This window comes from Winogradskyella sp. 266wxhm (assembly GCF_058964685.1).
Window position 1 is genome coordinate 1,002,914 of record NZ_CM179559.1, and the last position, 57,671, is coordinate 1,060,584.

Annotated in this window: 40 protein-coding genes and 1 tRNA gene (2 of these 41 running past the window's edge); 13 read left to right on the forward strand and 28 right to left on the reverse strand. The window is 34.0% G+C overall.

Annotation, left to right across the window (positions count from 1 at the left end):
* Window positions 1–1,356, reverse strand: the 5' portion of a protein-coding gene (locus tag AC2H4K_RS04635) for a S9 family peptidase (RefSeq protein WP_493742920.1). Its footprint begins 873 nt before the window's first position; only the first 1,356 of its 2,229 coding nucleotides appear in the window; its start codon is at window positions 1,354–1,356; its stop codon lies off the left edge, out of view.
* 148 nt (window positions 1,357–1,504) lie between these two features.
* On the opposite strand from AC2H4K_RS04635, the gene AC2H4K_RS04640 reads away from it, so the two are divergent.
* Window positions 1,505–2,809, forward strand: a complete 1,305-nt coding sequence (locus tag AC2H4K_RS04640; RefSeq protein ID WP_493742921.1) for a hydroxymethylglutaryl-CoA reductase, degradative — start codon at window positions 1,505–1,507, stop codon at window positions 2,807–2,809.
* Window positions 2,810–2,857: 48 nt separating this feature from the next.
* Complete coding sequence (locus tag AC2H4K_RS04645; protein ID WP_493742922.1) at window positions 2,858–4,234, forward strand: GYDIA family GHMP kinase; 1,377 nt, start codon at window positions 2,858–2,860, stop codon at window positions 4,232–4,234.
* Between the two features lie 79 nt (window positions 4,235–4,313).
* On the opposite strand, the gene AC2H4K_RS04650 is transcribed toward AC2H4K_RS04645, so the two are convergent.
* The 7 genes from AC2H4K_RS04650 to AC2H4K_RS04680 form a co-directional block, all read right to left on the reverse strand.
* Window positions 4,314–6,461 carry a peptidylprolyl isomerase gene (locus tag AC2H4K_RS04650; protein WP_493742923.1) on the reverse strand — a complete coding sequence of 716 codons (2,148 nt, stop codon included), beginning with the start codon at window positions 6,459–6,461 and terminating at the stop codon, window positions 4,314–4,316.
* Between the two features lie 96 nt (window positions 6,462–6,557).
* Complete coding sequence (locus tag AC2H4K_RS04655) at window positions 6,558–7,847, reverse strand: hemolysin family protein (RefSeq protein ID WP_281138622.1); 1,290 nt, start codon at window positions 7,845–7,847, stop codon at window positions 6,558–6,560.
* A gap of 3 nt (window positions 7,848–7,850) precedes the next feature.
* Window positions 7,851–8,051: a hypothetical protein gene (locus AC2H4K_RS04660; RefSeq protein ID WP_281138623.1), complete on the reverse strand. Its 201-nt coding sequence runs from the start codon at window positions 8,049–8,051 to the stop codon at window positions 7,851–7,853.
* Window positions 8,052–8,083: 32 nt separating this feature from the next.
* Window positions 8,084–8,650, reverse strand: coding sequence for an LPS export ABC transporter periplasmic protein LptC (gene lptC / locus AC2H4K_RS04665; RefSeq protein WP_281138624.1), 567 nt, complete (start codon window positions 8,648–8,650; stop codon window positions 8,084–8,086).
* Window positions 8,650–10,041 carry a tetratricopeptide repeat protein gene (locus AC2H4K_RS04670; protein WP_281138625.1) on the reverse strand — a complete coding sequence of 464 codons (1,392 nt, stop codon included), beginning with the start codon at window positions 10,039–10,041 and terminating at the stop codon, window positions 8,650–8,652. The genes lptC and AC2H4K_RS04670 overlap by 1 nt, the downstream gene beginning before the upstream one ends.
* Before the next feature lie 26 nt (window positions 10,042–10,067).
* Window positions 10,068–11,387 carry a BamG family beta-barrel-assembly machinery protein gene (bamG, locus tag AC2H4K_RS04675; protein WP_281138626.1) on the reverse strand — a complete coding sequence of 440 codons (1,320 nt, stop codon included), beginning with the start codon at window positions 11,385–11,387 and terminating at the stop codon, window positions 10,068–10,070.
* A complete protein-coding gene (locus AC2H4K_RS04680; RefSeq protein ID WP_493742924.1) occupies window positions 11,387–12,115 on the reverse strand; it encodes a type III pantothenate kinase in 729 nt (242 codons plus the stop codon). The genes bamG and AC2H4K_RS04680 overlap by 1 nt, the downstream gene beginning before the upstream one ends.
* A 102-nt stretch (window positions 12,116–12,217) precedes the next feature.
* On the opposite strand from AC2H4K_RS04680, the gene AC2H4K_RS04685 reads away from it, so the two are divergent.
* Window positions 12,218–12,290: transfer RNA gene (locus tag AC2H4K_RS04685), tRNA-Phe, on the forward strand.
* A 69-nt stretch (window positions 12,291–12,359) separates the two neighbouring features.
* On the opposite strand, the gene AC2H4K_RS04690 is transcribed toward AC2H4K_RS04685, so the two are convergent.
* From AC2H4K_RS04690 to AC2H4K_RS04785, 20 genes are all read right to left on the reverse strand, one after another.
* Window positions 12,360–12,809, reverse strand: coding sequence for a heavy-metal-associated domain-containing protein (locus AC2H4K_RS04690; protein ID WP_493742925.1), 450 nt, complete (start codon window positions 12,807–12,809; stop codon window positions 12,360–12,362).
* Between the two features lie 31 nt (window positions 12,810–12,840).
* Complete coding sequence (locus tag AC2H4K_RS04695) at window positions 12,841–14,571, reverse strand: efflux RND transporter periplasmic adaptor subunit (protein ID WP_493742926.1); 1,731 nt, start codon at window positions 14,569–14,571, stop codon at window positions 12,841–12,843.
* Window positions 14,561–15,043: a DUF305 domain-containing protein gene (locus tag AC2H4K_RS04700; protein ID WP_281138630.1), complete on the reverse strand. Its 483-nt coding sequence runs from the start codon at window positions 15,041–15,043 to the stop codon at window positions 14,561–14,563. Before AC2H4K_RS04700 ends, AC2H4K_RS04695 begins: the two co-directional genes overlap by 11 nt.
* Before the next feature lie 11 nt (window positions 15,044–15,054).
* Entirely contained in the window at window positions 15,055–15,786 is a 732-nt protein-coding gene (locus AC2H4K_RS04705; protein ID WP_281138631.1) for a heavy-metal-associated domain-containing protein, read from the reverse strand.
* A 2-nt stretch (window positions 15,787–15,788) separates the two neighbouring features.
* Complete coding sequence (locus AC2H4K_RS04710; protein WP_493742927.1) at window positions 15,789–17,024, reverse strand: TolC family protein; 1,236 nt, start codon at window positions 17,022–17,024, stop codon at window positions 15,789–15,791.
* Window positions 17,021–20,722, reverse strand: coding sequence for an efflux RND transporter permease subunit (locus tag AC2H4K_RS04715; RefSeq protein ID WP_281138633.1), 3,702 nt, complete (start codon window positions 20,720–20,722; stop codon window positions 17,021–17,023). Before AC2H4K_RS04715 ends, AC2H4K_RS04710 begins: the two co-directional genes overlap by 4 nt.
* Window positions 20,723–20,834: 112 nt before the next feature.
* Window positions 20,835–21,248 (reverse strand): HYC_CC_PP family protein, encoded by a 414-nt coding sequence (locus AC2H4K_RS04720; RefSeq protein ID WP_281138634.1) that lies wholly within the window; start codon window positions 21,246–21,248, stop codon window positions 20,835–20,837.
* 209 nt (window positions 21,249–21,457) lie between these two features.
* On the reverse strand, window positions 21,458–23,305 hold the full coding sequence (locus AC2H4K_RS04725; RefSeq protein ID WP_493742928.1) for a family 43 glycosylhydrolase: 1,848 nt from the start codon (window positions 23,303–23,305) through the stop codon (window positions 21,458–21,460).
* 2 nt (window positions 23,306–23,307) lie between these two features.
* Window positions 23,308–25,002: a sulfatase family protein gene (locus AC2H4K_RS04730; protein WP_281138636.1), complete on the reverse strand. Its 1,695-nt coding sequence runs from the start codon at window positions 25,000–25,002 to the stop codon at window positions 23,308–23,310.
* Window positions 25,002–25,889 carry an alpha/beta hydrolase gene (locus AC2H4K_RS04735; RefSeq protein WP_281138637.1) on the reverse strand — a complete coding sequence of 296 codons (888 nt, stop codon included), beginning with the start codon at window positions 25,887–25,889 and terminating at the stop codon, window positions 25,002–25,004. Before AC2H4K_RS04735 ends, AC2H4K_RS04730 begins: the two co-directional genes overlap by 1 nt.
* Window positions 25,890–28,460 (reverse strand): glycoside hydrolase family 2 TIM barrel-domain containing protein, encoded by a 2,571-nt coding sequence (locus AC2H4K_RS04740; protein WP_281138638.1) that lies wholly within the window; start codon window positions 28,458–28,460, stop codon window positions 25,890–25,892.
* 60 nt (window positions 28,461–28,520) lie between these two features.
* Complete coding sequence (locus AC2H4K_RS04745) at window positions 28,521–30,431, reverse strand: family 43 glycosylhydrolase (RefSeq protein WP_281138639.1); 1,911 nt, start codon at window positions 30,429–30,431, stop codon at window positions 28,521–28,523.
* Window positions 30,432–30,478: 47 nt separating this feature from the next.
* On the reverse strand, window positions 30,479–32,833 hold the full coding sequence (gene bglX / locus AC2H4K_RS04750; protein WP_493742929.1) for a beta-glucosidase BglX: 2,355 nt from the start codon (window positions 32,831–32,833) through the stop codon (window positions 30,479–30,481).
* 2 nt (window positions 32,834–32,835) lie between these two features.
* Complete coding sequence (locus AC2H4K_RS04755; protein ID WP_281138641.1) at window positions 32,836–33,636, reverse strand: carboxylesterase family protein; 801 nt, start codon at window positions 33,634–33,636, stop codon at window positions 32,836–32,838.
* Window positions 33,637–33,651: 15 nt separating this feature from the next.
* The gene (locus AC2H4K_RS04760) at window positions 33,652–35,019 is read right to left on the reverse strand and encodes a glucoamylase family protein (protein WP_281138642.1); all 1,368 of its coding nucleotides are present in this window, start codon (window positions 35,017–35,019) and stop codon (window positions 33,652–33,654) included.
* Between the two features lies 1 nt (window position 35,020).
* Complete coding sequence (locus tag AC2H4K_RS04765) at window positions 35,021–36,406, reverse strand: glucoamylase family protein (RefSeq protein ID WP_281138643.1); 1,386 nt, start codon at window positions 36,404–36,406, stop codon at window positions 35,021–35,023.
* 111 nt (window positions 36,407–36,517) lie between these two features.
* A complete protein-coding gene (locus AC2H4K_RS04770; RefSeq protein ID WP_493742930.1) occupies window positions 36,518–38,236 on the reverse strand; it encodes a LamG-like jellyroll fold domain-containing protein in 1,719 nt (572 codons plus the stop codon).
* A 13-nt stretch (window positions 38,237–38,249) separates the two neighbouring features.
* Window positions 38,250–39,785 carry a RagB/SusD family nutrient uptake outer membrane protein gene (locus tag AC2H4K_RS04775; RefSeq protein WP_493742931.1) on the reverse strand — a complete coding sequence of 512 codons (1,536 nt, stop codon included), beginning with the start codon at window positions 39,783–39,785 and terminating at the stop codon, window positions 38,250–38,252.
* A 14-nt stretch (window positions 39,786–39,799) separates the two neighbouring features.
* The gene (locus AC2H4K_RS04780) at window positions 39,800–42,820 is read right to left on the reverse strand and encodes a SusC/RagA family TonB-linked outer membrane protein (RefSeq protein ID WP_493742932.1); all 3,021 of its coding nucleotides are present in this window, start codon (window positions 42,818–42,820) and stop codon (window positions 39,800–39,802) included.
* 251 nt (window positions 42,821–43,071) lie between these two features.
* The gene (locus tag AC2H4K_RS04785; protein ID WP_493742933.1) at window positions 43,072–45,864 is read right to left on the reverse strand and encodes a helix-turn-helix and ligand-binding sensor domain-containing protein; all 2,793 of its coding nucleotides are present in this window, start codon (window positions 45,862–45,864) and stop codon (window positions 43,072–43,074) included.
* Window positions 45,865–46,146: 282 nt separating this feature from the next.
* Between AC2H4K_RS04785 and ilvD the strand changes: the two genes are divergently transcribed.
* The 10 genes from ilvD to AC2H4K_RS04835 form a co-directional block, all read left to right on the forward strand.
* The gene (gene ilvD, locus AC2H4K_RS04790; protein WP_493743062.1) at window positions 46,147–47,826 is read left to right on the forward strand and encodes a dihydroxy-acid dehydratase; all 1,680 of its coding nucleotides are present in this window, start codon (window positions 46,147–46,149) and stop codon (window positions 47,824–47,826) included.
* A 136-nt stretch (window positions 47,827–47,962) separates the two neighbouring features.
* Complete coding sequence (gene ilvB, locus AC2H4K_RS04795) at window positions 47,963–49,696, forward strand: biosynthetic-type acetolactate synthase large subunit (RefSeq protein WP_493743063.1); 1,734 nt, start codon at window positions 47,963–47,965, stop codon at window positions 49,694–49,696.
* 2 nt (window positions 49,697–49,698) lie between these two features.
* Window positions 49,699–50,226, forward strand: a complete 528-nt coding sequence (gene ilvN, locus AC2H4K_RS04800; protein WP_493742934.1) for an acetolactate synthase small subunit — start codon at window positions 49,699–49,701, stop codon at window positions 50,224–50,226.
* 105 nt (window positions 50,227–50,331) lie between these two features.
* Window positions 50,332–51,837, forward strand: a complete 1,506-nt coding sequence (gene ilvC, locus AC2H4K_RS04805; protein ID WP_493742935.1) for a ketol-acid reductoisomerase — start codon at window positions 50,332–50,334, stop codon at window positions 51,835–51,837.
* A complete protein-coding gene (ilvA, locus tag AC2H4K_RS04810) occupies window positions 51,837–53,102 on the forward strand; it encodes a threonine ammonia-lyase IlvA (RefSeq protein ID WP_281138651.1) in 1,266 nt (421 codons plus the stop codon). The genes ilvC and ilvA overlap by 1 nt, the downstream gene beginning before the upstream one ends.
* 413 nt (window positions 53,103–53,515) lie before the next feature.
* Complete coding sequence (locus AC2H4K_RS04815; protein WP_281138652.1) at window positions 53,516–54,142, forward strand: GNAT family N-acetyltransferase; 627 nt, start codon at window positions 53,516–53,518, stop codon at window positions 54,140–54,142.
* Window positions 54,132–55,325, forward strand: coding sequence for an argininosuccinate synthase (locus AC2H4K_RS04820; protein ID WP_281138653.1), 1,194 nt, complete (start codon window positions 54,132–54,134; stop codon window positions 55,323–55,325). Before AC2H4K_RS04815 ends, AC2H4K_RS04820 begins: the two co-directional genes overlap by 11 nt.
* A complete protein-coding gene (gene argC, locus AC2H4K_RS04825; RefSeq protein WP_281138654.1) occupies window positions 55,322–56,296 on the forward strand; it encodes an N-acetyl-gamma-glutamyl-phosphate reductase in 975 nt (324 codons plus the stop codon). Before AC2H4K_RS04820 ends, argC begins: the two co-directional genes overlap by 4 nt.
* 52 nt (window positions 56,297–56,348) lie before the next feature.
* Entirely contained in the window at window positions 56,349–57,149 is an 801-nt protein-coding gene (proC, locus tag AC2H4K_RS04830; protein ID WP_281138655.1) for a pyrroline-5-carboxylate reductase, read from the forward strand.
* On the forward strand, window positions 57,146–57,671 hold the start of the coding sequence (locus tag AC2H4K_RS04835) for an aspartate aminotransferase family protein (RefSeq protein WP_281138656.1). It continues 602 nt past the right edge of the window; 526 of the gene's 1,128 nt are visible here — the first part of the coding sequence; it begins with the start codon at window positions 57,146–57,148; the stop codon falls past the right edge of the window. The genes proC and AC2H4K_RS04835 overlap by 4 nt, the downstream gene beginning before the upstream one ends.

Sequence of the window (57,671 nt, forward strand, 5' to 3'; positions counted from 1 at the left end):
CAACTCACCAGATTTAGCATCATTCAAAGTATATTCTGGTGGTGTTGTTGCACTAGAATATGTATTTATAAAATACGTGAAATCTGCACTGAAAGACGCACTATTAGTACCTTCAGCTTTAGTTAGTCTTTCCTTATTTTTACCGTTTAGCTTTATTGAATACACATCTCTGTTGATGGAACCATTTTCCGTAGACTGAAAGTAAATAGTATTAGCTTTTTCATTAAAACCATAATAATCGGTTACTTCCCAATTACCTTTAGTGACTTGGTTTATCAATTTCCCATTTTTATCATAATGATAAATATGATTAAAACCACCCTTTTCGCTCGTCCAGATGAAACTATTGTCTTTTAAAAATGTGAGATTGAAAGTTACATCGATGTAAGCTTTATCTTTTTCTGCCAAAACTAAATTTGCAGTATTGCTTTTTACATTTATAAACCAAAGATCCAATTCATTTTGGTGACGATTCATATATTGAGCACTAAGCACATCAGCATCTTTTGTCCACTTTATTCTTGGAATATAAAAATCAGCATAAGACTTGTTCACTTTAATTTCGGATAGTTTTTCCGAATCTAAATCGTACAAGTGTAAAGACACCTTAGAGTTAGCTTCACCAGCTTTAGGGTATTTAAAAACCTGTTGTGTTTGGTACAAATCCGAACCGTACACATCCATTGAAAATTCAGGCACTTCGGATTCATCAAAACGAATAAAGGCTATTTTATTTCCATCTGCATTCCAATCAAAAGCTCTTACAAAACTAAACTCTTCTTCATAAACCCAATCCGTAATTCCATTGATTATTTTATTCTTTTCACCATCAAAAGTGATTTGCTTTACATCACCAGATTTTAAATCTTTTATGTATAAATTATTTTCAAAACCATAAGCAATTTTACTAGCATCTGGTGAGAACGTCGGCTCTTGTACTAAATCATTAGATACTTTAGTGACTTTTTCATTTTCAATATCATAGATATAATATTCTCCTAAAGTAGAGCGTCTAAAAACCGGAATGGAATTAGTCGTTAAAAGTACTTTAGACTCATCTTCACTAAAGCTATAATCAAAAAAACCTCGGACTTCAGCTAAATCTGCTGAGGATACCAAGGTCTTTACCTTTTTCAAAGTTTTATAATCGTAAATATCTATTGTTGAAGTTCTGGTTTGCCTATCAAAATTTAAAACCGAATATTGCTTACCATTATTCATAGAATGCAGCGCTTGCATTCCTTCTGTTCTAAACTCACCACTCCAAATATCTTCTAGTGTAATCTGTTTTTCTTGACTGTAAATTAGGGAGGTAGCAATAAAGCCAATTACGGCTGCAAAAAGTTTAAATTTCATATTTTATTTTTTCGATAAGGCAATGCCAAGTTTACTAAAAATTATGGAAAAAACCGTCATTATTAACAGTAAATCCGCAATATTGATAGTTTGCGCACACATTTTATGCCAATGATAAGTATCTTTGTATTTTAAAACTAAATTTAACATGCCGAAACCAATTTCTGGCTTTTCTAAGCTTTCAAAATCTGAAAAGATCGATTGGCTTTTAGACACCTATTTTACAGACAAAAATCAATCTAAAACTCTTGTTGAACAATACTGGAATAGCGACAAAAAACTGCAAAAGCTACACGACGAGTTTATTGAAAATACCATAACCAATTTTTATTTACCGCTTGGAGTAGCTCCAAATTTTAAAATCAACGAAAAGTTGTACACCATACCAATGGCTATTGAAGAAAGTTCAGTGGTAGCCGCAGCAAGTAAGGCTGCTAAGTTTTGGTTAGAACGTGGTGGTTTTAAGGCTGAAGTTATATCCACCGAAAAAATTGGCCAAGTTCATTTTACCTATGATGGCAGTTTTGAAAAATTAGAAACATTCTTCAAAACTGTTAAGCCTAAATTGATTTCTGATGCTTCTGCAATTACAAAAAATATGGAGCGTCGTGGTGGTGGAATTCTAGATATTGAACTGATAAATAAAACTGAAGATTTAGAAAATTACTATCAGTTACACGCTACTTTTGAAACTCTAGATGCTATGGGAGCGAATTTCATTAATTCGTGTTTAGAGCAGTTTGCAACAACATTTAAAGATGAAGCTGAAAAAATTCTTGAAGGCAATATAGAAATAGTAATGAGTATTTTATCTAATTACGTTCCTAACTGCTTAGTAAAGGCTGAAGTTTCTTGTAAAATTGAAGACTTAAAAAGTAAGGATATTAACAATCCACAATTATTTGCTCAAAAATTTAAGCAAGCAGTTAACATAGCTGAAGTTGAGCCTTTCAGAGCAGTTACACATAACAAAGGCATTATGAATGGCATTGATGCTGTTGTACTTGCTACTGGTAATGATTTTAGAGCGGTTGAGGCTGGTGTTCATGCTTATGCTTCAAAAAGTGGTCAATACTCTAGTTTAACACACTGTGAAATTGATGATGACACGTTTAAATTCTGGATTGAAGTTCCATTAGCTTTAGGAACCGTTGGCGGATTAACCAGTTTACATCCATTAGTGAAATTTGCTTTAGAAATGCTCGAAAAACCAAATGCAAAAGAACTGATGCAAATTGTAGCTGTTGCTGGTTTGGCGCAAAACTTTGCTGCTGTAAAGTCTTTAACCACAACCGGAATTCAAGAAGGACATATGAAAATGCACTTGATGAATATCCTTAATCAATTTGAAGCTTCAAATGAAGAAAAGGAAAAAGTTGTTGAGCATTTTAAAACCAATACTGTAACGCATAGCGCTGTGGTTGAAGCTATTGAGAATCTTAGAAAAATTTAATTTAAACTGGTGACTGAGTGTAGTCGAAGTCACATTATTAGTTATGTAATGCCAAAAGGATATGTTTATATACTAGAATGCGCTGATGGTTCTTACTATACTGGCAGTACTATTGACATTGAAAAACGTATTGCAGAGCATAATGATGGTAAAGGTGCAAATCACACAAAAAAACGACTACCTGTAGAACTAAAATATATTGAAGAGTTTCAAAGAATTGATGATGCATTTTATAGAGAAAAGCAAATTCAAGGTTGGAGTAGAGCAAAAAAAGAAGCTTTAATAAATGAAAATTTAGATAATTTACCTGGTTTATCGATAGCTTACAGAGATAAGAAGTCTACACATGGTGGCTTCGAGAACCTCAGCCACCAAAAAAACGAGAACCTCAGCCACCAAAAAAAAGAGCACTTTGATAATCATTTACAAAATTTCAAAATTGATAAGAGAAAGAAAAAAATTAATCATACGAAAAACAACAAGATATCTTCGGTGCCTGAGGTTCTCGAAGGCACATTTATATTTAGAAGCAACGGTAAATTATTACTAACATCTGAATATTTAGTTTTAGATGGAGCTAAAGCCTTGGCGATTCCTACAAAATATGGTCAGAGTTTAGTGGTTAAACCTAGTGATGATAATACTATCAGCTGGAAAAGTTATGATGAAGATGAAAAGGTATGGTTTAAAGGTGATTTTACTTTTGAAAATGGTAAAATCCTGAAACAAGTTCAGAATGACAATCCAGTTACAAATAGACTTGAAAGTATTCTAAATACTGCTCTTAGATTAAACCCTGAATTCTTGTCAAAGTCTAAAGGATATAAAGTTTCTACACACTTAGACTTCAATAGAAAATGGGGATTAGGCACTTCATCTACGCTAATTAATAATTTAGCACAATGGGCTAATATAAATCCTTATCAGCTTTTAGAAAAAACTTTTGGAGGAAGTGGTTATGATATTGCTTGTGCTCAGAACGATAAGCCAATAACTTATCAAATAACTGATGGCTCGCCCATTATAAAAAAGGTTGATTTTAATCCATCATTTAAAAAGCAACTATTCTTTGTTTATCTTAATAGAAAGCAAAACAGTAGAGAAGGTATTGCTAATTATAAAAATAATGCTGTTATCAATAGTTCTATAATTAATGAAGTAAACAGCATATCTGAAGCAATGATTTCATGTAAGTCCTTAACCGATTTTGAAGACTTAATCAATGCTCATGAAACCATTATTTCTAAAATTATTCTGCAAGACACTGTCAAATCAAAATTCTTTAGTGATTACGAAGGTTCTATAAAAAGTCTTGGAGCTTGGGGAGGAGATTTTATTTTAGTTACTTCGGAAAATAATCCTTCAGATTACTTTAAGTCTAAAGGTCTTGATACTATTATTCCTTATTCTGAAATGATAAAATAGAACTATAAAAACGTATCAATAAAAAAGGGCTTTACATTTCGTAAAGCCCTTTTTTATTTTATTAAAATTGATTAGAATACTAATAAACCGTCTTAGCTCTGTTATCTTCTATATCAGCAGCTTTTTCTAAAGCTTGATATACTTTTGTTTGAACTGTATTTCTACGCTCAGAGTTTAATCTATTCATTACTGGAGCATAGTTTTCTAATTCAGTTGCTTCGTTTACTTTAGTTACCTCAACAACATAAACACCTTTTTCACCATCAATTGGCTTAGAAGTTGCACCTTCTTTTAAACCAAATGCTGCACCAACAACTTTTGGCTCAACACCTGCACCAGAAAGTGTCGTATTCTTAATAGTTACAGCTGCTGCTGTTCTTGGTGATTGACCATTATTTTTAGCTATATCATCAACAGAAGTTGCTGTAATTTTTTCACGAATCATTTTAGCTTTCTTCTCTTTTCTAATTTCTGGAAGCGCCGTAATTGAAGCATCTTCAACACTCATTAAACCTTCCTCATTTTTCTCTACAAGTTTTGCAACGATAAACCCGAAACCTGATATTGAGAAGTTTTTATAATCTCCTTCATCTGTATCTTCATCAAAAGCCCAACGCACTACTTCTCTTTGACTTCCCAAACCTGGAATAGTTTCATCCAATTCATTAAATGTAATTGGCTTCACTGTTAAGTCACGTTCTTTAGCTAACTCACTAAAATCACCTTCTTTTGCTGCAATTTCAAACTTTGACATTTTGTTGAACACTTCATCAAGAGTTTCTTGAGATGGTTCAATTTTATCAGCTAAAGTTGCTACTTTGATAGCTTTATTAAAACTATTTTGTTCTAAAATTTCAATAACGTGGTAACCAAAAGATGTACCAACTACTTCTACATCACCAACTTCATTTTCAAATGAGAATGCTTTGAACTCTGGTGCCATACCTGCGTTGTAATCAAACTCTATTTCACCATCTTTTTCATTACTAACCTTATCAGAAGATAATTCTAATAAGTCCATGAATTTAGTTCCTCCTTTAATTGCAGTTAAAATACTATCAGCAGTTTTTTCTGCTTCCGCTGGAGTTTTAGTTACTGTAGCATCAGCTCTAGTTCCACCAACATAAGGAATTAGGATATGACGAACTTTTACAGAATCTGGCATTTGCTTTGCCGCAACAACCTTAGATAATTTAAAGAATTCCCCATCTTTATAAGGTCCGTAATAATCACCAACGTTAAGTTTTAGTAATGTATCTTTTGCAACAGCTGGCAACTGATTAGCTCTTAAGTAAGCATCGTTGTATTTAATATCAGAGTATGTATTTATAAACTCTTCAACATCTGAAGTCGTATCAAAACCAGAAATTGTATCTGTGTTTTTACTACTTTCATTGTACTCTGGTCTATCAGATTTTAATGCTAACAAGTCTGCTTTAATTTTATCCTCATCAGCTTTAGAAGCTTCTTCCTTAAACTCTACATAAACTACTTCTCTATTAGCGTCAACTTCAAATTTATCTTTATGGCTTTCCATATAAGATTTGATTTCGCTTTTAGAAACAGGCACCAAGCTATCTGCTATTGTAGTGTAAGGTATTTGTACATATTTTACATCTACAGTTTTAGCATCACCAAGATATTCATCTTTAGCTTCTGCAATCGTCGCACTTACGCCAGCTTTAATCATATTGTAATATGATTGCTGAATTGCACTTGCTGCAATATTTTGCTCGTTATTTGTCCAGCTATCATAAGTCACCATGAAGTTACTTAATGGAGCAGCTTCACCATTTAAATCTTTAAGGTTAGCTATAAAAGCGTTTAAACGGTTAACATCAAAGTTTCCATTTTGATCTTGAAATTCTGGGTAAGAAGAAAAGCTAGTTTTTAATAAATCACGCATCTCATCTTTTTCAACTGAAAGACCTAAAGCTTCTGTTTCAGAATTTAAAATAATTCTACGAAGCTCTTGGTTATAAATAGTATTCATAGCTTGTGTAGAAGTGACTCTACCACCAACTCTATCTTGGTAACCTTTTACTTTTTGTTGAAACTCTAATCTTCCAATATCTGTTCCATTAACCGTTGCAACAACATCTTGCGAACCTCCCGTCAATGCATCTGAATTTTTAAACAAATCGCCAATAACGAAAGAGAATAACGCTAAAGCTATCACTAATATCAATATAAGCGAACGTTGTCTAATTTTATTTAAAACTGCCATAGTCTTGTTTTATTTAGTGTAAATAAGTGTGCGAAAATAGTATTTTCTAGTAAATTATAAAAGGAGAAGTTCAGTTTTTACAATCTCTTAAAATCCTTAGTCTATTTCAAGAATTTTGAGCACTACCACATCAATTTTTGTTGAGGAAACTTCTTGTATGGTAAACTTAAAATTATCGATAAGTACATCGTCGTTTTCTTGCGGAATTTCTTCCGTTGCATTAACAATTAGTCCTCCCAGAGTTTCGTAATTTTCTCCTTCTGGCAAGTCTAATTTATAGGTTTCGTTGATATAATCAACCTCTAAACGTGCCGAGAATCTATAGGTGTTTTCACTAAGTTGCTCTTCTATTAATTCTACAGTGTCATGTTCATCTTCAATTTCACCAAAGAGTTCTTCTATAATATCCTCGACGGTCATAATTCCTGAAGTTCCACCATATTCATCAATAACGACAGCCATACTTCGTCGTTTTTTTGTTAGAATATTCAAAACATCCTTAATAAGAATAGTTTCGGGAACAAAACCAACCGGAATTATTATTGATTTTATACTTTTTGGTTTCTTGAATAATTCAAAAGCATGAACATAACCTAAAATATCATCTATAGTATCTTTATAAACTACAATTTTGGTTTTACCTGTATCTATAAAAAGTTGTCTTAAGTTATCAATGCTTTCTGAAATATCTACAGCTGTAATTTCGGTACGAGGCACCATAACTTCTCGAGCTTTAACTTCTGAAAACTCTAAGGCGTTTTGAAAAATTTGAATTTCGCTATCAACATCTTCATGGTCTTCAACAGACTCCATTTGTTCCGTGATATAATTTCCCAATTCTACCTTTGTCATCGCTAAAACTACATCTTCACCTTCAGCCCTAAAAACATATTTTAAAATGATATCTGATATCCAGATTACAAAATCGGATATAAACCAAAACAGCATGTAAAATAAATACGTCGGAAATGCTAACAACTTCATTAAAGTGTTAGCATATATCTGAAAAAATACTTTTGGTAGAAATTCTGCCGTTATTAAAATTACCAAAGTAGATATTATGGTTTGGGTTAATAACTGAAAGTCTATAAATAAGTAAGACAACAATGCATTATCGATTGGCAGCATTGATTGAAACCACCTTACTAACACATCACCCATAATTAAACCATATATTACTAATGCTATATTATTCCCAATAAGCATCGTAGCAATATATTTTGAAGGTTTTGCTGTAAGTCTAGCTAAAATCTTTCCTAAAAAATCTCCTTGTTTTTTTTCTAGTTCTAAGTGAATTTTGTTTGAAGACACATAAGCAATCTCCATACCCGAAAAAAAGGCCGAAAGGATAAGTGTAGTTACAATAATGATTATATCTACAGTCATAGATTAATCCTTATTATTCTTATTTCGTTCTTCAATTTTTTTTCTGAAGCGTTTTCTAAAGAAATACATAAACACCGACAGTGCTGCTAAAAAGAGTGAAGTATATGTTCTATTTCTATCTTCTGACCAATTTTGAATGGCGTCCCAAAGAAATATTACAGCAAAAATTAAATAAGCGTATTGAAAAAACTTTAATAGTTTCATTAAAATAAAATTGAATTACAATACAAATGTAATCAATTATCAAGTTCAAAGTCACCACCCATTTCTAACATTTCAATATTCTTGAAACTTTTATCAGAATCGAAACCATTACCTTTCGTATAACCTACGGTTTGCTTATAGTAAAAAGGCTCATTTGTAAAAACCCATTCAAGCTTTTCATTGTAGTAAAGTTGATCGGTAAAAAGTGTATCTTTACTATGTGTTGCGATAATAACATCTCCTCTTAAATCTATAATACCTGTCTCCTCATAGTAAACAGCGTATTTAGAAGTAATGTCTGTTCGTTTGCTATTATCATCATAAACTTTTAGCAAAATACCATCAGGAAATTCTTGGAAAGCGAAACCTCTATTTGAGTAATCTAGCATTTTTGGACTAAGAAGGTTTGCTACTAATCTTACAGTGTCGTTTTCGTATTCGGTATATTTTAAATCTATATTTTCGGCTTCACCAATGGGCTGATTTTGCAACACACCAACTTGTTGCACTTTATCAAAATCGTTTTCACATGAAAAAAACAAAGTCACAGCAATTGCTGTGACTAAGTTTTTTATGATATGTAAATTTTGTTTTATCATTAAATATTAGGAACTGTAATAGTTCTTCCAATCCAACATCCAATTTTTAAAGACTGACCAGCATTACCTTCAGTAAAGATATCTGCTTTAGATGGTGCACTACCTCTGTAACTTGCCGCTGTTTTTGTAGCTGTAGATTTTAAACGTCCATCTACTCTACCTGCTTTCTCAGCTTCATCTGCAGCTAACCAAAATACTGCTCTCTTGTTAAAGTTAGTATCCCCACAGCTATTTGCGCTCTTTGCATACATAGCAGCTATTCTTAAGTGAGGTACACCACTAGATGGATTTAATTTTAAAGCCTCCATATATTGTTGTCTAGCCTTAGCAAAACTACCTCTTTTGTAACTTTTCTCAGCAACTCTCATTACTAACTTCCATTTTTGTAGTGGATCTGTTTCTAGTTCTAAAGCCTGATTATAATATTTTTCTGCTTCTGCCATTTTACCTTGCTTTTCTTTCAAAACACCAAGATAATAAGCTGTTTTAGCATCTGGTTCAAGAGAATTCTTCTGTTCAACTAGTTTTTCAAAAAGCGGATCATCAGTACACTCCTTTTCTCCCATTTTATTCATTGCACGTTGTAACCACTCTGCGTCATTTTTCTTTTCTTCAAAGTATTTTTCGTACAAAGGCACTAATACATCACAATTAGCTCTACCACCAAGCTTACTATCCATACTAGACTTTACTTTTTCGAAAGCCTCTAAGTTCGCTTCATAATTATCCTTATATTTTTGTTCTTTACTAGAGAGTGCAGTACCTGCCTCTTCCTTTTCAACTAACTTATTTAATTTTTGAATATAGTTTTCCTCTACATTTTCAATAAGCTCCATTACATCATCATACTTGTCGAACAATTTTTGAGCATCATCTGGGGTTTTCGCTCCTGCATCGTAGATATCTACAGCTATGGAAAAATAAGTATAAAGTCCTATCGTACTATCAAAGTTCTTAGGATCTTTTTTATAAGCTTCATCAAACATATCATAAACTTGTTGATCTGTTTTATTCAGCTCGTTTTTATACTTATAAGCTAATTGCGCTTTCTTAACTAACATCTCACCCAAAGAATACTTAGATGAAAAGTATTCATGACTTTGGTCAAATAATAACATTAAATCTTTTATAAATGCTACTTGCTCTGCACCAGTAGAATTTTCGATTTTATGCTCTAAAATATTATCACCATAAGCATAAATAGCTCTATTGAACTTAGGGCATTTTTCTCTTACCGTTTTCCAAGGTCCATAAGCATCATCATACTTTTTACTTTTGTAATAACTATCAAAAATTGATAAGTTATTCATACACTCTTCGTCTTGCTGAGCAAAACCTATATTGAAACTCACAAAAAGTGCAATTAGCATTGTTGTAATTCTCGTCTTCATCTTGTTTTTAATTATATTATATTACGTTAGTTATACTTCTTTTGTCTAAACCATCTGGCGTTTAAAGATAAACTTACATTGAGGTTTATAAAATTCTCTTGTATTAAATTTTCGTTAGTTGTTCCTCTTCGCCCAAATTCTACACCTAAATTAGCATTTGAAAATAAACTTCGATTCCCAACTGGTAAACCTAAACCAAAAGACATGCCAAACTCTCTGATGGACTCATCTTTCACAACTAAGCCTGTGTTTGAAAAGTTTAATCCAGCTCTGTAAACTACTCGTTTAAAATAACCTGAAAACGCATTATAATCAGGAATATAAAAACCACCAAGTGCTATTTGAGAGGCATTTTCAAAGCTTGAAATTTGATTAGAAAATATTGGGTTAGAAAAATCAGCCGTATTTTGTAGAGTATATTCTGCACCAACAAACCAAGACCTTGGAGCTCCAATACCTCCCCCAAAACTTAATCGAGAAGGAATGGTTAAATCAGTATTTTTTAAATTTTGAGACTCTAAATCAACTTCAATTGTATTTCCCAGACCAACAACCTCGTAATCAGTATTTAATACAACTGTAGAGATATTTCGCTGGTTTTCAGAAGACAATTTACTTTCAGGCGCATAAGCTAAAGTCGCAGAAAGTTCTAGTTTATCCGATATCATAGTTCTGTAAGCCAACCCAAAATTCAGGTTTAAACCACTTAAATCTGACCTATTATACTCTCTTGTTTGGTACTGAACTAACTCACCCTCTGGCGTATACTCAACAGCTATTGCGGTATTTTGGATATTTCCAAAGTTGTAATTAAAATCTACACCAACGCTCAACTTATCTGAAATTTTGTACCCTAAGCCAGCAAAAACTCTATTAACACCACCTTCACCAAAATAACGGTTTTCTAAATCTTGACTATCATTGATATCATCTAATTTATAACCTACAGAAGTATATGGTAAAAGTCCAAAACCAAAACCAAATTTTCCTACTGGCACAGATAATGCCAAATAATCGAAAGTTGAACTACTCGCTTCTGATTCTCCTGAATTACTTTTAAGTGTAGAATTATTCGAAGTAGCAGCAACTGTAAACTTTACTGGTCTACTTTCTCCATCGAAATAAGGACCGTTTAAATTATCACCTACGTAAGAGGCAGGGTTTCGAAGATTAACATGAATACTGTCTAAGTAAACACCTATACCACCCATACTACGGTTTTCTACAGTACCTTTGAATTTAAGGCTTCCTATTCCATAAAAAGAGTATGGAGATGCAGTGCCTTGTTGTGCATAAGCACCATAACTTATTATTGTAATGCAAATTACAACGAGTCGTTTAATCATTATTTTGAATTATAATCTAGAATAAAATTCAAACCTTCAAGTAAAAAATTTGAATGCGCAAATATGCTATTTTTTAATTGGTTTGACAAAAAATTGGCATCACCACCTGTTAAAATAACTGTTAAATCTGGGTATTTCTCACGATATTGATCAATAACACCATCAATTTCTTTAATAATTCCCATAATTACACCAGAATGTATTGAAGATTCTGTTGAATCACCAGTAATTGTTTTTGGCATAGCTGTTTCTAATAACGGAAGATTGGCGGTTAAATTATTTAAGCTTTTATATCTAAGCCTAATGCCTGGGGAAATGGCTCCACCTAAATAATGATTTTTATCGGTTATAAAATCGTATGTAACACAGGTTCCTGCATCTATTATTAAAACATTATTATCAGGAAATTTATTTACTGAAGCACCTACTAACGCTATTCTATCAACTCCCAAAGTATTAGGTGTTGCGTAATCATTTTTGAATGGTAAAATAGTTTCTGCACTTAACTCAACTACTTTTATATCTTTTTTAATAACTTGAATTTGCTTTTCGGACAATTTTCCAACAGAAGATATAATAGCTTGATTAAGGTTTGGAAACTCTTTTTTTAGCTTTTTGTACTGATTTTTGAACTCTGAAAGTTCAAAATTAGCTTTGTGAATTAATTTTTCGTTATTAAAAACTGCAAACTTCACAAATGTATTTCCCACATCTACAATAAGATTCATAAGCTTTTTATAAGTCACAAATTTATAAAATCAAATTTTACAAAATTATTTTTGGGAATAATAAAAAGGAGTATATATTTGCATCCGCTTAATTAAGCAACTGGTGCCTTAGCTCAGTTGGTAGAGCAAAGGACTGAAAATCCTTGTGTCCCTGGTTCGATTCCTGGAGGCACCACCTTTAAACCCTGTAAATATTTCATTTACAGGGTTTTATTTTTTTTAGGTGACAAAAAAGTTGATTATTTTAATGACCATGATTAGAATGATCTTCACTTTTAACATCTCCTGATTGATTCATTGCCATGTCATGATCGTATTGGCAACATCCTGGTAGGTTTTTGTAAGCTTCTTCATCTCCTGCTACTTTTTCTGTATCGTATCCTGATGCTGCAATTGCATTATGAATTGCCATTTCATCTGTTTTAGAGCTATCAAAAGACACATCTATTTTCTTTTTGTCTGTATCCCAATTTGCAGTTGCTACACCTTCTACTTCATTTGCCGCTTTCTCGATAGTGTCTTTACACATACCACAGTTTCCTCTTACGCCAAAGGATAAATCTGTCATTGCAATGTCTTTTGATACTTCTGACACTTCTGTTGAAACAGTTTCTTCTGTTTTTTTGGCTTCTTCTTTACAACTTGTTAAACCCATAGCTACGATTACAGCTATACTTAAAATTACTTTCTTCATCGTTTTAAAATTTAATTATTGTTTATATTATTTATTCTATTGTTTGTTTTACTTCACCACATTTAAGCATAGCATCGCCAAAATAAGGATTTAAGATTTGCTCTTCTTTACTCAACCAATATGCGCCATTATTGTTATCTGCCATAGGACAAAACTCCACATATACTTTTTCATTGACACCAAATAATTGAACTACCTTTATTAGATGAGTAGATAATTGTTTGAAATAATCTCTTTGAGTTTTAATTTCAGAGGATTTAGAAATTGAATTAGCAGATGACTGAATATGACCTTCTAAAGTCATCCATTGTTTGTGCGCCTCGCCTGTTAATAATTCCATATTTATCTTACGAAAGCTTGATATTATTTTTTTGGCATCACTAGTTGCTTGTTCTGAATTATCTTCCACCAAAGCATCTTTTAAATTTATGTAGTTATCATACACTTGTTTTAATTGTTGTTGAAATGCTTTTGGTGATTCTAATCGAGTGATTTTTGAATAGTCATCATTTACAGTCATTTCTTTAGCAACTGGCTGATTCATCATACTTTTTTTGTCTTGTAATTGTGCTGCTGCATCTACTGTAAATGTTCCGTTGGTCACAATTTCGTTTCCTGAGGATAATCCGTCCAACACTTTGTAGTTATCGCCTATTTTATTACCTAAAGTGACTTCTTTGAGTTTAAAAACAGGCTCGTTAGGATTTGATTTGATATAGACTACAGAACGTTCGCCAGTCCAAAGCACCGCAGAAGATGGAACGGTTATCACTTCATTTGAATTGATTTTATCGCTTTCAATTTCTGCAGATACAAACATTCCTGGTTTAAAAATGGCTTCTTTATTATTTAAAACCACGCGTAAATCTACAGTACGTGTTTTGGAATTTAAAACTGGATCTATAAAATCTACCGTTCCTTTAAATATTTTATTAGGATATGCATTAGTTATCACTTTAACTTCTTGACCTTTTTTGAATTGTTCAATCTGATTTTCATATACATCAAAATTTGCCCAAACCGTATTTAAGTTTGCAATTTTTAGCAATGGTTGTCCTTGTTTTATATAATCTCCTTGTTCTACAAGCTTTTCGGTGACTGTTCCAGAAACGGTAGCATATACCGGAAAATTTTCAATAACTTTTCCTGATGTTTCAATTTGATTGATTTGGTTTTCAGAAAGTTTCCAAAGCTTTAATTTATTTCGTACCGCTTTGTATAAAGCAGGTTGAGATTCCTTTAAGGAAGATGCTGTAATCAACTCTTGTTGGGCTGCGTATAATTCTGGTGAATAAATAGCGGCTAACAGTTGTCCTTTACGCACTTCTTCTCCTGTAAAACTGATATTTAAACGCTCAATTCTACCTGAAAAATAGCTGACTTGCACAGCGTTTGCTTCCTCGTTTTCGGCTATTTTTCCTGATAATTTTATGATTCCATTTTCAATTGAACCATTATCTATTACCGTAGTTTGAATGTTTGCCAACGCCATAGCATTTGGTGTTAATTTGAATTGGTCTGCTGTTAAACCATCTGCGCCAGCTTCAGCAGGAATTAAATCCATACCACAAATTGGGCAATCTCCTGGTTCAGACTGCATGATTTGTGGATGCATTGAGCACGTCCACATTTGATTGGTTTGCGAAGCCTCATCATGGTTATGATTTGCTTCTTCATTGGAACTACTACCAAACAACAACCAACCAACCAATACACCAGTCAAAAGCAATACTACATAAATGATTATTTTATTATTTTTCATTTTCTAATCGTTTTATCATGGCTTTCATTTCTTCAATTTCTTTCTTTTGAGCTGTAATAATATCTTCTGCCAATTGTTTTACTTCTGGATCTTTAATATCTGCTCTTTCACTAGTTAAAATAGCAATTGAATGGTGTGGTATCATGGCTTTCATCCATAAAATATCGCCTATAATTGGTTTTTGCATCCTTACTAAAGATAAAGCACTAACAAACAATACTAAGCTTCCTATTAAAATTGCTATATTTTTCTTTTTGTCTTGATACATTTTTCGCATAAAAAACCACATGACTACAGCCATAGTTGAAATTCCTAAACAGGTCATATAAAAACGTGTGAGGCTAAAATATACGTGGTCTATCGCATAGGTGTTTAAATACATTGTGATGTACATTGTAATAAATGAACAGCCTAACATTATAAAAAATGTTTTGTAGTTTCCCTTTTTTGAATGTGTATTTGAATTTTCCATAGTTTTAATTTTTAAATAGTTAACATTAATATTGCCATAATAATCATAATGGCATTTTCGATAAATGTAGCTTCTGTCATTGGTAATTTAAGCGCTGTACCTAAACAGGCACAACGTATTGATTTTTTATCCAACAAGGTTTTTGTAACACCAATAGTTGTAATGCCTAAAATGACAAGGGTAATGATTAAAGCAATTTCGACTTCAAAACGCATTAAAAACATTAATCCTAAAGCAGTTTCTATAAATGGATAAATCCAACCATAAGCAGGTACACGTTTTGCTAAAGGATCGTACATGCTAAAAGATTCTGGAAAACCTTTTAAATCTAACATTTTGAAGAAGCTAAACACAATGTAAAATAAGCCCATAAAGTCTAGCATAAATGCCGACCAAGCCCAATCTTTATAATGTAATAAAGTACTAGCTGAAGCAATGTAAAATATAATAAGCAACAACGGTTTTAACTGTTGCAACTTACTTTTATTCTCTTCCATTGGCATGCTACTCATATCAGATGAAGCAAAGACATTTTTCTCTTGCTTTTCTGTAATCGTATATTTATCTGATAAAGCATTTTGTAGTTTTTCTGTTGAAATATGAGATGACATTGTTATTTCTGCTTCACCTTTTTCTAAGTTTACTTTTACCTCATTTACAGCATCTAAAGCGTTTAAACTTTTTTCTACTGAAGCCTTGCAACCGTTGCAAGTCATGCCTGTTATATTATATGTATGTGTCATTTTTATTGAATTAAATAATTGATAATTGTACTTTGTATGTAATATTTTTTAACCGCTTCAATTTGATTGATTTGAAACTTTAATTGCAATTCCTGAATATCTAAAACATCATTAAAATCTATAGTTCCTGTTTCGTAGCTTTTAATAAGAATTTGCTCAGCATCTTTAGCTTGTTTCAGGTTTTTTGTTGCTGTTTTATGACTTATTCTTGCTGAAATTCGGTCGTTTACAGCTTTATCTAACAGCGTTTTTAAACTGTTTAATCGTTCTTGTTTTTGGTAATTGATTTCTTGTTGTTGTAATTCGTTTTGCTTTGAAACCGACTTGTATTTTTTATTAAAAATGGGAATTGACACCGATACCATTGGCATGATAATATCTTTACCATTATCTGAAAAACTCATACCTGGTCTTTCTTGCACATTGATGTAATCTAACCCAAAACCAACCATGGGACTGCTTTCTTTTTGGTTGAGTAATTCTGATTTTTCTATGGATTGATATAACTTATCAAACTTTACTAATTCAGGATGAACTGATAAATTTTCCGAAGTGATTTCAAAATCTTCCAAAGGAATAGTTAAACTATCTACAACTGAAATTTTCGTTTTATTGTCTCTATTTAAAAGGTTATTTAAATTGGTTTGTTCAGCTAAAAACTGTTGTTGCAACACATCTTCTAGTTGTTGTAAATCGTTTTGTCGCATTTGAAGACGCAATACATCTACTGCAGACGCTTTACCAACCTCAACAGACGTTAACGCCATAGTTTCGTAGGTTTCCAAAAGTTTGATATTCTCGCTTATTACTTGCTGCGTGGTTTGATTTGCGTACAGATTGTAATACGATTGCGACACCGAAGCCATCAATTTACGCTTAGCAATCACAATATCTTCATATTTCGCATCTGCCAAAGCGGTTACATAATCTTCACGAGAAGTAATGGTGCCAAACCATGGTAACATTTGTTTTGCTGACACTTTAAACCGTTGTGCGCCAGTTCTGGTTTCAGGTTCACTTACAAAATAACCTACGCCAAATTCGGTATTTGGAATGGTATTGACCTCGTTTACTTTTTCTGAAGCTCTTTTGTATTGCAACTCAAATTTTTGAATTTCAGGATTATTCTCTAATGCTTCGTTAATTAATGTTTCTAATTGTTGTGCATTTGCAAAAAGACTCATGAAACAAGAACCAAGAGCCAAGACGAGTTTTATATGTATTGATTTATATTTCATTTTGATGCTCTTTTAATTTTAGACTCAGCTTTCCAGCTATATAAAACTGGCACTACAAATAGGGTTATTAAAGCGATTAACATTCCACCGAAACTTGGTATTGCCATAGGTATCATAATATCGCTACCACGTCCTGTTGATGTTAAAACAGGTAACAATGCTAAAATGGTGGTTGCTGTAGTCATTAAACACGGTCTAATACGTTTTTCACCTGCTTCTACAATAGATGCTCTAATCTCCTTTTTTGTTTCCGGTGAATTTCTGTCGAATGTTTGTGTTAAATAGGTTGCCATTACTACACCATCATCTGTTGCGATACCAAATAGTGCAATGAACCCAACCCAAACGGCGACACTTAAATTAATGGTGTGCATTTGGAATAAATCGCGTAGGTTTTCCCCAAAGACACTGAAGTTTAAAAACCAACCTTGACCATAGAGCCATATCATTAAAAAGCCACCTGCAAACGCTACTGCAATACCTGTAAATACCATTAAGGATGTACCTACTGAACGGAATTGGAAATACAGAATTAAAAAGATGATCGTCAATGCTAATGGTACAACTACCGATAAGGTTTTTTCGGCACGCAATTGGTTTTCGTAAGTTCCTGTAAATTGATAGTTAATGCCTTTTGGTACAATTAATTCACCTGCATCAATTTTGCTTTGAATCATTGCCTGAGCATTTTCTACTACATTTACTTCTGCATAACCATCTACTTTATCAAACAATACATAGCCTACTAAAAAGGTATCTTCACTTTTAATCACTTGTGGCCCTTGTTCGTAACGAATAGTTGCCAATTCGCTTAAAGGTACAGGACTTCCTTTTTTAACAGGAACGTAAATTTGCTGTAAATCGGTTGGGTTAGCTCTTAATTCTCTTGGGTAACGCACACGTACACCATAACGCTCACGACCTTCCACGGTTTGGGTTAATGACATACCACCAACAGCTACTTTTAAAACGTTTTGCACTTCTTCAATGCTTACACCATAACGTGCAATTTTTTCTCTATCAATATCGATTAGCAAATACGGTTTACCCACAATACGGTCTGCAAAAACGGCTTCATCCTTTACACCATCAGCTTCTTTCAAAATGGTTTCTAATTGCATACCAAATGCTTCAATTTCTTTTAAATCTTGCCCTTTTATTTTGATACCCATTGGTGCTCTCATTCCTGTTTGTAACATCACCAATCGGGTTTCAATAGGTTGTAGTTTGGGTGCTGATGTGACACCAGGTAATTTGGTAACTTTTACTATTTCATTCCAAATATCGTCAGGTGATTGAATTTCTGGTCGCCAATTGCGGTAGAATTCACCATCATCGTCTGGGATTAACTGTTCTTCTGCATTAAGAGATTGCCACGCTTCACGCTGTTCCGCTCGCAATGACATACCGTTTTTTAATATGTATTCACCGTCTTCATTGACTTTGAAACGCTGACGTTCTCCTTTATCATTCAACATGTATTCTGGTTTATATTGAATGATATTTTCATACATCGATAATGGCGCAGGATCTAAAGCCGATTCTGTTCTACCAGCTTTACCCACAACAGTTTTTATCTCAGGAATACTAGCTACAGCCATATCCAATTGCTGTAAAACACGCTTATTTTCTTCTATACCAGAATGCGGCATTGAGGTTGGCATCAACAGAAAAGAACCTTCGTTTAATGATGGCATAAACTCTTTCCCAGTGTTTTTCATTATGAAAAATCCTGCAATAACGATAGCTGTCGGGATAGACAGAAACAGTAATTTATTATCTAAACACCATCTTAAAATGCGTGTGTAATATTTTATAAATAATGAGAATATGCCTAATAAACCAAAGCAAATAATAGCTACAAAAATGAGGTTTAAAAAGAAGCTTTCGGTAACACCTAAAGGTCGCCAATATTCTGCTAACAAGAATACTATAGCTGAAGCTGAGATAATGATATTAGTAAGATTCGCTTGTTTATCTGAAATCTTATTTTGAAGATTTAGTAAGACTATTACACCAAAAGCGATGAGTATGATTCCTAACCAATACCCATAAATTATCGCAGCTATTCCTAATACTATCAATACACCATTTAAAGCATATTTAAAATGTTTTTGAATGTTCTTTTTTCGGAATAAAAAGGCTGCAAAAGGCGGAATTATAAACAACGCAACTATTATGGAAGCTGTTAATGCAAAGGTTTTGGTAAACGCCAATGGACGGAATAATTTTCCTTCGGCACCAATCATTGTAAACACAGGAATAAAACTGATAATTGTTGTCATCACTGCAGTTACGATTGCGCCTGAAACTTCAGCTGTAGCATTATAAACCACTGTGTTTATTGGTTGATTGTTTTCGTTTTCATCTAAATGCCTGATGATGTTTTCTGAGAGAATGACACCAACATCTACCATAGTTCCAATAGCAATGGCTATTCCGGATAGTGCAACAATATTAGCATCGACATCAAAGAGTTTCATGGCAATAAACACCATTAATACCGCAACAGGTAATAAACCTGAAATCAATACAGAAGCACGAAGGTTAAATACCATAATGACAATAACCAAAATGGTAATAAGAATTTCTAAAGTTAAGGCTTCATTTAGTGTGCCTAACGTTTCTTGAATAAGTTCCGTACGATCGTAAAATGGCACGATGGTGACTTGTGATGTTCTACCATCTGATAATGTTTTTGTAGGTAAACCAGCGCTTAATTCGTTTATTTTAGCTTTAACATTGTTAATGACTTCCATTGGGTTAGCACCATAACGCGCTACCACAACGCCACCAACCACTTCTGCTCCTTCTTTGTCTAATATACCTCGTCTTGTTGCAGGACCCAAAGAGACTTTGGCAACATCTTTTATTTTGATAGACGTGTAATCTTCTGAGGTTACTACTGCATTTTCAATATCTGCTATTGATTTCACATAACCTAAACCACGTACTAAATATTCGGCTTGATTAATTTCTAAGGTCTGCGCACCAATATCTTTATTACTTTCTTTAACCGCTTTCACAATTTGGTTTAAACCAATATTGTATTGACGCATTAATTCTGGGTTAACATCTACTTGATATTCCTGAACATACCCACCAATGGATGAAACTTCAGAAACACCACTTGCTGAGGATAGCGCATATTTTACATAGTAATCTTGAATACTACGTAATTCGTGTAAATCCCATCCGCCAGTAACGTTTCCGTTTTCGTCACGACCTTCAAGTGTGTACCAAAATATTTGACCTAAACCTGTAGCATCAGGACCCAATGCAGGATTTACGCCTTCTGGCAATAATCCACTTGGTAAGGAATTGAGTTTTTCGAGAATACGACTTCTGCTCCAATAAAATTCAACATCTTCCTCAAAAATGATATAGATACTTGAAAAACCAAACATGGAAGAGCTTCGGATGGTTTTTACCCCTGGAATACCTAATAATGATGTAGTTAATGGGTAAGTAATTTGGTCTTCAATATCTTGAGGCGAACGACCATCCCATTTGGTAAAAACAATTTGTTGGTTTTCACCTATATCTGGAATAGCATCTACTGCTACAGGATTGCTTGGCAAAAAACCTGTATCCCAATTAAAAGGTGCATTTACAGTTCCCCAACCTACAAAAAGAACAAGTAATAATACTGCTACGAGTTTATTTTCTATTAAGAATTTGATGCTTTTGTTTAGCATTGATTTTGATAATTAAACAGTTAGACATTGGTATTAGAACAATACCGAATACAGCAAATTATCCACATAGCAAAGCCATAGGATAGGATAACAACCTCTAAAAGTTTAAAAATCAAATTAAATAAGTCTCGTCAATCTTGAAGATTTGCCTGACGACGAGTGGCGGTTTGTATGCTTCAAAAGAAGAAACATTTTTATCAATATTTTCAAAAAGATTGATATAAGTATAAACAAAGGAAGCGATAAATATTTGTTGCTCAAAAGAAATTTTATCAACGGTCAATTGTAACTCGTCTTGTCCTTCTACTGATAATTGCTTATCATCACAACAACTTTTTTTTGTAATTGAGCAGCTTTTGGTTGAAGGTTTTTCCATTTCCATACCACAACCTTTTGCTTTATGAAAAAATGCGGTTTCCACTAAAGTGTCTCCACAATAATGCATATTAACCGTAAATGACATTGTAGAAAACAACACTACAAATGCCATAGCTAATGATACTATTTTATGGAAAACTTTTTTCATACGTTATGCGAAGTTACGAAATTTTAACAAATACTGATTTAATTAACAGAAGTTTAGATAAGACTATTAATTTAAAATTTAGGTTCATTAGACTTCTTTATAAATCTTATATAAGTTCTTCCAAACCATTAACCAATAAATATCTCACCATCAAAAAGCCGATTCGTTTGAATCGGCTTTTTGGTTTTTTGCAGTATTTTTACTAGTCGTTACTCGATATGTTGTGTTTTACTAAGTTCCGAAATTCCGTTTTCATTAAAAGCTTCAATGGTAAAATAATACGGTGTATCTCTATCTAAGCAGCGCATAAAATGAGAATTAGTATCGTAAACTTGCCAAGATTGGTACAGTTTGTCTGGTGCTATTCCCCAACGTATGTTATACCCTTGTGCGCCATCAACTTTATCCCAAGAAAATGAAATATCTCTACGATCTTTTTCGCGGTTGATTTTAAAGTTAGAGACTTTGTTTGGTGCTTCCCCTAAACCTAATCCGAAAACTCTAACTTCTGACATTGCAAAGTTGCTCCCTGGAACTTTTACATTGTTATATCTAACGTATTTTGCTCTTACAGGTTCGTCTAAAACTAGGTAAGCATTTGGCGCGTCAATATCAGTTTTACTTCTGTCTACAACCGTTTTCCAGTTTTTACCATCTTCTGAAGTTTCTATAGTAAATTGATGTTTCAAACCTTCAACACGTGTATAAATTCCAGAGTTGTGATCGTGATAATTTAGTTGAATGGCGTTTACGGTTCCTTCATTTAACAATTCGATTGTAATCCATTGTTTATCGTCATTAGCTTCGGCAACCCAAAATGTTTTTGGGTTTTCGTCAGTTAAAACGTTTGCTATTATTTGTCCTTCAGCATTCGTTTCTGTTGGGATTTCTTTTACTTCAACTTCATCATCATTAGAGGTAAATTTCATGATTTGTTGAAGCGATGACGATACCGTTACATTTCCTTTATAGGATAGCAGCATCCAACCGTTATGCTGTCCAGCTTTTGTTGGATGATTTGGTCCAAAACGTGGATAATCGCCGTAAGAGGTGTTGCTGTACATTAATCCATCGTCGTCAAAATAGGTAGGAAACATGCACAAACGACGTTCCCATTGTGCATTAGATGCCAACGCCATTGTCGCAAAATGCCAGTATTGACCATTGGTTTGCTTTACTGTAATACCGTGTCCTGCACCATTGGTAAATCCACCTGGTTTAAAACTCATCGGATTATTTTTCATGTAGGTGAAAGGTCCAAGTGGCGAATCGCCAATGTAAACGCCATCTGCATACACGTTAAACTGCGTACCTGGCGCTGCATATTGTAAATAATATTTTCCGTTGTGTTTGGTCATCGATGCACCTTCCATATAACCTTCTTTTAAGGTTGGATGAAAGTTGTTTTCGCCAAAACGTTCCCAACCGTGCTTTTCTTCATCTAAATTTATCAATTCTTCTCTAACGCCAGTTTCTAAAAAGCGGTCGTCTTTATTCAACATTTTTACACGAATAGGATGCACGTTAGAACTTCCCCAATAGAGATACGACTTGCCATCATCGTCAATAAATAATTCTGAATCTTGAATGTTATTTGAAATGGAAGCGGTTGGTGTCCATAATCCTTTTTTAGGATCGTCGGTATATAAAATACTTCCGTAACCAGCAGGATCACCAGCAAAATAAACTAAAGAATCTTTGTAGTTGAATGCTGTTGGTGCGTTGCTTCCTTCAAAAAACCATTGTTGCGGTTTAATGAATTTCCAGTTGACCAAATCTTTGGAATGCCAATACCCAAACGAACGCGTGACGAACATATAATATTCGCCTTTAAACTCAATTACCGCAGGATCTGCACCAGAACGATAGGATTGGTTTCTGGCAGAATTATAAACCATATAGGTGTAGTCGATATCTAGTGGATTGATGTAGGTTTCTGAATATTTTTCTATGACTTCTTTTTTTGTTGAAATTGAAGTGCTTTCTTCTTGATTTTTGACGTCTTCTTTACAAGAAAAAACAGATGCTATAGCGAAGAAAAAAAGTATTTTTTTCATTATTAAAGTTTTTTGTCTGTGTCGGTCATTGGGTCGTAAGATGTACCAGTGTTACCTCTTAATTTTTCAAATTGTTTGTAAGCACGTTCAACTTGTGTTTTTGGTGCTTGCTTAAATTCTTCATCCGTAACCTTATATTGTTCTTGAAGTTTTGCTAATTCTAAGCGTAGCTTATCTTCAATATCGTCATATTTAGGATTGTCAATTTGATTATGAATTTCTTTTGGATCTTCTTCTAAATCATATAATTCCCAAGTATCAATATCATCATAAAAATGCATGAGTTTGTAACGCTTTGTTCTAATTCCGTAGTGTTTTTTTACCATGTGAAACGCTGGGTAATCATAGTAATGATAGTAAACTGCGTCTCTAAAACCTTCACTTTGGTTATGTGTTTTTTCTAACAACGGACGCAACGATTTACCTTGCATATCGTTTGGTATTTCAGCTTCTGCGTAATCTAAAAACGTTTCAGCGAAGTCTAAGTTTTGGGTTAAATCTTCAATAACAGTTCCTGGTTTTATGGCTTTAGGATATTTCACTAATAAAGGCATTGCTAAAGATTCTTCGTACATATAACGCTTATCAAACCAGCCTTTTTCCCCTAAATAAAAACCTTGATCGGTAGTGTAAATTACGATGGTGTTTTCGGCTAAACCGTTTTCTTCTAAATAATTCAGCACTTTTCCAACACCTTCATCTACCGATGCAATGGTTGCTAAATAGTCTTGAAGATAGCGTTGTCCTTTCCACTCAGCTAATGCTTTTCCTGATAAATTGGCATCGTGAAACGCATCATTTTTTGGTTGATAAGCTTTATCCCAAGTAGCGCGTTGTTCTGGTGTCATACGCTCAAAATCGGTTGTCCAAGGATTCCAAGCTAACTCTGGACTGCCTTTTTTCTTAGTCATTTTTAAATCATGACCTTCATACATATCCTTGTAAATGGTTTGCAATTGGTCTTTTGAACCTAAGGAACCTTCGTGAGCTGTAAAATAAGTGTCTGGTAACGGAAATTTTATAGAATCGTATTTATTAACGTGACGCAAAGCAGGCATCCAATTTCTATGTGGTGCTTTGTGCTGTAACATTAACATAAATGGTTTGTCTGAATCTTTAACACGATTTAAATAAGCTAAACCATCTTCGGTAATAATATCTGTAGCGTAACCTTCAATTTGAGTAGTATCGGCTTGTTTTGTTTTCGGATTTAAACTAATAAAATCAGGATTATAATAATTGCCTTGATCTTTTAAAATGTGCCAATAATCAAAGCCTTCAGGATTTCCATGTAAATGCCATTTTCCTATAACTGCTGTATTATATCCTGCTTTTTGTAGTAATTTAGGAAAGGTTTGTTGGCTTCCGTCAAAGCGGTTTCCATTCATTTTAAAACCATTGATGTGGCTAAATTTTCCTGTTAAAACAACAGCACGACTTGGTCCGCAAATAGAATTAGTACAAAAGTTATTTTTGAATAGCGCACCTTCTTTTGCAATTCTATCAATATTTGGTGTTGGTGCTAATTGACTAATGGGATGACCATACGCGCTAATGGCTTGTTCTGCGTGGTCATCTGCCATAATGTAGATGATGTTTGGTCGCTTGGTTTCCTTTGGTATTTCTTGTTCTTTGCTGTTTTCTTTACAAGACTGAAATGCCAAAAGCACTAATAATATGAAAGAAATATATCGCATTACTCTTTAGTTTTTATGATTTTTGTTTGAATGACTTCATCATTAAGGACTGTACGTTCAAAAAAGTTGAATACAATATCTAATTCTTCATAGGGTATTCGAGAAATTTCATGACGTGCCTCTTTGACAATATTGAAATAGAAAGACGTTTCAAATTGCTCTAATTTATCAGCAATAATTTTAGAACCATCTAGCATTATATAACCATCTTTTGTTGGTGCACAATAATGATGTGGCGCATTCCCGTAAGGTACCAGTTGGTCTTTTGTGCCGTGATATAAAACAGTTGGCACAGCATTTTCTGGCGACATATAACTTGCATCAACAATAGCACCAGCACACGAAAAAGCACCAGCAAATTTTACATTACTATACTCTTCAGCATTATCTACAAAATACTCACGCATAAAAACTGCGTTAAGAATACCCTCAGCACCAGCACTACTGCCGCCTGCTATAATTTTTGTAGTATCGATTTGAAACTCATTAGCGTGTTCAACCACATATTTTGCAGCATCCATATAATCGATAGCAGCTTGTTTAAAGGTTTCAAGTTTTTCGTCTTTAGTACAATCACACCCAAAACCTGTTGTTGTCCCCTTTCTTAGTAATCTGTAAGAAATTGAAATCCCAATATAATTTTGCTCTTTTGCAGCGTATTTTACTAAATTTTCATCATCTATATAATCTCTGTGGCCGACTGCAAATCCACCACCATGCATCCAAAGTAACACAGGTAACGTATCTGTTATTTTAATATTTTCAGGCGTATAAACATCCAATTTTAAGGTATCTTTTCCTTTTATGGAATAAGTGTATGTAGCTTTGTTTTGTGCTGAAAGTGATAACACAAAAAAGAATACAAATACTTTTATTATAAATTTCATTTAGTCTATTTTTTCTATTAAAATACCGCTAATAACTGGCAAACCTTCAATAGCGTTGAGTTTTAAAGTTAGTCCTTTTTTTGTTTGAATAATTGCCTGAAGCGTTACACCATACTTTTCGGGATAGGCTTGGGCTAAATTCAATTGTTTTTCGATTAATCCATCGTTAATGTACACATCAAAAATGCGTTGTATTTTATTACTTTCTGAAGATTGTTCTGAAAGGTTATAAATATTTTCGGTTGACTTAATTTGTGGCTCTACGAAGTATAATTTCACATTATAATTGCCTTCAGGAACGTCTAGTTGATATTCTGTACAACCTTCTAACAAGGTTTGAAATAACGGCTCTGCATCAGTGTTTTTTATATTATGTGGCAGACCTTGATTTTTATCTTTGGTCATTCCTAAAGCTGAACCATTTTTATATCCAAACCATTCTTTTTTATATTCTTGGTCTGGTACAAATATGATGTTTTGTGCTTCATCATAAAAGTTGAAATGTGCACCTAAATTGATACCGAAACGTTTGAAATTTTTAAAATCAAAAGCTTCAATTCTATTGACTTTTATTGTTTTTTCTTCGGAAATGCTTTCTGTTGAAACTGCAATAGAATTATTACCATTTGTGAAAGGCATATCAATAGAAACAACACCATTATCAACTTTAAAATCACCTAAATTGTTACCATTCAAACTGACATTGACTTCATTTTGATTGGAATAGATTTGAACAGGAAAAGCTTCCTCTTCAAACACAGTCAATCCTTTTAAATTATCTGTTACGATATAAATAAATGGTACACCTTCATCTAAAACCGATTTGTACCAATAATAAATATCCTTTGGTGTTCTGTCGTATTGCACTAATCCTTTTTGGTTAACGTGCGGAATGGCATCACCACGAAATTCGGAACCAAAATCTGCAAAATTCCATGCCGTCATTCCAGTCATAAACAGCCTATTTGTAATTTGTTTGTAATAGGATTGATGCAGTTTTGCTTGATAATTGGTAGAGAAATCAAACTTTTTTGGGGTTTTGGTGAAAATTCTAACGTCTGCACCAGGACCATATTCCGACAACAATAATGAGCGCTTTGGATAACGTTGATGTTGGTCATCTAAAAACTTTCCTAAATCTTCAATTTGTGCATCATACCAACCAAAATACAGGTTCCAGCCTAAAAGCATTGGCAAATTTGCTATTCCCGTCTCGTTATAAACTTCATTGAGATGACAAGCCATAACCGTAATATGGTTTGGAGCTAGACTTCTGGTTAAATTCTCTAGCTGCTTGGCGAGTTTTAAAGTTGTTGTTTTTAATGCTTTCTTTTCCTCTTCAGTAGATTTTCTATCGAATGCTAAGCGCAGAAAAATCTCATTCATATACCCTAACATCACTACACTTGGATAGTTGTAATATTGTTTTATGTGTTCGTTTTGCATTGTATTTGAAACCTCAAAAAAGGTTTCAGAATCTGTGACTTTATTCACAATTGGTATTTCTGTCCAAACTAAAATCCCAAGCTTATCACAAAGTTCATATAACTCTCTTGCATGCGGATAATGTGCAAAACGAATGACGTTGGTACCCATATTTTTGATGAGATGAATATCTCTTTTTTGCAGCTCGATTGGCACTGCATTTCCGTAGTTTTTATAATCTTGATGACGATTTACGCCAATTAATTTTATTGGTTTTCCGTTTAGGAAAAAACCTTTTTCTGCATCAACTGTTGTCCAACGAAAACCTAAATTAGATAGTTTTTGGTCTAAAACGGTCCCATTTTTATCACTTAAGGTTAGCTGTAATTTGTATAAACACGGATTGTCTGGCGACCATAATTTGGGATTTTTAATTTCAGGAAATGTGACCTCAACTGTTTTAGTTTCGTGACCCTTCAACTTTAAACCTTGATGTTCTTCACGAATTAGGTTTCCATCAGCATCAAAAATTTTAAGCTCTAAATACGTATTGGTTTTGTCTTCAAAATTATCAATTAAGACCTTGACCTTAACACCTGCTTTTTCGTTGGAAACATTGTAGTAATTGACATAAAAACCATCGGACGCAAAATCCTTTAAACTAAAATGCTGCTTTGGGACTTTTATCAATTCGACATCACGATAAATACCACCATAAAAGGTGAAATCTGCATCTAATGGTGGAATATTATCGTTGTGCGAATTATCGACTTCAACTTCAATTAAATTGTACGCATCAAATTTTAGAAATGAAGTGATTTCAACATTAAAGGCAGTGTAACCGCCTTTGTGATTGGTTATTTTTTTTCCGTTTACATAAACGGTAGCTTCTTGATTGACAGCATTAAATTTTAAGTAGAAAATCTGTTCTTTTTCTTTTGAAGACACAAAGATTTGCTTTTCATAAAAGCCTAATCCTCTACGGTAACCAGCCTCGTCATCAAATGCATCTTTAGCATTCCAAGTATGCGGAATATTGACCGTTTGCCAATGGGTTTTATTTTCAGAATATTGCCAACCATAATTAATTGTTTTTGATTGAGAAAAACACAAAAAGGGGAAAGCCACATAGAAAAACAAGTACATAATTGTTATTTTGTTTGTCGTATGTGGCATAATTAGCTATTAATCTAAAAAGTTTATTTGCTATTTTATATTTATTACTTTTGTACGCTCTGACACTCCACTTTCGTTAAAAGCCTCAATTGCAAAATAATATTCGGTGTTTTTATCCATACCTCTGAAATCGTAAACATCATTTTCATAAACCATAATACTATTGTATAGTTTATCTGGTGCAATTCCATAATAGATATTATAACCTATTGCATCAGCTTTCTTTTCCCATGAAATCATAGCATTTCTAGAATCTTGCTGACTTCTATCCACCTTAAAACCCGTAATCGATTTTGGTTTTTCTGACAGCCCATTTCCAAAAACCCTAAAGTCTGAAACAGCAAATAATCCTGAGGCATTATGGATATTCACCATTTTAATGTAGCGTGCCTGGATTGGTTTTGTTAGTTCTACATAATCATGTGGTACATCCTTATCATTCTTAGATTTATCAACTACTAAAGTCCAATTCTCAGCATCATCAGACATAAATACTTTATACTGGTAATAGATATCCATTGCTTTATTGAACTGAGTTGCTTTATGATCTGCATAATTGATTTGCAATGCATTTACTTGCATTTTTTTACCTAAATCTACTTGAAGCCATTCGCCCTTATCTCTGGTCGATGCTGACCAATAGGTTTGAATATTCTCATCCGTTAGGTTTGAAGCATCATAACAGATTTTTTCAAATACCTTTTTACCACCATGATCCATTCTATTAGTTTCGACATCTTGGCATTTTTCAAAAGAAGAAACTGTCACTGGTTTTTTGTAAGACAATAACATCCAACCCGTAGAAGCCCCTTTTGTATGATCTCTACTTTCCGTAGGAAGCATAATTGGAAAATCACCATAAGCAGTTATAGAATACATGATATCATCTTTATCAAAACCCGCTGGAAACATATCAATTCTACGTTCAAAACGGTCTTTTACAGAAATCTTACAGGTTCCTGTGTTCCAATAATTCCCATAGTTATCAGCAAACGTATTACCATGACCTGCGCCAACTACAAAACCTCCAGGCTTGTATGACATTGGGTTGTGCTTTTGATACTCAAACGGACCCAATGGATGGTTGCCTACGTGAACACCATTTGCATAGCCTTTAAATTCGGTTCCTGGCGCACCATATTGCATATAGTATTTACCATTATGCTTAGTCATCCAAGCTCCTTCAATAAAATTTCCCCAAGGTGCTGGTTCCATATCATTGTTTGGTCCAAAACGTTCCCAACCATGTTCTGAAGGGTCCAGACCTACAACATTTTTGATTTCTCCATATGGCTTTTGAATATCCTCTACTTCGGTTGCTTGATAAAGCTTTTCATAATCGGCTTGATCTCCTTTTGGCAACCATGTATCATAGTCTACTTCTACTCCTACAAGAGGTAATTTCCCACTAGAGCCATAGTACATGTATACTTTTCCATCATCATCTTGAAAAATTGCAGGATCCCAAGTTGGTAACATTGCTGTATTGACGTGTCTTGTCCATCTTCCAGATTTTGGATGAGCAGTTTTCCAAATAGGATGATCTTTTTTCCAAGTTGAACCAGCATAAAACAAAGTATCGTTTACCACCCAAGCCGCTGGCGCACATTGGTCGTTTTCATCTGGATCTCTCTGAAAACTTCCGTAAACAAAATTCCAGTCAGACATATCTTTACTCCAGAAAAAACCTGCTTGGTTAGTAGCAAACAAATAATATTCGCTTTTGTAGGTAATAATTACAGGATCTGCACTTGAACGACGAGACACAGGAATATTATTATGGTTTTTGGTAACATAATTGTATCCAATATTTATAGGATTACAATACGTAGTTGCTGGTTTATCAGGATCGAACCACTCAGTTTTACCATTTGACTGTGCTGACAAATCAACATAAGTCGCTAATATTATAAAAATAAAGAAGAATTTCACCTTATTCATAATTTTAAATATATCAGCTTGCTTAAGTTCATAGATCATTATTAATCCTACTTTTCAGTTAGTTCAAACTCTGATATCATTTTAGTATTAGAATCTGTACCTACAAAAACTTGAAAAGTTCCTGGTTCGGCAACAAAATCTAAGTCATAGTTATAGAATTTTAAATCTTCAACAGAGATATTGAATGTTACAGTTTTGGTTTCACCTTTTTTAATTTCAACTTTTTGGAAACCTTTTAGTTCTTTAACTGGTCTTGTTACCGTACCAACTAAATCTCTTATATAAAGCTGTACTACTTCTTTACCGTCATAATTACCAGAATTAGTTACATCTACAGAAACCGAGATCTCACCGTCCAAATTAATTGATTTTTTATCTAATTTTAGATTTGAATAATCAAACGTTGTGTAGCTTAATCCATAGCCAAATGGGTATAAAGGCTCATTACGAACATCTAAATAGTTGCTTTTAAATTTCTCAAAATTACCTTGATCATTACCTAATGGACGACCTGTATTTTTGTGATTGTAAAAAATAGGAACTTGACCAACATTCATAGGAAATGTTGAGGTTAATTTTCCTGAAGGGTTTACATCTCCAAATAATACATCTGAGATGGCTAAACCTGCTTCACTACCAGGAAACCATACGTTTAGTATTGCAGGAACATTATTATTTTCTTCAACTAAAACTAACGGTCTTCCTGTAAATAATACTAAAACAACAGGTTTTCCTGTTTTTAGTAAAGCATTTAATAAATCTTTTTGTACTTGTGGTATTTCTAAGTTGGTTCTACTACTACTTTCTCCGCTATATTCTGCAGCTTCACCAATAGCAGCAACAATAACATCAGATTTGTTAGCAATAGATAAAGCTTCGTCTAACAATTCTTGGTCAGATCTTCCATCACGTGGTATATCTTTACCAAACATGGTTCCTCTTTTTTCTAATTCAAGGTCATAATCTACATTACTTCCTTTTGCATATAACACAGTGCCTTTATCTCCAACAACTGTTTTTAAACCATCTAAAACCGTATTTGATTTTTCTTGATCTGTAGATACACTCCACGTACCAGCCATATTTACAGCGGTATTGGCTAATGGTCCAACTAAAGCAATGGTGCTAGATTTTTTTATAGGTAATGTTTGGTTTTCATTTTTTAATAAAACCATAGATTCTGCAGCAACTTTACGTGCAAAATCTTTATTTTCTTTAGTAGCAACTTCAGTATTGGCTCTGTTATCATCACAATATTTGTAAGGATCATCAAAAAGACCTAATTGATATTTAGCTGTTAAAATTCGTTTTACAGCTGTATCAATATCTGTTATGCTAATTTTACCTTCGTCTAAAGCTGTTTTTAGGTTTTTTATAAAAGCAGCGTCAATACTAGGTGCATCACCTGCCATATCCATATCTAAACCAGCTTTTAAAGCTAGAGATGTAACGTCAACACCATCTCCCATACCGTGAGCTCTCATTTCGTAAATACCAGTATAATCTGAAACTACAAAGCCATCAAATCCCCAATCGTCACGTAATAAATCGGTTAATAACCATTTGTTTCCTGTTGCAGGAATACCATCAATTTCGTTAAAAGACGCCATTACAGAACCTACGCCTTCTTCTACAGCAGCTTTATAAGGTGGTAAATATTCGTTATACATTCTTATACGGCTCATATCTACGGTATTATAATCTCTACCAGCTTCTGGTGCACCGTATAATGCAAAGTGCTTAACACAAGACATTATGGTGTTATTTGCAGCTAAATCGTTTTGTTGATAGCCGTTAACCATTGCGCGAGCGATTTGACTTCCTAAATAAGGATCTTCACCGTTACCTTCAGAAATTCTTCCCCAACGCGGATCACGAGATACGTCTACCATAGGTGAGAACGTCCAGTTAATACCGTTGGCACTAGCTTCGGTAGCTGCAACTTGAGCGGTTTTTTCAATCATTTCCATATCCCAAGAAGAAGATAAGCCTAGCGGAATAGGAAACGTAGTTTTAAAACCATGAATCACATCCATACCGAAAATTAAAGGAATACCTAATCGGCTTTTTTCTACTGCTATTTTTTGAACTTCGTATATGTTTTTGTGATCTTTTATATTGAAAAGTCCTCCAATTAAACCGTCTTCAATTTTCTTAACAACGTCTGTACTTTTAGAAGCGCCAGTTGTAATTGGACCTGTTGCAGGAAGATTTAACTGACCTAATTTTTCATCTAAAGTCATTAAGTCAATAATTGAATCGACTTTTTCTTGATAAGGGTTTTCACTTTTAGAACCTGAAACAGATTTACTTTCTGTATTGGTATTACAAGAAAAAATGGTAATAACACCAAGTGTAACTGCTAAGGATTTTATGTTTTTAGTTAGTCTAAGTTTTGTCATTTTTATTTTTTTGATTTAGAGAAAAGCCATTTTAATAATTCTGGTTCTGCGAATGTTGGATCCCAACTGTTATGATTAGCAAAATCGTATAATGTAAATTTTGGATAACCTCCAGCATTTAAAAATGCTGAAACCATATCAATAGAACGTTGTGGATCTACCACATTATCCTTTGCACCATGAAAAACCCAAAGCGGTAAAGTTTTCGCATAGCTATCTACCGAATTTGGATTTCCACCTCCGCAAATAGGAATTGCTGCGGCAAACATTTCTGGTTTTCTATGAATGATTTCAAAAGTACCCATACCACCCATGGACAAGCCCATAACATAAACCTGATCTTTTTTGACATAAGGTTTTGATAGGGTTTTATCCATCAAATCCATAACTAAACTCATCGCTGTTGTTGGACCAGTTTCGTAATTAAAGTTCAAGCCAATAGGATTTGTAGATCTATCCACATCTACTTTTGCCCAATAATCCTTTTTCGGACATTGAGGTGCTATTATTATTGCTGGAAATGAGTCTCTTGTTTTGGTATTTAAAAACAAACTACTACCATGCACTAGCTGTTTTTCATTGTCACTTCCTCTTTCACCTGCTCCATGTAAAAACAATAAAACAGGATATTCTTTATCTGTTGAAAAATTTTCAGGCAACAACATTCTGTATTGCAGTGTATCACTACCTACAATATGAGCTTCATACGAAAACGTTTCTTTAGGTAATATTTGAGCTTTTTTAGTTGCACAAGAACTAAAGACAAGACTACAAAGCAGTATAAGAATGAAAAATTGTCGCATATTTATAATTTATATTTAATAGCTAAAGCCTAAAGCATTTAAACCATTTTGAACATCTTCATTTTGCATGAACAGATTCCAAAATAATTGTGTTCTATAATTTTCTATCATAATAATTTCTGGACCCTGATCAATAGCCAAATAACGTTCGGTTACCCAATCATTATAATGAGGGCTAAAGGCATCGTAAAATCCTGCTGGACCGAGTAGAATATCATTTTTACTGTAGAAGTAATGCATCGCAGCCAATGATTTTTCTGGTGTGTACGGAATTGAACTTATTGCTGCTGTTGGCGAAATAACACCTGTATCATTTCCTGGACTGTGAGCTGTGTAACCAACTGAGCCATCACCATTTCTTGTATAACTAGCTGTTAATCCCCAACAATCAACACCATAATCGACATAATTATTAGGATTATTTACGCAATGCTGATAGTTAATATTGGTATGGTTTACATTTAAATCCCAATAATTTGCATATTGATCTGTTAGATTTCTAGGGTCTAACCCTAAGTAAGAATAATGAGCCCAAAACAATGGACCTGTACCAGAGCCAGCGTGATCTAGTATCAAAGGAATATTATATTGGCTTCCACCTGAAACAATAGCACCATTATTAGCCCAACCTTGATGATAAACCTCAGCTTCAATTGAATAATCTGGTGAAGCAGCACCTAAAATAAAGGCAATCAAAGTTTCATTATAACCTTGTAGTTCTAAATTAATTGCAAAACCATCACTAGGACTCCAGTGCCAATACAATGCATTTTGGCCTTGTGTATACCAATCCCATTCTACATCTTTCCATAACATGTCTGCTTGAGCTGCAAGCGCTTCTTCTTCTGGCGTAGCTCCATCTGCTTCTAGATACTCTTTAACACAAATTAAGCCTTGCGCCAAAAATGCAGTCTCCACTATATCACCACCATTATCTAAAGCACTAAAAGGTATAGCATTACCAGATCCACCATCTATCCAATGTGACCATGCACCATGGAAACGATCAGCTCCTTCGAAGAAATCTACTATCTGACTAAGTCTAGCAACACCTTCTGCTCTTGAAATATATCCTCTTTCAATTCCAACTATTATAGCCATTAGTCCAAATCCACTCCCACCAGTAGTTACTACGTTCTGACTGTTAGATGGATCATTAGGGTGATAACGCTCTTTTGCAGCACCAGAATTAGATTCTGCGTAGTCCCAGAAATATCTAAAAGTTGTTTCTTGAGTCAAATCCATAATTTCTTCATCTGTCAATGGATCTACCACAACTGGGTCATCATCATTTGGATTATAAGGTTCCTGATAACCTGGACCATCGTCATTACCACAACTAAAAAATAATATTGCTATAAAAAGCACTTTGTATAATCTCATTTTATTTATCTCTTTCTATTTTAAAATCAAGCTTTTTTAAACCTGCTTGCACATCTTTATTTTTCATGAACAAGTTCCACAATAAACCTGTTCTATAATTTTCTATCATTACAGGAATAGGACCTTGATCGATAGCCAAATATCGTGGTAAGTACCAATTATCCTCTAGACTAAACGCGTCATAAGGCCCGTACTTACCTACTAGACTATCATGATTTTTGTATATATTTTCTAAAACATTCATACTGGCTTTTGGTGTGTAAGGAAAAGAAGATAGGGCTGCTGTTGGTGATACTACACCCAAATCTTCACCTGGTCTGTGACCAGCATAGCCTTTTATAGAATAACTAGAGGTTAAACCCCAAAGGCTATCTCCATATCCTTTGTAATTTTTCGGATTATTGATGGCATACTTATGATGGATTTTAGCATGATTTTGAGTTAATTTCCAATAATCGGCATACTGATCTGACAATCCTTGTGGGTTTAAACCTAGATATGAATAATGCGCCCAGAATAATGGTCCGATAGGATCATCACTATGTTCAAAATAATCCAACACTAACTCTTCATCATAATATTTATCTTCTGAAACTATATCTCCACCTCTAGCCCAACCTTTTTCATAAACAGACTTATTGACTGAATGTGTAGGAGAAGATGCCGCAAGAACATACATAATTAGACATTCATTATAACCACCAACTGGAAAGTTCATTTCCCAATTATACTCAGGTGACCAATGCCAGTACAATACATCTTCACCATTCTTGGTGTACCAATCCCACTCTACTTCGCGCCATAATTTGTCTATTTTCTCACGAAGTTCATTTTCCTTAATGTTATCTTCTTGAAAATATTCGGAAACTGTCAGCAATCCTTGGATTAAAAAAGCCGTTTCAACTAAATCTCCTCCATTATCTTTTTTTCCAAAAGGCACAACTTTTCCCGTCTCACCATTTATCCAATGTGGCCAAGCACCATGAAAACGATCTGCTTTCTCAAGAAAATCTACAATTTTGATATATCTATCTAAGGCTTCCTCTTTTGGCACAAACCCTCTTTCTATGCCAACTAAAATTGCCATGAGCCCAAAACCACTTCCGCCTGTAGTTACTGTATTTTTTGGAGATGTTGGGTATACATCATCCATATGAAAACGCTCTCTTGCTAAACCAGAATTAGGTTCAGCGCCACCCCAAAAATAATTGAATGTTTGGTACTGAACGGTATCCAACAACTCTTCATTAGATAAGTGACTATACTTCCCTTCTGGTTTCGTTTTTTCTGTTACTTGCTGTTTTTCAGATTTATTTTGGTTTTTACAACCAAGAATAACAAAGCATAACAGTATAAAACTGAGCGATATTTTATAGAATGTTTTCATTTAAAATTATTAGTAAGAATTTAGCGACACTTTAATGAAAAAATGCCGCTAAAATTAAATAAGGATAATTCAAAAAATTATTTAGACTTAAACCAATTGAAATATGAAATTTTATAGCATATCCTGTATTTCTGTCTCAGACAAAGCAATGTTGTAAAATCTGAGCTCATCTAAAGCACTTAAATCAGACAAGTGATTCCAGTAGCTAAATGTCTCACCACCTGCACCTATTGTAATTTCTGTACAACCTGTCCAATCTACACTTGAAGACAAAGTAGAAGATAATTGCTCTACTCCATTAAAATAAATTTTACTTTCTGTAGCAGATACTGTAAGCGCAACATGTACCCAATCTCCTGTAGTAGCATCTAAAAGTCCACCATCATTCCAGCTCTCGCCACTTCCAATACCTACATTCGCTTTAATTCGTTGTTCTGTTGCACTTCCTTCTCTAAAAAGTCTAAACCCTTGATTTCGATCATCAGCATCATCACCAACCGTTATAATACCCGATCTATCAGGTGTTGAGTTAACGTTGTACCAAAATGTAACACTAAATGCGTCATCACCAAATACACCTTCTATAGGGTATGTTAAATATGAATCTGTGGCTCCCATATAGGCATCAGAACCTTCATAACTTACTCCAGCAAAACTAGGTGTTCCAACTTCTGTTGCCGATGCGTAAGTCATTAAGTTTGTATAAGAACCATCAAAAGGCATATAGAATGTTTCACCATTATATAAAGGCTCGTAAGGATCTGAAGCATTAATCATAGTTTGAACCTCAGCCTGAGTAAGTGTTGTGTTGAATAATCTTAACTCATCCATAGAACTATTATCAGATAAATGATTCCAATAGCTAAATGTTTCACCACCTGCACCTATTGTGATATCAGTACAACCTGTCCAATCTATAGGAGCTGTTGGTGATCCTGTATTTACTGGCACACCGTCTAAGTATATTACGGTTTCTGTTGGAGATATTGTAAAAGCAACATGTACCCATTCTCCAGCAGCAACATCTATTACTCCACCATCATTCCAACTTTCAGCTGTACCAGTTCCTACATTCAGTTTTATTCTTTGCTCTGTAGCAGAACCTTCTCTAAATAATCTAAATCCTTGATTTCTATCATCAGCATCATCACCTACTGTCAATATTCCTGATCTGTTTGGTTCAGCATTCACTTTATACCAGAAGGCACCGCTCATATTAGAACCGAACATTAAATCATCGATTGGAAAGGTCAAATACGAATCTTCAGAAGCTCTAAAAGAATTTGAACCATCAAATGCTTCACCTGCAAATTCAGGAGTCCCAACCTGAACTGGATCATCCAAGGATACTAATTCGGTAAAAATACCATTAAATGACATGTAAAAAACTTCACCTGGGAAAATTGGTTCGTAAGGTGGTGCTTTTTCAAATGTAACCGAAGAAGTCGTAGAGTTACCAGCTATATCTGTAGCTGTTACAGACACTGTATGCTCACCTGTTGTTACATTATCATAAGTAAGATCTCTTTCTACAATTCTATAATCTAAAAATGTATCATTACTTCCATTGTAAGATGCTATTTGATCACCATCATAACTTACAGTTATTGATGCTACCTCTATATCATCTTCTACTCTAAAAGAAATATCTATTGGTACTACCAATTCGATAGTATTAATTTCGTCACCTTCAGAAGGGTATAAAATATCTACTATAGGCGCACCAGCATCTGGTCCTGGATCTACTTCTGTTATTGGGTCTATACCATCGTAACAAGACGTTACAAGTATTAAACTAAACAGATATATAAATTTATTTATTGTTTTCATATTAGTCATTATTTTAATTGTTCTCTAGAGGTAGAAGGTCTAGCTGATCTTGAGGGTAAGGCAAATACTCTGCATCTGCAGTGAAAGTACGCCCATCGTAACTTAACTCGTCATATTGATTCAATCTTATCATATCAAAATAACGAATTCCCCATTCCATACCTAATTCGGCAAACTTCTCATCCATAACATCATCTGTTGTAACTCCTGAAATAGGGGACATATTTGCTCTTTCTCTAACCAAGTTAACTGCTTGGTCTGCTGTAAGAACACTTCCAGATGCGCCATGCGTCAATGCCTCGGCATACATTAATAAGATTTCAGCATAACGAATAACCAAAAAGTTTTTACCTGAACCATAACTATTTCTTCCAGGTGTTAATTGATTTGATGGCCAATAGTGCTTGCCACTAGCAAACATAAACCTAGTGGTATCATTAAAAATGTCACCATCTAGAGTAGTGTTAGATACGTAGCTCGGTAAAGTTGCGTAATTAGGATCTGACATTAACTCATCCATACCTCTAGGAGTAAAACAAACACTTGTAACTAAACGAGTTTCTTCACCTCTATCTATCATGAATTTTATGTATTTTAAACTTGGCTCATAGAATCCCCATCCTGAAGAAGCAGTAGATACCACAGGTGTCCAACTTGGTGGACCAAAAGGTGCAAATAAATGGTTGTTTACATCACCTGTTGCTTGCCCATAATCCGAAAATTGTAATTCAAATAAGTTTTCATTACTTAACTGACCATCTTCTTTAAAAAGTTCGTAATAGTCATCATATAGCATGAATTTATCTGACCCTATAATTTCTGCAGTAGCATCAGCCACACCTTGATAATTCTCAAGTTCAAGGTTTGCCATCGCTTTTATTGCCAGAGCTGTATATTTTGTTACACCTCCTCTAACGTCTGTTCTTTCATTAGGTCTTAAATCTGGCAAAAAAGGAATTGCTTCATCCATGAGATCAGACACATACTGCATCACCTCTTCTTTTGTATCAACACCATTATCTATATCCTCAGAAACATTAGATGTAGTTATAATGAAGATATCGCTCCAAAGACGAGACATCTGTAAATGTTGAAAACCACTCAACACTTTTGTTTCAGCTATATACTGATCAGCTAAAGCTATATCACTACCTGTAGCAAACTCTTTATACCTCTGAATTGTTTCTCCTGAATTAACTATATCTACCAAGTCTCCATAGAAATTACTCCAAACTTGATTAAACATCCAATAGTTATTGTCATAATTATATAAATCTGCATTTGTTAGACCACCTTGGGCATCACCAACACCTCCTGCATTTACATCATCACCTCTTACACCAACTAATATTGGATCTTCCCAACCTCTTGAATAAACTTCTGAATAAGCCCCAATTAAAGGCAATACCATATCTCCTGTTTGAGTAAAGTCTAAATCATCAGCTGCAACTTGCCCATCATTCTCTTCTAATTTATCAGAGCAAGAATAAAATACTGTACAGGTAGCTAACAAAAACGTTAACCACTTTAATTGTTTAATTTTTTTCATATCGTGCTTTTTTTTTATAATTTAATGTTAACACCAAAAGTATAAACTGCAGGTATTGGATAAGGCTGTCTATCAATTCCGTTAGCTACTTCCGGAGTGAACCCATTGTAGTTAAACAATGTCAATGGGCGATCTGCTGTAAAAGTTAATCTAACCTCTGGCATTTTAATTCCTTTAATAGTACTTTGCGGTATAGTATAAGCTAGTTGGATATTTTGAATTCTAAAAAACGAACCGTCTTCCACAAAAAATGTACTCATTCTTTGGTTCCACGCCTTTCTTCTACCTTCTGATGAAGGATAAGAATTCGAAGTTCCTTCCCCATGCCATCTGTTTATAGCAAAATCAGCGTCCATATTGGTATCATTAGTAAATAAAACCTCTCCTCGTCTTCTATTAAGGATATCGTTACCTGTTTGTCCTGCAATAGCAACTGAAAGATCAAATTGCTTATAAGATACTTGTAGATTACCACCATACACAAAAGACGGTAGATAAGAACCAATAACTGTTCTATCATCTGCGTTTATTTCTCCATCTCCATTTCGATCTCTATATTTAAAATCCCCTGGCACTAAACCATTTGCTACAGCTATAGGATCATTTTGTATTTCTTCATCATTTTGATATACACCTACTACTTCCCAACCAAAAAATGCTTCTATAGGTTCTCCAACCATGGATCTTTGACGAAATTCCGCTTGACCCGTATCAAAATAACCTGCTGCACTATTTACTTTAGTAACCTCATTATTTAGTGTAGCAATATTACCAGCTACAGAAAAACTCCAGTTATCATTTAACATTTGAGACCAATTAGCAGCTATTTCTATACCTTGAGTTCTCATCTCACCAACATTTTCTAAAATTGTATTACTCACAATTGGTTGGTCTACAGGAATTACTAATTTTTTTGTATCTCTAATGTAGTAATCAGCTTCTAAAGATAATTTACTATCAAAAAGTCTTGCACTTAAACCTAAGTTAGTCTCTTCAAGTATTTCTCTCTCTAAGTCTTGATAATTACTTGAACTTATAAAACCATCTGTAGGAATATCGTCAATAGCTGTTGTAATATTAGAAATTGTTCTAGTACCTGAACTATCACCTAAAGCACCATTTGCTAATTGCCCCCAACTTCCTCTTAATTTAAGAAAATCGAAAATACCGTTATCTTCCATAAAGCTTTCTTCTGACACTACCCAACCCAAACCAAAGGCTGGTGTTGTTACCCATATCTCACGAGGGAACTTAGAGTCTCCTTCAGTTCTTACAGTAGCGTTTAATAAATACTTGTCATTGTAACTATACTCTAATCTTCCAAAATAAGAAAGTGAATAAAATCGATCCCCTATTTCTGAAACCCTATCATTACCGAAGGAAGTAGGATCAGCAAAGTCTAAATACCATGAACTCTCTAACTGTACACCTCTTATATTGTCTCCTGTAGCTTGGAACACGTTTCTTTGCTCATCTCTAAATGAAGATCCTGCAAGAAGAGTCAAATTATGTTTACCAAAACTATCGGTATATGTTAATGTATTATCCCATATTTGATTAGAATACTCCTGATTAGCTCTTCTAATAGAAGAAACTTCTCTCTGAGAGTTCTGAGACACAAAATATGGCAACCTCACATTTCTTTCAGATATCGTAGAAAAATCGTGACTGTAAGAGGTTCTAAACTTTAACTTATCTGGTATTAACTGATACTCCATGTAAGCACTAGCCAATATTTTCTTAATTTTCAGCCTGTTATTATTGAATGTCATAACAGGAAATGGGTTTTGAGAGCCACGATATCCTAATACTCTTGCATCAGAAAATGGTATAGGAGTAGCTTCTGTATTTAACTGATCATAAACTGGCAGTATTGGAACAGCAAAATAAGCTTGAAACCATGCACTATTTTCAGGGTTATACTTAGTTGCGTTACTAAAAACCATATTAGCTCCAACTTTTAATCTATCAGAAACCTTAATATCAACACTTGATTGAATGTTAAAACGCTCATATTCATTTTTCATATCTAATATTCCCTCCTGAGAAAAATAACTAGAATTAAAACTGTAATTAGCATTTTCACTACCACCTGTTACACCTATACTATGACTTGAAACAGGAGCCAATCTTAATATTTCATCATACCAATCCGTATTAACATTAGGAATGTTTGGGTTTACTCGACTTCTTCCATAACGTTGAATCGCATTTTCTACAAATTGAATGTCTGCATCTGATCCAGACTCATAAGCCATAGTTACAAACTGTTCAGCATTAGCCATCTTAACAACATTCTGTGCTGTTTGGAAACCTGTATACCCATTGTAAGTAAATACTGGTTTTTGTTCTTTTCTTCCTCTTTTAGTTTCAATGATGATAACACCATTAACCCCTTTTTGACCAAAAATAGATACAGAAGACGCATCTTTCAAAACAGAAAAACTTTCAATTTGGCTGCTATCTAAAAAGTCAATATTATCATAGAACATACCGTCTACGACATAAAGCGGATTATTTCCTGCAGCGTATGATCCCACTCCACGAATTCTCACCGTTGGAGAATCTCCAGGTGAACCATTACTAGTAATTTGTACACCTGCAACTTTACCTTGTAAAGATTGAGCAACGTTACTATTTGGAGTACGCGCGATATCTTCAGATTTCACAGTTGATATAGCTCCAGTTAAATCTGCTTTTTTCTGCGTACCATAACCTACCACAACAACTTCATTAAGAGACTCTACATCATCTTCTAATGAAACATCGATTGTTGTTTGATTTTCAACAGTAATAACCGTTGTTTTAAAACCTAGATAGCTATACTCTAATTGATCACCACTACTGACCGATATCGAATACTTACCATCAAAGTCTGATGTTGTACCTCTTGTAGTACCCTTAACAATAATACTTACGCCGGGCAAAGGCAAACCATCACTTTTACTTGTTACAACACCATTTATATCCATCTGTTGTGCAAAGGCACTAAATGAAAAAAACAGCATTAACAATAGACTAATTTTTGTTTTCATAAAATTAATTAATATTAGATTAGATAGTTAGTTTTTATTCCAGTGTCTAAATTATAATCTAATGTTAAATAGTGTTAACATCGGTTTACATTTTAATTACGCCACATTTATGGAGTATTTGCGTTTTTATTAAAAAAACTTACTGTTGACGTAGCTTAAAACTATTAAAAAAACGTTGTAGTTAAAAACAAAACGGGTAATTGACGTACTAATGACGTAGTTAAATTTGAGTATTGAATAAAATAATACGTCTATTTTTTAATATTCAACAAATAATCAACGACAGAAATGTCATTTTCTAAATCCAACTTCTTTTTTAGACGGTAACGATGAGTTTCAACACCTCTCACAGAGATATTCATTAAAGGAGCTATCTCTTTTGATGAAAGATTCATTTTGATGTATGCGCAGATCTTTAAATCTTTTGGCGTAAGTTTAGAATGTCTAGATTTTAGTATTTCAAAAAATTCATCATGAACTTGAGTAAAATTTTCTTCAAAAACTTCCCATTCATCTTTAAGAACTATTGAATTATCTAGCTTTTTAACTAGCTTTTTAAAAGCGTAGTAATTACTAAACCCATCTTTGTTTAACATTAGCTCTTTTTTGATTTCTTGAAGTGTTTCATTTTTCTTCACCAATGCCATTGCATTATTGGCTAACTGCTTACTCTTAAGCTTTATTTCATTATGAAGTGATTCATTCTTTAATTGCACAATGCGCTTTTCGTTCTCTAAGGTTTTTTCACGTAATAATTTTTGTTGCTCCTTCTGATATTTAATCTTAATCACCCTCTGCTCTTTGGCTACTTTTCTATTGTGCATTATGTAAAACGAAGCTAAAATCAATGCAAGAATTACAAAATACAACAACAGACCTAACTTATCTCGGTACCATGGTGGCAACACATCAATTTTAATAGAATGAGCTTCAGAAATATTAGCAGAAGTATCTCTTGTCCTAAAAGAAATATCATAAACACCTTCTTTTAGATTATTAAAAGTCGCTCTATTTCCCTCAACTTTAGTCCAACCTTCATTTAAACCTGGTATCTTGTATTCAAAAAAATGATTTATAGATTTAGCCGAAGAAAGCTCTACTACAATAGATTTATTATAGTTAAAAGCAATAGCCTCATCTGAAGATTTTTCAGCTGATATAAGATTACCATTCACAAGAATTTTTTCGATATATGGTTTAAATAATTCAATATTATTTTTTGATGTACTATTGATAATCATAAAACCATTATCTAGATTTAGTGCATAGGAAGAATCTTCTAGCTTTGAGATATTCTCATAACCAATTATATATCTATCTTTCAAAAACTTATCATTCAGAACCAGACCACCATTATCATCTGTAAAAGATTTAAAACTTATAAACCCACTACTATTCTTTAAAGCAAAAGGCTGAACATCCTCTTCAGATATAACATAATTATCTTTACCCAACTTTTCATTCAGTAGTTTGAAAGGAATAATAGAATCTAATATTGGTTCATATTTTTGCCATCCTTCATTTGCTTTAAAACAAATATCATTCATGATATTATACAACCTTACATTGTAATCTGAAGTAATCCCTTTATTTTGATAATCGGAAATTGAAGTTATTGTATCATGATTTTCATCAAAATTCACACGAAAAACACCTTTTGTTGCATGAGCCACCCATGCGGTTTTAGAGTTTTCAAAAACTAAAAATCTTGAAGGAATAGTAGTTTTCCCTAAGTGCTTTACCTCCCAACTACCAGAATGTTTTCTAAATCTCACTAACCCAGAATAAGTTCCTTGAATATATGTTGACTCTGTTTCTGGTACTTTTTTAATAGTCCAACCACCTGTATGAGAAGATATCATTTTAAAATCATCACCATCAACCAGAAAAGTACCTTCATTATGACCACAAAACAATTCACCTTCAATAATTTTTAAATCCCAAACCTGACCTTGTGAACCTTCTACAAAGTCTAATTGATCATTTTCATCAAGTTTAAACAATCCTGTATTTGTTCCTATATATATAACATCTTTAAATTCAATTATATCATAAACAGCACCTAACCTCCCAGAAACATCATTATAAAAATAATTACTACTATTAAGCTCAATATTAGCAACACCATTATCTAGCCCAAACCAAAGATTATTGTCTTCATCTAAAGCCTGTCCTAAAACAGTATTATTTAAAAGTCCATTTTCCTTGTTAATATGAAACTTAATATTCCCATTGATATCTGTTACAAAAACGCCATCTTTTATTGTACCAAAAATCATTTCTCCAGAATCTAATATGGAAAAGTTATTAAGCTGGTGTAATTTAATTTGCTCGTTAACTTCAAAACTAGTTCTGCTAAGTTTACCATTTTCTAAAAAAAAGCATCCTTTCAATGAAGTCGTCAACAATAACTTATTTTTATACTTATCGATAGATATGATTTTAGCATCTAGAAGTAAGTCATTATTATAAAACTGCTGAAGTTCATTTTCTTTCAGCAAATAAACTCCTTGTTTTAATGTACTTATGTATAGCTCACCATCCACAACACTACAGGATATCACAGTAGAATTTGGCCTTAGCCTGGTAACACTATTACTATCGTAGACATAAACATTACTAAACGAACGGAAGATTATTTTGTCTCTAAACTTAACTATTTGCCAAATCTCTTCATTAGGAGAAATTTCGCCAGAAACTTCATCACTAAGAGAATTATAGACCAAGGCTCCATATTCATCTTTCTCCCAATAACCAAATTCCTCGTAAGATCCTGTGTAGACAATATCACCTACTGTTAACACTGACCTAACCACTGTTTTGTTTGGTAATTGATAAAACTGCCAAATAAGGCCATCATATTCCAACAACCCACTATTGTTAGCGACATAGACCTTCCCGTTGTCTGCTCTAGCAATATCCCAGTTCTGATTTCCTGCTTTATATTCCGCAATACTATAGTTATGTATACTAGGAGAAAATTGACCAAAAACTAATTGCAGGTTGAAAAGTATTAGGAAGAAAATTAGAATTAAATGTCTCATATATTAACAATACGAATTTTAGCTTAAAAGTAACAATTTAACTCTACTCACAGTTCAAGTCTTAAATATTATAAAAACAATACTGTACCAATCTCATAAAAAAGACAACATAGGAAAATTATCTAGAATCTGAACATCATATAAAATAAAATTCAAAATATTGATATTCAGCATTTTAAATAAAACAAAACAGTATTGGGTTTAGATTAAAAGAATCATATCCTTAAAAAAGGCTTAGCTAATAACTAATTTAGAACTTCTAAAAGAATGTCTATAATCATAATGAGTCAATTAAATAAATATAGTAAAACAGTAACACAAGATCCAACGCAACCAGCAGCACAAGCAATGTTGCACGCTATAGGATTAACCAAAGAAGATTTTTATAAACCCATTATAGGTATTGCAAGTACAGGTTACGAAGGTAATCCATGTAACATGCATTTAAATGACTTAGCAAAACTCGCTAAGCAAGGCACAAAAAATCAAGATGTTGTAGGCTTAATTTTTAATACCATTGGTGTAAGTGACGGAATTTCTATGGGTACACCAGGTATGCGGTATTCCTTACCATCACGAGATATTATTGCCGACTCTATGGAAACCGTTGTGCAAGCTATGAGCTACGACGGACTAATAACCGTTGTTGGTTGTGACAAAAATATGCCAGGCGCATTAATGGCAATGATACGTTTAGATAGACCAAGTATTTTGGTCTATGGCGGAACTATTGATTCTGGTTGCCATAACGGAAAAAAACTAGATGTCGTTTCTGCTTTCGAAGCTTGGGGAAGCAAAGTCGCTGGTACTATGAATGAAAGCGAATATCAAAATATAGTTGAAAAAGCTTGTCCTGGCGCTGGTGCTTGTGGCGGAATGTACACAGCAAATACTATGGCGTCAGCAATTGAAGCTTTAGGAATGACCTTGCCCTTTAACTCATCAAATCCAGCAACTGGCGAAGAGAAAAAACAAGAAGCCATAAAAGCTGGCGAAGCGATGAGATTGTTAATCGAAAAAGATATTAAACCAAGTGATATCATTACTCGCAAATCTTTAGAAAACGCTATTCGTTTGGTGACTATTTTAGGAGGATCGACCAATGCAGTGCTTCATTTTTTAGCAATTGCTCGTGCGGCGAATATAGATTTCACTTTAAAAGATTTTCAAAATATCAGTGATAATACACCTTTTTTAGCCGATTTAAAACCTAGCGGAAAATACCTAATGGAAGATGTACACGCAGTTGGTGGTATTCCTGCAGTTTTAAAATATCTATTGAAAAAAGGCTTAATCCATGGTGATTGTTTAACCGTAACAGGAAAAACACTAGCCGAAAATTTATTAGATCTTAATGATTTAACCGAAGGTCAAGATGTGATAAAACCCATCGAAGAACCAATTAAAATCTCTGGTCACTTGCGCATGTTGTATGGCAATTTAGCTGAAGATGGAAGTGTTGCAAAAATCACAGGAAAAGAAGGATTACGCTTTCGCGGAAAAGCAAAAGTATTTGAAGGTGAATACGCAGCAAACGATGGTATCAGAGATGGTAAAGTAGAAAAAGGTGATGTAGTTGTCATTAGATACGAAGGACCAAAAGGTGGACCAGGAATGCCAGAAATGCTTAAACCAACTGCAGCTATTATGGGTGCAGGTTTAGGTAAAGACGTAGCATTAATTACAGACGGACGTTTCTCTGGTGGAACACACGGTTTTGTGGTTGGTCACATCACACCAGAAGCTCAAGATGGTGGTACAATCGCATTAGTCAAAGATGGCGATTTTATCACAATAGATGCTGAAACCAATACTATTCAACTTGAAGTTTCAGAAGAAGAATTATCACAAAGAAAACAATCATGGAAAGCACCAGAATTAAAATTTAATCGTGGTGTCCTTTATAAATATGCTAAAACAGTGTCATCTGCATCCAAAGGTTGCGTAACCGACGAGTTTTAACAAATTCCTGCGCAGGCAGGAATCTAAAAGTAATGAGCATAAAATAAATGTTTTAAAAAAATTATAAAACTCAAGTGTTGCTTGAGAAAATATAAAATTAAAAGGTAGGATGAGATTCTTGCCTGCACAGGAATTTATGGAAACAAAAACTATAAAAAACAACGAGCAATCTACTTCAAAAACTATTCGTATTTCGGGTAGCGAAGCGGTTGTTCGAAGCTTAATAGCAGAAGGCGTAGATGTGCTTTACGGTTATCCTGGTGGCGCAATTATGCCAGTTTATGACGAGTTGTATAAATTTCAAAATGAAATTCATCACGTCTTAACACGTCATGAGCAAGGTGCAACTCATGCCGCGCAAGGTTACGCGCGTATTTCTGGTAAAGTTGGTGTTGCTATGGCAACTTCTGGTCCTGGCGCAACTAACCTAATCACGGGTATTGCTGATGCGCAAATAGATAGCACGCCAATGGTTTGTATCACTGGTCAAGTTGGCTCGCATTTATTAGGTAGCGATGCGTTTCAAGAAACCGATATTGTTGGTATTTCAACACCTGTTACTAAATGGAATCATCAAGTGACAAAAGCTTCAGAAATTCCTAAAGTGATTGCTAAAGCATTTTACATTGCAAAAAGTGGTCGTCCTGGTCCAGTTTTAATAGATATTACCAAGGATGCGCAGTTTGAAGAATTCGATTTTAAATATGAAAAATGTACAGGAATTAGAAGCTACAAACCAATTCCTGAAACCAATCCAAACACTTTACAAGCTGCTGCAGATCTAATAAATAATGCTAAAAAACCATTAGTAGTTTGGGGACAAGGTGTGATTTTAGGTGAAGCTGAAGCTGAATTTAAAGCGATTATCGAAAAAGCTGGTTTACCATCGGCTTGGACTATTTTAGGTGCTTCGGCAATTCCTTCAACGCATCCATTAAATGTCGGCATGGTTGGTATGCACGGTAATTATGCACCAAATGTTTTAACTAACGAGTGTGATGTTTTAATCGCAATCGGAATGCGTTTTGATGATCGTGTCACAGGAAATTTAGCAACCTACGCTAAACAAGCTAAAGTGATTCATTTTGAAATTGATCCAGCAGAAGTTGATAAAAACGTAAAAACAGATGTTGCGGTTTTAGGGAATTCAAAAGAGACTTTGGCGGCAATTCTTCCGCTTTTAAAAGAAAATTTGCATACAGAATGGCATCAAAGATTTAAAGATTTACATAAAGTTGAATATGATAAAGTCATAAAAGACGATTTGCATCCTACAAAAGATGGTTTAACCATGGGCGAAGTGCTTAAAGAGATTAATGCACAGACCAAAGGTGAAGCTGCAATAGTTAGTGATGTTGGTCAGCACCAAATGATCGCCTGTCGTTATGCCGATTTTAACGTCTCTAAAAGTAACATTACGTCTGGCGGTTTAGGAACAATGGGATTTGCTTTACCAGCTGCAATTGGTGCAAAAATGGGCGCACCAGAACGAGACGTGGTGATGATTGCTGGTGATGGTGGTTATCAAATGACAATCCAAGAGCTTGGAACCATTTTTCAAACCAAAGTACCAGTAAAAATTGTGGTGTTAAACAACAATTTTTTAGGTATGGTAAGACAGTGGCAACAACTATTTTTTGATAAGCGTTATGCGTCCACAGAAATTGAAAATCCGGACTTTGTAGCAATAGCTAAAGGCTATCATATTAATGCTAAAAGCGTGTCTAAACGAAAAGATTTAGCCGATGCAGTAAAAGAAATGATGGAAACTGAAGGCCCATATTTCTTAGAAGTTATGGTTGAAAAAGAGGATAATGTATTCCCGATGATACCAACAGGCGCAAGTGTTTCAGACGTAAGATTAGAGTAATTATGAGTGAAAATAAATTATATACCGTTTCTATATATACCGAAAATAATATTGGGTTATTAAACCGTATTTCGGCAATATTTCAACGTAGACATATCAATATTGAAAGTATCAATTCTTCAATTTCAGAAATTGAAAATGTCTCTAAATGGACTATTGTGGTGAAGTTAACCGAAGACCAAATGAAAAAAATTATTGGTCAAATTGAAAAACAGGTTGAGGTGATTAAAGCCTATTATCACACAGAGGAAGAAACCATTTATCAAGAATCATGTCTATTCAAAATCAAATCAGATTTATTGTTTGAAGAGCGACAAATTAAAAATATTATTAAAGAAAGTAACGCTAGAATTGTCACTGTAAATAAAGAGTTTTTTGTGCTTGAAAAATCAGGAAGACGTAGCGAAATAGAATTATTACACAGAGAATTAAGTGCTTTTGGAATTTTACAATTTACCCGTTCTGGGCGAATTGCAGTCACCAAAACACCAATGGAAATAACTAAAATGCTAGAGGCATTTAATTACTAAAAAAACAAATAAATTAAAATAGGAACTAAATGATTTAAGAAGAATTTTTAGGCTTTATTTAGTCAATTCTCTTTCGTCTATGTTCTATTTTCTAAATCAAAAAAAATGGCAAATTATTTTAACACATTACCATTAAGAAAACAATTAGAACAATTAGGAAAATGCAGATTTATGGAAGCTTCAGAATTTGAAGATGGTGTAGCTGTATTAAAAGATAAAAAAATAGTCATTGTAGGTTGTGGTGCTCAAGGATTAAACCAAGGATTAAACATGAGAGATTCTGGTTTAGATATTTCTTACGCCTTACGTCAGCAAGCAATTGATGAAAAACGTGCATCGTTCAAAAATGCAAATGAAAACGGATTTAATGTCGGGACTTACGAAGATTTAATTCCAACAGCAGATTTGGTGTTAAACTTAACACCAGATAAGCAACATACCGATGTAGTAAATCAAGTGATGCCTTTAATGAAAAAAGGTGCTACGTTAAGCTACTCACATGGGTTTAATATAGTTGAAGAAGGTACACAAATCCGTAAAGATATTACGGTAATTATGGTCGCGCCAAAATGTCCAGGAACTGAAGTACGTGAGGAATACAAACGTGGTTTTGGTGTGCCAACATTAATTGCTGTACATCCAGAAAACGATCCAGAAAATAAAGGTTGGGCACAAGCAAAAGCCTACGCAGTTGCAACTGGTGGAGATAGAGCAGGCGTTTTAGAATCATCTTTTGTGGCAGAGGTGAAATCTGATTTAATGGGTGAGCAAACCATTTTATGTGGCTTGTTGCAAACAGGAGCAATTTTGTCTTTTGACAAAATGGTTGCTGAAGGAATTGACGCTGGTTATGCAGCAAAATTAATTCAGTTTGGCTGGGAAACTATTACTGAAGCTTTAAAACATGGTGGAATTACAAACATGATGGACAGATTGTCAAATCCTTCAAAAATTAAAGCATTTGAATTATCTGAAGAATTAAAAACCATCATGCGTCCGTTATTCGAAAAACATATGGATGATATCATTTCTGGTCATTTCTCTAAAACTATGATGGAAGATTGGGCAAATGATGATGTTAATCTATTAAAATGGCGAGCTGCTACTGGCGAAACTACTTTTGAAAAAACCGAATTAACTTCAAATCACATCACAGAACAAGAGTATTTTGATCATGGTGTGTTGTTAGTCGCATTCGTGAAATCTGGTGTAGAACTTGCTTTTGAAACTATGGTTAGCGCAGGAATAATCGAAGATTCTGCTTACTATGAATCGTTACACGAGCTGCCATTAATAGCAAATACCATTGCGCGTAAAAAGTTATTTGAAATGAATCGCGTCATTTCTGATACTGCAGAATATGGTTGCTATTTATTTGATCACGCATGCAAACCGTTATTAGCAGATTTTATGAAAACGGTAGATACTTCAGTAATAGGAAAGTCATTTTCAACAAAAACAGGTGTCGATAATATCGAATTAATAAAAGTGAATGACGCTATTAGAAATCATCCAATTGAAACCGTAGGTAAACGTCTTCGTGCTGCAATGACCGCAATGAAAGTGATAAAAACCGAAGAAGCTAAAACCCAAGATTCTGTCCTAGCCTAATGGAAACACACACCACATACAAACCATCTTTAAAATCTGTAGAACAAGCAGCAAAACGACTTGAAGGTATTGCTTCTGTAACACCGCTCATTAATAACATGCAACATTCAAAGCAATTTGATTGTAACATCATGTTTAAAAGAGAGGATTTACAGCAAGTAAGATCATACAAAATCAGAGGAGCCTATAATAAAATAGCTTCTTTGACAGATACAGAAATTGAAAATGGCATTGTATGTGCCAGTGCTGGTAACCATGCTCAAGGTGTCGCCTTATCATGTAAACTTTTGAAAATTAAAGGCACTATATTTATGCCCTCACCAACACCTAACCAAAAAATAGAACAGGTAAAAATGTTTGGTGAGGACTATATAGATGTCATTTTAGTTGGCGATAGTTTTGACGATGCTTACCATGCCGCCATGAAGCAATGTGAGGAATTGAGCAAAACATTTATTCATCCATTTAATGACGAAAAAGTTATAGAAGGGCAAGCTACTGTTGGGTTAGAAATTATTGACCAAGCAAAAGAACACCCTATTCATTATGTATTTGTCCCAATTGGTGGTGGTGGACTTTCCGCTGGATTATCTTCAGTTTTCAAAGAACTTTCTCCTCAAACTAAAATTATTGGTGTAGAACCAAAAGGAGCACCTTCAATGTCTACTTCAATAAAAAACAACAGAAATACAGAACTTAATCACATAGAAAATTTTGTTGATGGTGCTGCCGTAAAACGTGTTGGCGATTTAACTTTTGAAATCTGTAAAGAAACGCTTCATGATGTTATTACTGTTGATGAAGGTAAAATTTGCCAAACTATATTAGAATTATATAACAAAGAAGCCATTGTTGTAGAACCTGCTGGAGCGTTGAGTATCGCTGCTTTGGATATTTATGCGAATGAAATCAAAGATAAAAATGTAGTTTGCGTAATTAGTGGAAGCAATAATGATATCACGCGTACCGCAGAAATAAAAGAACGTGCACTACTCTACTCTAACCTAAAACATTATTTTATTGTAAAGTTTCCACAGCGTGCTGGAGCTTTAAAAGAATTTGTAGTTGAAATTTTAGGCCCTAACGATGATATCGCTCATTTTGAATACACTAAAAAATCTAACAGAGATACAGGTTCGGCAGTTGTCGGCATCGAGTTGAAATCACCTGATGATTTAGAGCCCTTGATCACAAAAATGAAGCTTCATAATTTTTATGGTGATTATCTGAATAACAAACCAGACTTGTTTCAGTTTTTAGTATAATTTTTGAATTTTAAATAGTTAGAATAAAATATTTTGAATAATTCATAAATTTTAGCCAAAAACAAAACTTTTTAAACCTTCATATTTATTTAATTTATAGTTTAGCACTATGAAAACTTTTAAAAATAAAAATAGGGAATTCACACCCACACGCTCAATACTTCGTGAGCGACGTTGCTAATACTTTTTTAATCAAGTTAATAAGCAACATTATTTTTATTTTTTATAAATTGAAGAACCCTTTACACATATTATTTTTTAAACATTCAGTTATTAGTTTTAATAACCTTGTTTTTGTACGCCGACGCTTTAACCGTCGCCCGTAAGGGTATGTTCTTTTATTTCAGGAATTAGGTGCGTCCATTTCCACTTTCAACCATATTATTTTCAATTAAAAATTTAAAAACACAACAATGAATATTGTTATTGCTAATAAATCGCATAGTGTTTATGCAGAAACTATTTGTGAAACTATTGCCGAAGCTGCAAAAGTTAGAGGTACAGGTATTGCAAAACGAAAGCCAGAATATATCATTACCAAAATGGAAAATGGTAATGCTGTCATTGCTTTAGATGGTGATAAATTTGCGGGTTTTTGTTATATCGAAAAATGGAGTCATGGAAAATTTGTAGCCAATTCTGGATTAATCGTACATCCTGACTACAGAAATATAGGATTAGCTAAACAAATTAAGCTTAAGATTTTTGAACATTCTCGCACTAAGTTCCCAGATGCAAAAGTATTTAGTATTACCACAGGTTTAGCGGTAATGAAAATGAATAGCGAACTAGGCTACAAACCCGTAACATTTTCTGAGTTAACAGACGATCAAACCTTTTGGGATGGCTGTCAAACCTGTAAAAACTATGATGTTTTACAACGCACTGAACAAAAAATGTGTCTTTGTACAGGTATGCTGTACGACCCTTCAAAGGAAGAGAAAAAAGGTCACGAGCATAAATTTGACAAAAAAGTGTGGACACGACTAAAAAACATCAAACAAACTAGATTTCTAAAAAAAGAGAAAAATGAAAAATAAAGGCAAATTAGTTATTGCTTATAGTGGCGGACTAGATACTTCATATTGCGCTGTAAGTCTTTCAAAAGCTGGACATGATGTACATGCCGTTAGTGTGAATACTGGTGGATTTACAAAAGAGGAAATCAGTAAAATAGAATCTAACGCCTATAAAATGGGTGTTTCAACTTATAAAAATATAGATGCTGTTGCTTCGTATTATAGTAAAGTGATTAAGTATTTAATTTTTGGTAATGTCCTAAAAAACAACACTTATCCTTTATCTGTAAGTGCAGAGCGTATTATTCAAGCAATCGAAATTATTGAATACGCCAAAAGTATAGATGCTAAATACATCGCTCACGGTAGTACTGGCGCAGGTAATGACCAAGTGCGTTTTGATATGATTTTTCAAACTTTAGCACCAGAAATCGAAATTATCACACCAATTAGAGATCAAAAATTAACCAGACAGGAAGAAATCGATTATCTCAAAGAAAATGATATTGATATGTCTTGGGAAAAAGCAAAATACTCAGTTAACAAAGGACTTTGGGGAACAAGCGTTGGCGGATCAGAAACCTTAACTTCCGACAAACCTTTACCAAGCGAAGCCTATCCTTCACAATTAAAACATTCAGACCCAGAAAAAGTCTCGTTAACCTTTTTAAAAGGTGAATTGATTGCTGTAAACGGAATCGAAAACAGTCCAGAAGTCAATATTGAAGTCTTAAACACTTTAGCATCAGCCTATGCTATTGGACGCGATATTCATGTTGGCGATACTATTGTTGGGATAAAAGGTCGTGTTGGTTTTGAAGCTGCTGCTGCCTTAATCATCATAAAAGCACACCATTTATTAGAAAAACATGTGTTAACCAAATGGCAATTACAGCATAAAGATTATTTGTCGAATTTCTATGGAATGCATTTGCACGAAGGACAATATTTAGATCCTGTAATGCGAAACATGGAAGCCTTCTTAGAAAGTAGTCAAGATAAAGTTTCTGGTGATGTTGTAGTCACTTTAAAACCATACCATTTCACATTAGACGGCATTTCTTCAAAACATGATTTAATGAGTGCGAAGTTTGGAAGTTACGGTGAAGAAAACAAAGGTTGGACTGCTGAAGAGGCTAAAGGGTTTATCAAAATCTTTGGTAATCAAAATAAAATCTATCAACAAGTAAATCAAGATTCATGATTAAAGCAGGAATAATTGGTGGTGCAGGATACACGGCTGGCGAATTGATTAGAATTTTTATCAATCATCCTGAAGTGAATATAGATTTTGTATACAGCACATCCAATACAGGTAACACTATTGGTAAAGTACATCAAGATTTAATTGGTGAAGATTTAGAATTTTCTAATAAAATCAACCCTGAAGTTGATGTGCTATTTTTGTGTTTAGGTCACGGAAATTCAAAAGCAATCTTAAGTGAAAACGATTTTTCAACCAAAACCAAAATAATCGATCTAAGCAACGATTTTAGACTTGAAAACGATAAAATTTTCAATGGAAAAACATTCGTTTACGGTTTACCTGAATTAAATAAATCAGACATAAAACAAGCGGATTATATTGCTAATCCTGGTTGTTTTGCAACAGCTATTCAATTGGCATTATTGCCACTAGCAAACGCAAAATTATTGCTTGAAGATGTGCATGTTAATGCAGTTACAGGTGCTACTGGCGCAGGTACATCGCTTTCTGCAACAACACACTTTACATGGCGTGATAACAATTTTTCATATTACAAACCTTTCACACATCAGCATTTGGGTGAAATCAATCAGTCGGTAAAACTGTTACAAGATAATTTCAATTCGCAAATTAATTTTATGCCAAATCGTGGTGATTTTTCTCGTGGAATTTTCGCAACGCTTTACACCAAATTTGATGGTAGTTTAGAAAATGCCAAACAATTGTTTAGTGACTATTATAAAGACGCAAAATTCACATTGATTTCAGATGAAAACATTCATTTAAAACAAGTAGTTAATACCAATAATTGCATACTTCATTTACATAAACACGAAGATAAATTATTGGTGACGAGCATTATTGATAATTTACTAAAAGGCGCATCAGGACAAGCCGTACAAAACATGAATTTAATGTTTGGGTTTGAAGAAACTGCAAGTTTAAAATTAAAAGCGAGTTATTTTTAAAAAGTATGAGTGAGTACTATACACCACCAACTAAACACTAATTACTAAACAAATGAAAATAGCAATCATAGGAACAGGGAACTTAGGAAAGTCCATCGCAAAAGGTTTAATCACCAACAATGCGATTACCACCTTGTATTTAACGAAACGAAATGTGGATAGTGTATCTGAATTTGATGGTTATAAAAATGTGACCATTACAGATGATAACGTTTTGGCTGTACAACAATCAGATATTCTAATTTTTGCAGTGCAACCATCACACTTCGAAGCAATTTTAAGCGATGTAAAAACATATTTAACGGAAAAGCATGTCATCATTTCAACTATAACAGGCTTTACGATTCCAAAGATTGAAGCTCAAGTTGGCACAGACCAATTCATTATTCGTGCTATGCCAAATACTGCGATTGCTGTTGGTAAATCTATGACCTGTTTGTGTAGCAATTCACACGGCGAAAAACGTATTAAAATTGCACAAGCTATTTTTAATCGTTTAGGACATTCGTTAGTGATTCCAGAAACACAAATGCAAGCCGCAACAGTAGTTTGCGCTAGCGGAATTGCCTTTTGGATGCGTTTGATTAGAGCAACAACACAAGCGGCAATTCAATTGGGATTTGACTCAAAAGAAGCCCAAGAATTAGCAATGTACACTTGTGAAGGAGCAGCTAATTTGCTTATCACAAATGGTGATCATCCAGAAGAAGAAATTGATCGTGTTACTACACCAAAAGGGTGCACCATTGAAGGCTTAAATGAGATGGAACACAAAGGGTTGAGCTCATCTTTAATTCAAGGTATGGTCGCATCGTTCAATAAAATTAACAATATTAAAAAAGAACAAATATGAGTCTTTTCAACGTTTATCCACTTTTTGATATTACACCTATAAAGGCAAAAGACGTCTATGTTTACGACGAAAATAATGTGGAATATCTAGACTTATATGGCGGACATGCTGTGATTTCTATTGGGCATTCGCATCCAAAATATGTGTCAGCAATTTCTAATCAAGTTTCAAAATTAGGCTTCTATAGTAATGCCATTCAAAACCCTTTGCAAGTCGCTTTAGCAGATAAATTAGAAAACCTTTCAGGCTGCAAAGATTATCAATTGTTTTTGTGTAATTCTGGTGCAGAGGCGAATGAAAATGCCTTAAAATTGGCGTCATTTCACAACGGAAAAAGTAAAGTTTTAGCTTTTAAAAATTCATTTCATGGTCGTACATCTGCAGCAGTTGCAGCAACTGATAATCCTAAAATTGTGGCGCCAATAAATGCACAACAAGAGGTTGATTTTGTAGAGTTAGGCGATTTAATTTCAGTTGAAAACATTCTAAAGTCAAATCAAACTTGCGCAGCAATTATCGAGT

Excerpts from the sequence above, each read along its gene's own strand:
- AC2H4K_RS04640 (WP_493742921.1), top strand. The coding sequence starts at position 1,505 with ATGCCGAAACCAATTTCTGGCTTTTCTAAGCTTTCAAAATCTGAAAAG.
- AC2H4K_RS04645 (WP_493742922.1), top strand. The coding sequence starts at position 2,858 with ATGCCAAAAGGATATGTTTATATACTAGAATGCGCTGATGGTTCTTAC.
- AC2H4K_RS04650 (WP_493742923.1), bottom strand. The coding sequence starts at position 6,461 with ATGGCAGTTTTAAATAAAATTAGACAACGTTCGCTTATATTGATATTA.
- AC2H4K_RS04655 (WP_281138622.1), bottom strand. The coding sequence starts at position 7,847 with ATGACTGTAGATATAATCATTATTGTAACTACACTTATCCTTTCGGCC.
- AC2H4K_RS04660 (WP_281138623.1), bottom strand. The coding sequence starts at position 8,051 with ATGAAACTATTAAAGTTTTTTCAATACGCTTATTTAATTTTTGCTGTA.
- lptC (WP_281138624.1), bottom strand. The coding sequence starts at position 8,650 with ATGATAAAACAAAATTTACATATCATAAAAAACTTAGTCACAGCAATT.
- AC2H4K_RS04670 (WP_281138625.1), bottom strand. The coding sequence starts at position 10,041 with ATGAAGACGAGAATTACAACAATGCTAATTGCACTTTTTGTGAGTTTC.
- bamG (WP_281138626.1), bottom strand. The coding sequence starts at position 11,387 with ATGATTAAACGACTCGTTGTAATTTGCATTACAATAATAAGTTATGGT.
- AC2H4K_RS04680 (WP_493742924.1), bottom strand. The coding sequence starts at position 12,115 with ATGAATCTTATTGTAGATGTGGGAAATACATTTGTGAAGTTTGCAGTT.
- AC2H4K_RS04690 (WP_493742925.1), bottom strand. The coding sequence starts at position 12,809 with ATGAAGAAAGTAATTTTAAGTATAGCTGTAATCGTAGCTATGGGTTTA.
- AC2H4K_RS04695 (WP_493742926.1), bottom strand. The coding sequence starts at position 14,571 with ATGAAAAATAATAAAATAATCATTTATGTAGTATTGCTTTTGACTGGT.
- AC2H4K_RS04700 (WP_281138630.1), bottom strand. The coding sequence starts at position 15,043 with ATGGAAAATTCAAATACACATTCAAAAAAGGGAAACTACAAAACATTT.
- AC2H4K_RS04705 (WP_281138631.1), bottom strand. The coding sequence starts at position 15,786 with ATGACACATACATATAATATAACAGGCATGACTTGCAACGGTTGCAAG.
- AC2H4K_RS04710 (WP_493742927.1), bottom strand. The coding sequence starts at position 17,024 with ATGAAATATAAATCAATACATATAAAACTCGTCTTGGCTCTTGGTTCT.
- AC2H4K_RS04715 (WP_281138633.1), bottom strand. The coding sequence starts at position 20,722 with ATGCTAAACAAAAGCATCAAATTCTTAATAGAAAATAAACTCGTAGCA.
- AC2H4K_RS04720 (WP_281138634.1), bottom strand. The coding sequence starts at position 21,248 with ATGAAAAAAGTTTTCCATAAAATAGTATCATTAGCTATGGCATTTGTA.
- AC2H4K_RS04725 (WP_493742928.1), bottom strand. The coding sequence starts at position 23,305 with ATGAAAAAAATACTTTTTTTCTTCGCTATAGCATCTGTTTTTTCTTGT.
- AC2H4K_RS04730 (WP_281138636.1), bottom strand. The coding sequence starts at position 25,002 with ATGCGATATATTTCTTTCATATTATTAGTGCTTTTGGCATTTCAGTCT.
- AC2H4K_RS04735 (WP_281138637.1), bottom strand. The coding sequence starts at position 25,889 with ATGAAATTTATAATAAAAGTATTTGTATTCTTTTTTGTGTTATCACTT.
- AC2H4K_RS04740 (WP_281138638.1), bottom strand. The coding sequence starts at position 28,460 with ATGTACTTGTTTTTCTATGTGGCTTTCCCCTTTTTGTGTTTTTCTCAA.
- AC2H4K_RS04745 (WP_281138639.1), bottom strand. The coding sequence starts at position 30,431 with ATGAATAAGGTGAAATTCTTCTTTATTTTTATAATATTAGCGACTTAT.
- bglX (WP_493742929.1), bottom strand. The coding sequence starts at position 32,833 with ATGACAAAACTTAGACTAACTAAAAACATAAAATCCTTAGCAGTTACA.
- AC2H4K_RS04755 (WP_281138641.1), bottom strand. The coding sequence starts at position 33,636 with ATGCGACAATTTTTCATTCTTATACTGCTTTGTAGTCTTGTCTTTAGT.
- AC2H4K_RS04760 (WP_281138642.1), bottom strand. The coding sequence starts at position 35,019 with ATGAGATTATACAAAGTGCTTTTTATAGCAATATTATTTTTTAGTTGT.
- AC2H4K_RS04765 (WP_281138643.1), bottom strand. The coding sequence starts at position 36,406 with ATGAAAACATTCTATAAAATATCGCTCAGTTTTATACTGTTATGCTTT.
- AC2H4K_RS04770 (WP_493742930.1), bottom strand. The coding sequence starts at position 38,236 with ATGAAAACAATAAATAAATTTATATATCTGTTTAGTTTAATACTTGTA.
- AC2H4K_RS04775 (WP_493742931.1), bottom strand. The coding sequence starts at position 39,785 with ATGAAAAAAATTAAACAATTAAAGTGGTTAACGTTTTTGTTAGCTACC.
- AC2H4K_RS04780 (WP_493742932.1), bottom strand. The coding sequence starts at position 42,820 with ATGAAAACAAAAATTAGTCTATTGTTAATGCTGTTTTTTTCATTTAGT.
- AC2H4K_RS04785 (WP_493742933.1), bottom strand. The coding sequence starts at position 45,864 with ATGAGACATTTAATTCTAATTTTCTTCCTAATACTTTTCAACCTGCAA.
- ilvD (WP_493743062.1), top strand. The coding sequence starts at position 46,147 with ATGAGTCAATTAAATAAATATAGTAAAACAGTAACACAAGATCCAACG.
- ilvB (WP_493743063.1), top strand. The coding sequence starts at position 47,963 with ATGGAAACAAAAACTATAAAAAACAACGAGCAATCTACTTCAAAAACT.
- ilvN (WP_493742934.1), top strand. The coding sequence starts at position 49,699 with ATGAGTGAAAATAAATTATATACCGTTTCTATATATACCGAAAATAAT.
- ilvC (WP_493742935.1), top strand. The coding sequence starts at position 50,332 with ATGGCAAATTATTTTAACACATTACCATTAAGAAAACAATTAGAACAA.
- ilvA (WP_281138651.1), top strand. The coding sequence starts at position 51,837 with ATGGAAACACACACCACATACAAACCATCTTTAAAATCTGTAGAACAA.
- AC2H4K_RS04815 (WP_281138652.1), top strand. The coding sequence starts at position 53,516 with ATGAATATTGTTATTGCTAATAAATCGCATAGTGTTTATGCAGAAACT.
- AC2H4K_RS04820 (WP_281138653.1), top strand. The coding sequence starts at position 54,132 with ATGAAAAATAAAGGCAAATTAGTTATTGCTTATAGTGGCGGACTAGAT.
- argC (WP_281138654.1), top strand. The coding sequence starts at position 55,322 with ATGATTAAAGCAGGAATAATTGGTGGTGCAGGATACACGGCTGGCGAA.
- proC (WP_281138655.1), top strand. The coding sequence starts at position 56,349 with ATGAAAATAGCAATCATAGGAACAGGGAACTTAGGAAAGTCCATCGCA.